The 56067-nt window shown below is 67.1% G+C and carries 53 protein-coding genes and 1 tRNA gene (2 of these 54 running past the window's edge); 28 read left to right on the top strand and 26 right to left on the bottom strand.

Annotated features, from left to right (window positions below; translation table 11 throughout):
• The 10 genes from ROA7023_RS03420 to ROA7023_RS03375 all read right to left on the bottom strand — a co-directional run.
• On the bottom strand, positions 1–73 hold the 5' portion of the coding sequence (locus ROA7023_RS03420; RefSeq protein ID WP_085877601.1) for a hypothetical protein. It extends 251 nt beyond the left edge of the window; 73 of the gene's 324 nt are visible here — the first part of the coding sequence; it begins with the start codon at positions 71–73; its stop codon lies beyond the left edge, outside the window.
• Complete coding sequence (locus ROA7023_RS03415; RefSeq protein ID WP_085877600.1) at positions 70–360, bottom strand: hypothetical protein; 291 nt, start codon at positions 358–360, stop codon at positions 70–72. The genes ROA7023_RS03420 and ROA7023_RS03415 overlap by 4 nt, the downstream gene beginning before the upstream one ends.
• Complete coding sequence (locus tag ROA7023_RS03410) at positions 357–1121, bottom strand: FkbM family methyltransferase (RefSeq protein WP_085877599.1); 765 nt, start codon at positions 1119–1121, stop codon at positions 357–359. Before ROA7023_RS03410 ends, ROA7023_RS03415 begins: the two co-directional genes overlap by 4 nt.
• A gap of 14 nt (positions 1122–1135) precedes the next feature.
• Entirely contained in the window at positions 1136–2941 is a 1806-nt protein-coding gene (gene sdhA / locus ROA7023_RS03405) for a succinate dehydrogenase flavoprotein subunit (RefSeq protein ID WP_085877598.1), read from the bottom strand.
• A 17-nt stretch (positions 2942–2958) separates the two neighbouring features.
• Positions 2959–3330, bottom strand: a complete 372-nt coding sequence (gene sdhD, locus ROA7023_RS03400) for a succinate dehydrogenase, hydrophobic membrane anchor protein (protein ID WP_085877597.1) — start codon at positions 3328–3330, stop codon at positions 2959–2961.
• 13 nt (positions 3331–3343) lie between these two features.
• Positions 3344–3727, bottom strand: a complete 384-nt coding sequence (sdhC, locus tag ROA7023_RS03395; protein ID WP_085877596.1) for a succinate dehydrogenase, cytochrome b556 subunit — start codon at positions 3725–3727, stop codon at positions 3344–3346.
• Between the two features lie 271 nt (positions 3728–3998).
• On the bottom strand, positions 3999–5039 hold the full coding sequence (locus ROA7023_RS03390; protein WP_085877595.1) for a MaoC family dehydratase: 1041 nt from the start codon (positions 5037–5039) through the stop codon (positions 3999–4001).
• On the bottom strand, positions 5036–5242 hold the full coding sequence (locus ROA7023_RS03385) for a DUF1737 domain-containing protein (RefSeq protein WP_085877594.1): 207 nt from the start codon (positions 5240–5242) through the stop codon (positions 5036–5038). Before ROA7023_RS03385 ends, ROA7023_RS03390 begins: the two co-directional genes overlap by 4 nt.
• 4 nt (positions 5243–5246) lie before the next feature.
• Positions 5247–5795, bottom strand: coding sequence for an NnrU family protein (locus ROA7023_RS03380; protein ID WP_085877593.1), 549 nt, complete (start codon positions 5793–5795; stop codon positions 5247–5249).
• 1 nt (position 5796) lies between these two features.
• Positions 5797–6669, bottom strand: coding sequence for an HpcH/HpaI aldolase/citrate lyase family protein (locus ROA7023_RS03375; RefSeq protein WP_085877592.1), 873 nt, complete (start codon positions 6667–6669; stop codon positions 5797–5799).
• A gap of 302 nt (positions 6670–6971) precedes the next feature.
• Here ROA7023_RS03375 and ROA7023_RS03370 point away from each other — a divergent pair, with 302 nt between their 5' ends.
• The 13 genes from ROA7023_RS03370 (at position 6972) to ROA7023_RS03315 (ending at position 21019) form a co-directional block, all read left to right on the top strand.
• The gene (locus ROA7023_RS03370) at positions 6972–7286 is read left to right on the top strand and encodes a hypothetical protein (protein ID WP_085877591.1); all 315 of its coding nucleotides are present in this window, start codon (positions 6972–6974) and stop codon (positions 7284–7286) included.
• A 429-nt stretch (positions 7287–7715) separates the two neighbouring features.
• Positions 7716–8678, top strand: coding sequence for a malate dehydrogenase (gene mdh / locus ROA7023_RS03365; protein WP_085877590.1), 963 nt, complete (start codon positions 7716–7718; stop codon positions 8676–8678).
• 151 nt (positions 8679–8829) lie between these two features.
• Positions 8830–10035 carry a hypothetical protein gene (locus ROA7023_RS03360; protein WP_143535430.1) on the top strand — a complete coding sequence of 402 codons (1206 nt, stop codon included), beginning with the start codon at positions 8830–8832 and terminating at the stop codon, positions 10033–10035.
• Between the two features lie 206 nt (positions 10036–10241).
• Positions 10242–11435 carry an ADP-forming succinate--CoA ligase subunit beta gene (gene sucC / locus ROA7023_RS03355; protein ID WP_085877588.1) on the top strand — a complete coding sequence of 398 codons (1194 nt, stop codon included), beginning with the start codon at positions 10242–10244 and terminating at the stop codon, positions 11433–11435.
• Between the two features lie 79 nt (positions 11436–11514).
• On the top strand, positions 11515–11916 hold the full coding sequence (locus ROA7023_RS23700; protein ID WP_143535429.1) for a hypothetical protein: 402 nt from the start codon (positions 11515–11517) through the stop codon (positions 11914–11916).
• Between the two features lie 9 nt (positions 11917–11925).
• Positions 11926–12810: a succinate--CoA ligase subunit alpha gene (sucD, locus tag ROA7023_RS03350; protein ID WP_085877587.1), complete on the top strand. Its 885-nt coding sequence runs from the start codon at positions 11926–11928 to the stop codon at positions 12808–12810.
• A 3-nt stretch (positions 12811–12813) separates the two neighbouring features.
• Entirely contained in the window at positions 12814–13230 is a 417-nt protein-coding gene (locus tag ROA7023_RS03345) for a hypothetical protein (RefSeq protein WP_085877586.1), read from the top strand.
• A gap of 42 nt (positions 13231–13272) precedes the next feature.
• Positions 13273–16242, top strand: a complete 2970-nt coding sequence (locus ROA7023_RS03340) for a 2-oxoglutarate dehydrogenase E1 component (protein ID WP_085877585.1) — start codon at positions 13273–13275, stop codon at positions 16240–16242.
• A 1-nt stretch (position 16243) separates the two neighbouring features.
• Positions 16244–17818 carry a 2-oxoglutarate dehydrogenase complex dihydrolipoyllysine-residue succinyltransferase gene (gene odhB, locus ROA7023_RS03335; RefSeq protein ID WP_085877584.1) on the top strand — a complete coding sequence of 525 codons (1575 nt, stop codon included), beginning with the start codon at positions 16244–16246 and terminating at the stop codon, positions 17816–17818.
• A gap of 103 nt (positions 17819–17921) precedes the next feature.
• Positions 17922–18827: a glycosyltransferase family 2 protein gene (locus tag ROA7023_RS03330; RefSeq protein ID WP_159458433.1), complete on the top strand. Its 906-nt coding sequence runs from the start codon at positions 17922–17924 to the stop codon at positions 18825–18827.
• Positions 18824–19246, top strand: coding sequence for an MAPEG family protein (locus ROA7023_RS03325; RefSeq protein WP_085877582.1), 423 nt, complete (start codon positions 18824–18826; stop codon positions 19244–19246). The genes ROA7023_RS03330 and ROA7023_RS03325 overlap by 4 nt, the downstream gene beginning before the upstream one ends.
• Before the next feature lie 74 nt (positions 19247–19320).
• The gene (gene lpdA / locus ROA7023_RS03320) at positions 19321–20709 is read left to right on the top strand and encodes a dihydrolipoyl dehydrogenase (protein ID WP_085877581.1); all 1389 of its coding nucleotides are present in this window, start codon (positions 19321–19323) and stop codon (positions 20707–20709) included.
• A gap of 25 nt (positions 20710–20734) precedes the next feature.
• Complete coding sequence (locus tag ROA7023_RS03315) at positions 20735–21019, top strand: putative quinol monooxygenase (protein ID WP_159458432.1); 285 nt, start codon at positions 20735–20737, stop codon at positions 21017–21019.
• Between the two features lie 40 nt (positions 21020–21059).
• Here ROA7023_RS03315 and ROA7023_RS03310 read toward each other — a convergent pair whose 3' ends face one another.
• The 3 genes from ROA7023_RS03310 to ROA7023_RS03300 form a co-directional block, all read right to left on the bottom strand.
• Positions 21060–22013, bottom strand: a complete 954-nt coding sequence (locus ROA7023_RS03310) for a hypothetical protein (RefSeq protein WP_085877579.1) — start codon at positions 22011–22013, stop codon at positions 21060–21062.
• Complete coding sequence (locus tag ROA7023_RS03305; RefSeq protein ID WP_159458431.1) at positions 22010–23335, bottom strand: ferritin-like domain-containing protein; 1326 nt, start codon at positions 23333–23335, stop codon at positions 22010–22012. The genes ROA7023_RS03310 and ROA7023_RS03305 overlap by 4 nt, the downstream gene beginning before the upstream one ends.
• A gap of 137 nt (positions 23336–23472) precedes the next feature.
• Positions 23473–26802: an adenylate/guanylate cyclase domain-containing protein gene (locus ROA7023_RS03300; RefSeq protein ID WP_159458430.1), complete on the bottom strand. Its 3330-nt coding sequence runs from the start codon at positions 26800–26802 to the stop codon at positions 23473–23475.
• 87 nt (positions 26803–26889) lie between these two features.
• Between ROA7023_RS03300 and ROA7023_RS24345 the strand changes: the two genes are divergently transcribed.
• The 8 genes from ROA7023_RS24345 (at position 26890) to ROA7023_RS03265 (ending at position 34310) form a co-directional block, all read left to right on the top strand.
• Entirely contained in the window at positions 26890–27540 is a 651-nt protein-coding gene (locus tag ROA7023_RS24345; RefSeq protein ID WP_159458429.1) for a TVP38/TMEM64 family protein, read from the top strand.
• Entirely contained in the window at positions 27537–28235 is a 699-nt protein-coding gene (locus ROA7023_RS03295; protein WP_085877576.1) for a cyclic nucleotide-binding domain-containing protein, read from the top strand. Before ROA7023_RS24345 ends, ROA7023_RS03295 begins: the two co-directional genes overlap by 4 nt.
• Positions 28236–28294: 59 nt before the next feature.
• Positions 28295–28978, top strand: coding sequence for a ribulose-phosphate 3-epimerase (gene rpe, locus ROA7023_RS03290; protein ID WP_085877575.1), 684 nt, complete (start codon positions 28295–28297; stop codon positions 28976–28978).
• A 49-nt stretch (positions 28979–29027) separates the two neighbouring features.
• Positions 29028–29489, top strand: a complete 462-nt coding sequence (locus tag ROA7023_RS03285; RefSeq protein ID WP_085877574.1) for an RrF2 family transcriptional regulator — start codon at positions 29028–29030, stop codon at positions 29487–29489.
• A gap of 96 nt (positions 29490–29585) precedes the next feature.
• Complete coding sequence (locus tag ROA7023_RS03280; protein WP_085877573.1) at positions 29586–30194, top strand: NAD(P)H-dependent oxidoreductase; 609 nt, start codon at positions 29586–29588, stop codon at positions 30192–30194.
• A complete protein-coding gene (locus ROA7023_RS03275) occupies positions 30191–32242 on the top strand; it encodes a cation:proton antiporter domain-containing protein (protein WP_085877572.1) in 2052 nt (683 codons plus the stop codon). The genes ROA7023_RS03280 and ROA7023_RS03275 overlap by 4 nt, the downstream gene beginning before the upstream one ends.
• On the top strand, positions 32242–33630 hold the full coding sequence (locus tag ROA7023_RS03270; protein WP_085877571.1) for an MATE family efflux transporter: 1389 nt from the start codon (positions 32242–32244) through the stop codon (positions 33628–33630). Before ROA7023_RS03275 ends, ROA7023_RS03270 begins: the two co-directional genes overlap by 1 nt.
• A gap of 125 nt (positions 33631–33755) precedes the next feature.
• Positions 33756–34310, top strand: coding sequence for an invasion associated locus B family protein (locus ROA7023_RS03265; protein WP_085877570.1), 555 nt, complete (start codon positions 33756–33758; stop codon positions 34308–34310).
• Positions 34311–34437: 127 nt separating this feature from the next.
• On the opposite strand, the gene ROA7023_RS03260 is transcribed toward ROA7023_RS03265, so the two are convergent.
• Positions 34438–34514, bottom strand: a tRNA-Met gene (locus tag ROA7023_RS03260).
• 104 nt (positions 34515–34618) lie between these two features.
• Here ROA7023_RS03260 and ROA7023_RS03255 point away from each other — a divergent pair.
• Both ROA7023_RS03255 and ROA7023_RS03250 read left to right on the top strand, forming a co-directional pair.
• The gene (locus ROA7023_RS03255) at positions 34619–36013 is read left to right on the top strand and encodes an FAD-binding oxidoreductase (protein ID WP_085877569.1); all 1395 of its coding nucleotides are present in this window, start codon (positions 34619–34621) and stop codon (positions 36011–36013) included.
• Positions 36014–36079: 66 nt separating this feature from the next.
• On the top strand, positions 36080–37303 hold the full coding sequence (locus tag ROA7023_RS03250) for an MFS transporter (protein ID WP_085877568.1): 1224 nt from the start codon (positions 36080–36082) through the stop codon (positions 37301–37303).
• A 21-nt stretch (positions 37304–37324) separates the two neighbouring features.
• Here the strand turns inward: ROA7023_RS03250 and hemC are convergent, their stop codons facing one another.
• Positions 37325–38266, bottom strand: a complete 942-nt coding sequence (gene hemC, locus ROA7023_RS03245) for a hydroxymethylbilane synthase (RefSeq protein ID WP_085877567.1) — start codon at positions 38264–38266, stop codon at positions 37325–37327.
• A gap of 93 nt (positions 38267–38359) precedes the next feature.
• Here hemC and hemE point away from each other — a divergent pair, with 93 nt between their 5' ends.
• Positions 38360–39397 carry a uroporphyrinogen decarboxylase gene (gene hemE / locus ROA7023_RS03240; protein ID WP_085877566.1) on the top strand — a complete coding sequence of 346 codons (1038 nt, stop codon included), beginning with the start codon at positions 38360–38362 and terminating at the stop codon, positions 39395–39397.
• Positions 39398–39462: 65 nt separating this feature from the next.
• Here the strand turns inward: hemE and hemF are convergent, their stop codons facing one another.
• The 4 genes from hemF to clpS all read right to left on the bottom strand — a co-directional run bounded on the left by hemF (position 39463) and on the right by clpS (position 42625).
• Positions 39463–40365 (bottom strand): oxygen-dependent coproporphyrinogen oxidase, encoded by a 903-nt coding sequence (gene hemF / locus ROA7023_RS03235; protein WP_200812450.1) that lies wholly within the window; start codon positions 40363–40365, stop codon positions 39463–39465.
• A 114-nt stretch (positions 40366–40479) separates the two neighbouring features.
• A complete protein-coding gene (locus ROA7023_RS03230; protein WP_085877565.1) occupies positions 40480–41283 on the bottom strand; it encodes an SDR family NAD(P)-dependent oxidoreductase in 804 nt (267 codons plus the stop codon).
• A gap of 15 nt (positions 41284–41298) precedes the next feature.
• Positions 41299–42273, bottom strand: coding sequence for a class I SAM-dependent methyltransferase (locus ROA7023_RS03225; RefSeq protein WP_085877564.1), 975 nt, complete (start codon positions 42271–42273; stop codon positions 41299–41301).
• A 10-nt stretch (positions 42274–42283) separates the two neighbouring features.
• Entirely contained in the window at positions 42284–42625 is a 342-nt protein-coding gene (gene clpS, locus ROA7023_RS03220) for an ATP-dependent Clp protease adapter ClpS (protein WP_085877563.1), read from the bottom strand.
• Between the two features lie 100 nt (positions 42626–42725).
• On the opposite strand from clpS, the gene ROA7023_RS03215 reads away from it, so the two are divergent.
• Together ROA7023_RS03215 and ROA7023_RS03210 are read left to right on the top strand one after the other, a co-directional pair.
• On the top strand, positions 42726–43418 hold the full coding sequence (locus ROA7023_RS03215) for an HAD family hydrolase (RefSeq protein WP_234991999.1): 693 nt from the start codon (positions 42726–42728) through the stop codon (positions 43416–43418).
• 308 nt (positions 43419–43726) lie between these two features.
• Positions 43727–45082 (top strand): D-alanyl-D-alanine carboxypeptidase family protein, encoded by a 1356-nt coding sequence (locus ROA7023_RS03210; protein WP_234991997.1) that lies wholly within the window; start codon positions 43727–43729, stop codon positions 45080–45082.
• A gap of 96 nt (positions 45083–45178) precedes the next feature.
• On the opposite strand, the gene ROA7023_RS03205 is transcribed toward ROA7023_RS03210, so the two are convergent.
• The 5 genes from ROA7023_RS03205 to ROA7023_RS03185 form a co-directional block, all read right to left on the bottom strand.
• Positions 45179–46780, bottom strand: a complete 1602-nt coding sequence (locus ROA7023_RS03205; RefSeq protein WP_085877560.1) for an ABC transporter ATP-binding protein — start codon at positions 46778–46780, stop codon at positions 45179–45181.
• Positions 46777–48021, bottom strand: a complete 1245-nt coding sequence (locus ROA7023_RS03200; protein ID WP_085877559.1) for an ABC transporter permease — start codon at positions 48019–48021, stop codon at positions 46777–46779. The genes ROA7023_RS03205 and ROA7023_RS03200 overlap by 4 nt, the downstream gene beginning before the upstream one ends.
• Entirely contained in the window at positions 48022–49095 is a 1074-nt protein-coding gene (locus ROA7023_RS03195) for a microcin C ABC transporter permease YejB (protein ID WP_085877558.1), read from the bottom strand.
• A gap of 27 nt (positions 49096–49122) precedes the next feature.
• Positions 49123–51048: an extracellular solute-binding protein gene (locus ROA7023_RS03190; protein ID WP_085877557.1), complete on the bottom strand. Its 1926-nt coding sequence runs from the start codon at positions 51046–51048 to the stop codon at positions 49123–49125.
• A 228-nt stretch (positions 51049–51276) separates the two neighbouring features.
• Complete coding sequence (locus tag ROA7023_RS03185) at positions 51277–51792, bottom strand: c-type cytochrome (protein WP_085877692.1); 516 nt, start codon at positions 51790–51792, stop codon at positions 51277–51279.
• Positions 51793–51907: 115 nt separating this feature from the next.
• On the opposite strand from ROA7023_RS03185, the gene ROA7023_RS03180 reads away from it, so the two are divergent.
• On the top strand, positions 51908–52768 hold the full coding sequence (locus tag ROA7023_RS03180) for a prephenate dehydratase (RefSeq protein ID WP_085877556.1): 861 nt from the start codon (positions 51908–51910) through the stop codon (positions 52766–52768).
• On the opposite strand, the gene ROA7023_RS03175 is transcribed toward ROA7023_RS03180, so the two are convergent.
• Positions 52759–53226 carry an SRPBCC family protein gene (locus ROA7023_RS03175; RefSeq protein ID WP_085877555.1) on the bottom strand — a complete coding sequence of 156 codons (468 nt, stop codon included), beginning with the start codon at positions 53224–53226 and terminating at the stop codon, positions 52759–52761. The two genes, ROA7023_RS03180 and ROA7023_RS03175, sit on opposite strands and share 10 nt — an antisense overlap.
• A 40-nt stretch (positions 53227–53266) precedes the next feature.
• A complete protein-coding gene (gene nudC, locus ROA7023_RS03170) occupies positions 53267–54232 on the bottom strand; it encodes an NAD(+) diphosphatase (RefSeq protein WP_085877554.1) in 966 nt (321 codons plus the stop codon).
• 121 nt (positions 54233–54353) lie between these two features.
• Here nudC and ROA7023_RS03165 point away from each other — a divergent pair, with 121 nt between their 5' ends.
• On the top strand, positions 54354–56067 hold the 5' portion of the coding sequence (locus ROA7023_RS03165) for a bifunctional 2',3'-cyclic-nucleotide 2'-phosphodiesterase/3'-nucleotidase (protein ID WP_085877553.1). Its footprint extends 140 nt past the window's final position; the window shows 1714 of its 1854 coding nt (coding positions 1–1714); it begins with the start codon at positions 54354–54356; the stop codon falls past the right edge of the window.

The raw sequence follows: 56067 nt of genomic DNA, 5'->3' as shown, positions 1-56067 counted from the left end.
TGTCGGTGACATTGCGTATCTGGGTGCAGCTGGCAGCGGCGACGAGCATAAGCAGGCAGGCAAGGCGGATCATCTGGGCCCTCTCAGGCGCGGGGGGCGGATCGGCGATCCGCCGGTGTAGTTGAAGACGCAGGACCGGTAGAGTTCCATCGGGTCCCGTCCCTGAAGGTAGTCCGAGGTCACGGAGATTTCGCCGTTGACGTAGGGGCCGTTGCGCGAATTTGTCCCGACGCGCAGGGCGCCGGAGGGGCCTTGGGCGTCCCGTGCGCGCTGTTCGCAAAGATCCGCCGCGCGGTCGGGCGACACCGGGCCGCATCCCACAAGCACCGCCAATGCGGGAATGAGAGCAAACCGGATCATGCGCCAGGGCCCTGTTGCGACGGGCTGCGATGAAACAGGGTGTTGCCTTCGCCCGAGTAGGTCTGGTCATAGCCAAGTTCGGACAACCGCGCGACGAGGTCGTGCGACCATTGCGCCGCATGCTGGGTTTCCAGCAGGAAGACCTCCGGCAGGTGCCGGGCGCCGGTCAGCAGCGGCCAGAGCGCGGTATCCTCATGTCCCTCGATGTCGATCTTGACGACCACCGGCAGGGCGCTGTCGGCGATCAGGCCGGCGAGCGTCGTCGCCGCCACGGTCAGGCTCTGGCCCGGGCGTTTCGGCGTGCCAAGCGAGGATTGGCCAAGGTTGCGGGCGTGCAGCGTCAGTGTCGCCGACCCGTCCTGGGCGTCCAGCGCACGCTGCACGATCTCTACCCTGTCGGCGAGGCCGTTGGCGTCGAGGTTCGCAGCCAGGCGGGCGACCATCGCGGGGTTCGGCTCCACCGCGATCACCCGCGATCCAGGCGCGGCTGCACGGGCCAGCGGCACGGTGAAGGCGCCGCAATTGGCGCCCACGTCGATCACCAGGCAGGGCCGGGCCGCGACGATGGCGCAGAGCTTCGCGATGGAGTCGGGCTCTGGCCAGACGTGATGCAGCCAGATGTGCCGTTCTGTCATGTTGTCGCGCGGATGCACATGCATGGTCAGGCCGTCGAGCGTGACGGCCTCGTCAGGCAGCATCCGCCAGACGACGGATTTCAGCAGCGGGGTGCGCCGGGTCGCCGTGTACAGCTGCCGCCACATCTCCGCGCCGCCGATCAGTAGACGCGCGCCTTGGGCGCGATCTTCTTCAGGTCGATCCCGCCCTTTTCCTCGGTCGTCAGCGGATCGAGATGCACGGGCCGATAGTCGAGCCTGGTCTTCGTGCCGTCGACCCAGGCCAGGCTGTGCTTGCGCCAGGTCTTGTCGTCGCGGTCGGGATAATCCTCATGGGCATGGGCGCCGCGGCTTTCCTTGCGGGCCTCGGCCCCGACGACGGTGGCGAGCGCGTTGGGCATCAGGTTCGTCAGCTCCAGCGTCTCCATCAGGTCGGAGTTCCAGATCAGCGTCCGGTCGGTGACCTTGATGTCGGCCATCTTGCCGGCGACGGCCTCCATCTTCTCGACACCCTCGGCCAGCGTCTTGTCGGTGCGGAAGACGGCGGCGTCCGATTGCATCGTCTTCTGCATCTCAAGCCGCAGTTCCGCCGTCGGGGTCTGACCGTCGGCATGGCGCAGCGTGTCGAACCGGCTCAGCGCCTTCTCGATCGACGCGGTGGAGGGGGTCGGCACGGCGGTCGCCAGGTCCACCACCGTCGCCGCGCGGATGGCGGCGGCGCGGCCGAAGACCACGAGGTCGATCAGCGAGTTGGACCCGAGGCGGTTCGCACCGTGGACCGAGGCGCAGCCCGCCTCGCCCACGGCCATCAGGCCGGGTGCCGTGGCGTCGGGGTTGTCCTTTGTCGGGTTCAGCACCTCGCCCCAGTAGTTCGTGGGGATGCCGCCCATGTTGTAATGCACCGTGGGCAGGACCGGGATCGGTTCCTTGGTCAGGTCCACCCCGGCAAAGATGCGCGCCGATTCAGAGATGCCGGGCAGCCGCAGCGCCAGCGTCTCGGGCGGCAGGTGATTGAGGTGCAGATGGATATGGTCCTTGTTCGGACCCACGCCGCGTCCTTCGCGGATCTCCATCGTCATGCAGCGGCTGACCACATCGCGCGAGGCGAGGTCCTTGTAGGTCGGCGCGTAGCGTTCCATGAACCGCTCGCCCTCGGAATTGGTCAGGTAGCCGCCCTCGCCCCGTGCCCCTTCGGTGATCAGGCAGCCGGCGCCGTAGATGCCGGTCGGGTGGAACTGCACGAACTCCATGTCCTGCAGAGGCAGGCCCGCGCGGGCGATCATGCCGCCGCCATCGCCGGTGCAGGTATGGGCGGAGGTCGCCGAGAAATAGGCGCGGCCATAGCCGCCCGTGGCCAGAACGACCATCTTGGCAGAGAAGACGTGCATCGTACCGTCGTCAAGCTTCCACGCCAGAACGCCTTGGCACTGGCCGTCCTCGGACATCAGCAGGTCGATGGCAAAATATTCGATGTAGAACTCGGCCTGCTGCTTGAGGCTTTGCCCATAGAGCGTGTGCAGGATCGCATGGCCGGTGCGGTCGGCGGCGGCGCAGGTGCGCTGCACCGGCGGGCCCTCGCCGAACTCGGTGGTGTGCCCGCCGAAGGGGCGCTGATAGATCTCGCCCTTCTCGGTGCGGCTGAAGGGCACGCCGTAATGCTCCAGCTCATAGACAGCCTTGGGCGCCTCGCGGGCGAGGTATTCCATGGCGTCGGTATCGCCGAGCCAGTCGGAGCCCTTGACGGTGTCGTACATGTGCCACTGCCAGTGGTCCGGCCCCATGTTGGACAGGCTGGCGGCGATGCCGCCCTGGGCGGCCACGGTGTGCGACCGGGTCGGAAAGACCTTGGTCACGCAGGCGGTGCGCAGCCCCTGCTCGGCCATGCCGAGCGTGGCGCGCAGACCGGCGCCGCCGGCCCCCACAACCACAACGTCGTATTCGTGCGTCTCGTATTCGTAAGCGGCCATATCGGGTGCGGCTCCTGTCAGAGTGCGATGCGGACGATGGCGAGCGCCGAGGCCGCGAGCGCGGCCCAGCTCAGGCAGATCGAGCCGATGATCAGCGCCTTGCGGGTGGTCCCGCCGGTGTAATCCTCGATCAGGGCCTGCACCCCGTCCTTGAAATGAAACCAGCCGACGGTCAGCGTCAGCAGGGCGATCAGCGCGGGCACGGGGCGCCCGTAATAGGCGGCGGCCTCCTCATAGGGCATGCCCAGCGCCACGCCGAAGGTGAAGATGAACAGCACCGTCAGCGGCAACAGCGCCACCGAGGTCACCATCATGCGCCAGTGATGCGCGGTCCCCGACTTGGCGGAGCCCATGCCCACGGCGCGTTTGCGATCGGTCAGATAAGCCATGTCGCCCCCCCCCTCAGACCACGATTGCGGTGAAGATTGCCAGCAGCACGGAGGCGACCATCATCGCCTGGCCGAAAATCTCGGAACGGTGCACGTCAAGCATGTGCCCGCTGTCCCAGATCAGGTGCCGCACCCCGCCCAGCAGGTGATACCACAGCGCCAGCACCGACAGGAACATCACCAGGTCGCCGAACCAGGAGGTGATGAACCCGTTCGCGGTGGCATAGGCCTCGGGGCCCGCGGCGAGGGCTGCGAACCACCAGACGATCAGCAGCCCGGCCACCACGAGCGCGTTGCCGGTGATGCGGACGAAGATCGAGGTGATCGAGGTCAATTGTGGACGATAGATCGTCAAATGAGGGCTGAGGGGCCGTTTTCCCCTGTTCACGTCGGCCATGAGCGCTGTCCTTCGCATGTCTGCCCGGCGGTCGATGCCGTGGCATTTCCATGCCTTCATAACGATTTCTGGTCCGTTGTCACGGACCGCGACCGCCTCTGGCTGCGTATTCTTGACGCAATGCAGCATAAAAATGGCGTTCGTGATCACAATTCGGAAACGTGTGATCACGAATTTCCGGCATCCCCGGGCCCGTGCGACTCGGCCGCCCGTTCCTGCAGCGACAGCCGTGATCCGGTCGCCGCGGCACGGCCCCGCAAGGGTGCGCGGATCAGAGCGGGACCAGCGCCCAATAGTCGAGATCGAGCAGGATTCCGGGCAGATACTTGCCGTTCTCCCCCCGCAATTGCCCCGACGGCGTCCCGGTGGTGGCCACCAGGCGCAAACGCAGGGCGCCGACACCCGGTGCGGCGGTCTCTGCCTTGTCCAGCACCTCGGACCAGGCCCGGACGGTGTCACCGGCGAAACACGGGTTGGCATGGCTGCCGGCGTTGATCGCCGCGATGATCTGCACGTTGGCCAGCCCGTTGAAGCTCAGCGCCCGGGCAAGCGAGATGACGTGGCCGCCATAGATCAGCCGCCTGCCGTCGGGCCGGGCGGTGGCGTCGAAATGGACCCGGGCGGTGTTTTGCCAAAGCCGGGTGGCCAGCATGTGCTCGGCCTCTTCGATGGTCACACCGTCCACGTGGTCGATCACCTCGCCCACGTCGTAGTCGCACCAGCGGTGCGGCTCTCCGGCGAGGGTCGTGTTGTAGGAGGTCATGTCGAGCCCGTCGGGCACGACAAGCCCTTCCGCAGCAACACTGCCCGCCAGGTCGGGGATCGTCGGCGCGGGCGCCGCCGCATCGGGGTCGCGCTTGCGGACCATGACCCAGCGCACGAAGCTGAGCACTTCCGCGCCGCGCTGGTCGACGCCGGAGGTGCGGACCCAGACCACCCCGCTCTGGCCGTTGGAATTCTGCTTGAGGCCGATGACCTCGGACCGGCTGACCAGCGTGTCGCCGGGATAGACCGGCCGCAGGAACCGCCCCTCGGCATAGCCGAGGTTGGCCACGGCGTTCAGCGAGATGTCCGGGACCGACTTGCCGAAGACCGTGTGAAACACCACCAGATCGTCGAACGGCGCCGCCGCCAACCCGCAGGAGCGGGCGAACTCGTCCGAGGCGTGCAGGGCGTGCCGCGCCGGATAAAGCGCGTGATAGAGCGCCCGCTCGCCGCCCGAGAGGGTGCGCGGCACCGCGTGCGTGATCACTTCACCCAGGCGATAATCCTCGAAGAACCGGCCCGCGCAGGTCTTGGCGGCGCCACTCATTGGGCGCCCAGCTTCATGTCAGGCGTATAGGGCGCGTCGATCTCCTTGGTGACGGCCTGGCCGCAGCGCATGACGCCGTTGGCCTCGTCATAGGCATAGCTGGGCGGGCCGTAGAGGGCCCAGCCCTTCGACAGCGCCTCGGTCACCGTGTGGCAGAAGGCCGAGGTGTCGTCCGCGGTCAGGAAACGGTAGAGCGTCGTCATCGCGTCACCCGAACGGATAGTGGCCGACCCATACGTGTATCAGCGCGACAACGCCCATGATCACGACACCGGCGACGATGGCGGTGATCTCCTTCACGGCGGGCACGTCGTGCGCGGGCGGCCGCCAGTCGGGAACGGCACGGTTGATCACGACGATCTCGGTCAGCGCCCAGAGCAGCAATCCGCCGAACAGAACGAAGGACGGCACGTCGCCGTTCACCAGCAGATGCGCGGCGCAGAACACGACGACGGACAGCAGCTGCGGATGGCGGATGACCTTGGTGATCCGGGTCTTCGACCCGCTGGCGGCAAACAGATAGAACGCCACAAGCATAAGCAGGTTGTTGATCCCCACTAGGGCCGGGCTGCGGCCCCAGTAGAATGCGCCATCGGCCATCTTGTAGCCGATGACCATCAGCACCACTCCGAGGCCGACGCCGGCCGCGACAAGGCCCCTGCCCTTGTCGCCGAGGGCGGCGCGGGCATCGGGGGCCACGCGCTTGAACAGATGGGCGGCCCACCAGAGGGCGACACCGAGGATAAGCAAGGCCATGTCAGTCTCCTGCCGAGGTGTTGGCGGCCGCATCCATCGCGCGGATGGCTTCGGCCCTGGTTAAAATCGCCCGCGCGGTGGCGACATGCAAGTTCTCGACGATCTTTCCGTCCACCACGGCGACCCCCTGACCCTCCGCCTCGGCCTCGGCGAAGGCCGCGATCTGGCGTTCGGCGAGCTCGATTTCTTCGGCGGAGGGGCCGAAGATGCCGTTGGCAATGGCGACCTGCGCGGGGTGGACAAGACTCTTGCCGTCAAAGCCCATGTCGCGGCCCTGTTGGCACTCGGCGGTCAGCCCGTCTTCGTCCTTGAAGGCGTTGAACACCCCGTCGATCGCGACGATGCCGGCGGCGCGGGCCGCCATCAGGCAGGTCTGCAACGCCATCTGCAACTCCGGCCGCCCGGGGCCCACGCGGGCGCCCAGGTCCTTGGCCAGGTCGTTGGTGCCCAGCACAAACCCCTCGAGCGCCGGATGCGCGGCGATGGCGGCGGCGTTGAAGATGCTGGCGGGGGTCTCCATCATCGCCCAGAGCGGTTTGCCCGGCGCCAGTGCGGCGAGCCGGTCGATATCAGCGGGCCCCTGCACCTTGGGCAGAAGCAGGGCATCGCAATCCGCCGCTGCCATGGCGGCGGCGTCGGCCTCGCCCCATTCGGTGTCGAGCGCATTGATCCGCACGATTCGCGCCCTTGCGCCGTAGCCGCCCTTGCCGAGCTCCTCGGCCAGGGTGGCGCGGGCGGCGGTTTTCTCGGGCGGGGTCACCGCGTCTTCGAGGTCGAAGAGAATCGCATCGACCGCAAGGCTGCGCGCCTTGTCGAGGGCGCGGGGACGCGAGCCGGGAATATAGAGGGCGGAGCGGTAGGGGCGGGTTTGCATGGGCGGCCTTTCGGTCTTGCTTGCGAGATAGAGGCCACAGGTGCGGCGATTGCGCAACCTCGGAGCGCCGCGGCGCTGCAATCTGGCGAGGCAACGGGCACCGCGCCGCACCGTTAACTGTATTTTCGACCTTCACCCGCAATCTGTCCGGCAAGACATCGCATGGACAGGCCACCCGGTGGGGTCACCAGGAAGGGTGGATAAGCGATGCCAGTCTGAGAAAACCTCACCCGGGACGGGACGCGCCAAATCGGCGGATGACCCCGCGACACCGCCCGGTCCAACGGAAAGGTGACTTTGAAATGAAGAAGAAGATGTTTGTCCTCTCCCTCGGTGCCGGCGCCCTCATGCTCGCGGCCCACGCGGCCTCGGCGCAGTCGCGCAACTGCGCGGAGCATTCCCAGGTGGTCGAACGGCTGGCCGACCGCTGGGGCGAAAGCCGCCAGTCCATGGGACTGGCCGCCAACAATTCGGTGATCGAGGTCTTCGCCTCGCTGGAGACCGGGACCTGGACGATCACCGTCACCGAACCGGGCGGGCCGACCTGCCTGGTGGCCTCGGGGCAAGCCTATCAGGTCCTGGCCGAGGCGCTGCCGAACACCGACGCGCCCGCCTGACCACGAGCGCACTTCGGACGCCCCTCGCCCGGGCGGCCCCGATGTCCGGGGGCCGGCCGGGCAGGCAGGTGTCCTGAAACAGGGCACGGTCGGCGGCCGGGGGCCCGGGGTGCGTGGCCCCTCACGGCATGCCGTGTTCGACCGCGCGGCCAGGCCCGGCGCCAGAATCGGGGCGGCCGCCGCCAGGCGCCGAAGTGATCCGCCGACGGCCCGAGCGCGACGGCAGGGGCGGCCGATGGTGCGGCTTCAAAAAGACGCCGGATCGCGTCGTCGGTTTACCTTTCAAGCACTTGGCCGCCCTGTTACCGCTCACGCCGGCCCGGTCGCGCGGCCCCGCGCGGCGTGCGGGCCTTCGGCGCCGCTTGCGCGATGCGCGGCGAGGGACTACGCCTCGGGCCGAAGAACAGGAACAATCGGGACAAAATCACCATGGCCAGACCCAAGATCGCCCTTATCGGTGCCGGACAGATCGGTGGCACGCTCGCACATCTCGCCGCCATCAAGGAGCTGGGGGACGTCGTCCTCTTCGACATCTCCGAGGGCATCCCCCAGGGCAAGGCGCTCGACATCGCAGAGAGCGGGCCCGCCGAGGGCTTCGACGCGACGCTCAAGGGCACCCAGGATTACGCCGACATCGCGGGCGCCGACGTCTGCATCGTCACCGCCGGTGTTCCACGCAAGCCGGGAATGAGCCGCGACGACCTGCTGGGCATCAACCTCAAGGTCATGAAGGCCGTGGGCGAAGGCATCAAGGCCAACGCGCCCGACGCTTTCGTCATCTGCATCACCAACCCGCTCGACGCGATGGTCTGGGCCCTGCGCGAATTCTCGGGCCTGCCGGCCGAGAAGGTCTGCGGCATGGCCGGTGTGCTCGATTCGGCGCGGTTCCGGCATTTCCTCGCCGAAGAGTTCAACGTCTCCATGCGCGACGTCACGGCCTTCGTGCTGGGCGGGCATGGCGACACGATGGTGCCGCTGACCCGCTACTCCACCGTGGCCGGCATCCCCCTGCCCGACCTGGTCGAGATGGGGTGGACGACGCAGGACAAGCTCGACGCCATCGTCCAGCGCACGCGCGACGGCGGCGCCGAGATCGTCGGCCTGCTCAAGACCGGGTCGGCCTTCTACGCCCCCGCGACCAGCGCGATCGAGATGGCCGAGGCCTACCTCAAGGACCAGAAGCGGATGCTGCCCTGTGCCGCGCACGTGACCGGCGCCTATGGCTTGAACGGGTTCTATGTCGGTGTGCCCACGATCATCGGCGCGGGCGGGATCGAGCGCGTGGTCGAGATCAAGATGACCAAGGACGAGCAGTCGATGTTCGACAAGTCCGTCGACGCCGTGAAGGGCCTGGTCAAGGCCTGCAAGGAGATCGACCCCGCGCTCGCCTGAGTCCGGCGCGACCCTCGATCGGTGCGGCGTGTCATGCCGCCGCACCGTCCAATCGGCGGGATTTCTGCGCGAAACGTCGGGATAACCCGACTGTTTCGGCGGACCCGGCCCGGCTATGATGCCGGTGCGCCCAGATCTGAAAGGTCCCGCCATGTTCCGCCCCCTCGCCATCGCCGCCGCGCTCGCCATCGCCGCCGCGCTTGCCCTTGCCGGACCCGCCGCCGCGCAGGATCTGACCGACCGTATCGGCGCAAACGGACTCTCGCGGACCGAAGCGGAGCTTGCCGCCCTGACCGACCCCACCCCGGACGAGCTTTTTGCGCTCGGCGGGGTCAGGTTCCTGCGGACGGTCGAACGGGCGCTGCAACTGCGATATCGCCACGGGATCGCGCCAGAGTTCCAGGTGTTGCCCGTCCTGCGCCTGCCGATCCCGCCCAATCCCCGGCCGAAGCCGTTCCGCCCCGAGCTGATCGCGGGGATGTTCGAGGACATCTCGACCGACCTGACCGGCGCGATCGACAGCCTCGACGCGATCGGCGACGAGGCCGACTTGGGCGTGGTGATCGACCTCAACGACATCTGGTTCGATATCGATTCCGACGGCGCCCGGTCCGATGGCGAAGGGCTGAAGGAGGTCGCCGGATGGGTGCTCGACCTGCCGATCGCCTCGGACGCCGTCCTGCCGTCGATCCGGTTCGACACCGCCGACGCGGCCTGGCTTTCGGCCTATGCGCATCTGCTCTCGGCCTTCTCGGAAACCGTCCTGGCCCTCTCGCCGACCGAGGCGATCGCCACGGTGATGGCGAGCGCAGAGGGCTTTGCCACCCTCAACGCAGAGATCGGCGGCTTTTCCCCCTGGGACGCGCAGTTCGGCAAATTCATCGACATGGCCGCAATCCTCATCATGTCCGTCGAGCAGGCGCCCGACCCGGCCCGAAGCCAGGCGGTGCTGGGCCATCTTCAGGCGATGATCGACGACAACCGGGTGTTCTGGACCCGCGTCGCCGCCGAGACCGACAACGACCGCGAGTGGATTCCGTCGGACCGCCAGACCTCGGCCATCGGCCTGCCCTTCCCCGAGGGCACCGGTGAGATGTGGCTGGGCGTGCTCGACGAGGCGGACAAACTTCTCGACGGCGAGCTGCTGCTGCCGTTCTGGCGCCTCGGCGACGGGGCCGGGCTGAACCTGAACCGGATCCTCACCGACCCGCCGGAAATTGACATCATCGCGTTGATCCAGGGGTCGGCGCTGTTGCCCTATGCGGAGACCGGAGAGGTCATCGGCCCGGACGCGCTCTGGCGGTTCGACAATCTGGTTCAGGGCCAATCCGTTCTGTTTGCGTTTGTTCTGAACTAGGGCGATCCGACGTCGGTCGGGATTCGCGCAAAGCGTTTCCCTGATTTCACAGGCAAAATACTCTTGTCCGGAATTTTGTGATCACACGTTTTCGACCTGTGATCACAAATGTCGGTTTTTCGGCGGTTTTGCCCGATTGGGCTTTGGATCCGGGAAAAGACTGTGGTTGAAGAAGTCAAATCGCAGCCATTCCGAGGAAACGGTCCATGAATATCCACGAATACCAGGCCAAGGCTCTGCTGCGCTCGTACGGTGCGCCGGTCAGCGACGGCCGCGCAGTGTTCCGCGCGGAAGAGGCCAAGACGGCCGCCGGAGAGTTGGACGGGCCGCTCTGGGTCGTCAAGGCGCAGATCCATGCGGGCGGGCGCGGCAAGGGCTCCTTCAAGGAGGGCGACGCCGGCGACAAGGGGGGCGTGCGCCTGGCCAAATCGGTGCAGGAAGCCGCCGACGAGGCCAAGAAGATGCTCGGCCGCACGCTGGTGACGCACCAGACCGGCCCGGCGGGCAAGCAGGTCAACCGGATCTACATCGAAGACGGCTCGGGCATCGAGACCGAGCTTTACCTGGCGCTGCTGGTCGACCGCGTGACGTCGCGGATTTCCTTCGTGGCCTCGACCGAGGGCGGCATGGACATCGAGGAGGTCGCCGCCTCCACGCCGGAAAAGATCCTGTCCTTCGCGGTCGACCCCGCCACCGGATACCAGCCGTTCCACGGGCGCCGCATCGCCTTTTCGCTCGGCCTTCAGGGCCCGGCGATCAAGCAATGCGTCAAGCTGATGGGTATCCTCTATAACATGTTCGTCGAGCGCGACATGGAGATGCTGGAGATCAACCCGCTGATCGTGACCGACAAGGGCGACCTCAAGTGCCTCGACGCCAAGATGGGGTTCGACAGCAACGCGCTCTATCGTCAGCCCGACATCTTTGCCCTGCGCGACGAATCCGAAGAGGATCCCAAGGAACTCGCCGCCTCCAAGTATGACCTGAACTACATTGCGCTCGACGGCGAGATCGGCTGCATGGTCAACGGCGCGGGCCTGGCGATGGCGACCATGGACATCATCAAGCTCTACGGTGCCGAGCCCGCCAACTTCCTCGACGTGGGCGGCGGCGCGACCAAAGAGAAGGTGACCGAAGCGTTCAAGATCATCACCTCCGATCACAACGTGAAGGGCATCCTCGTCAACATCTTCGGCGGGATCATGCGCTGCGACGTGATCGCCGAGGGGGTCATCGCCGCCGTCAAGGAAGTCGGGCTGACGGTGCCGCTGGTTGTGCGGCTCGAGGGGACCAATGTCGAGAAGGGCAAGGAGATCATCCGGAATTCCGGCCTCGACGTGATCGCGGCCGACGACCTCAAGGACGGGGCCAAAAAGATCGTCAAGGCGGTCAAGGGGTGAGCGCCGATCCGGGGCGGTTGCCCCGGCAAACGCTCCGGGGGAGCGTTTGAGGCGCGAACGGGCGGAGCCAAGGTAAGAAATGCAGTATGTCGAAGCCTTCAACTCACTTGGATATGACGTTCCAAGTCCGCGTCAGGACTGGAGCGCCGAAAAAGGGGATGGAGTCTGCATCACGCTCTGGAAGGCGGAGGTAGACTGGACACCACCGCCTCCACGTTTTGACTGCTGGAAAACCCAAAAACCCGGTGAAAACGACTGGGACATGTTACCCGGCAACAGCAGACGCGCGCGTCACATTGCCCGAGCACTCGAAGAGTTCGGCGGCTGGGTGGACGTCATCATCGTTAACGGAAAACCCGGCGAAGGATACAAGAGCGCGGACGTCTGGAAAACCGAACAACGCATGAATCACCGCTGGCGCATCCAGAAATTTGATCAGGCAACCGGCTTTTTCTCGGCCACCGCAGAAAAGCAAGAATAGGAGCCAAAAATGGCAGTCCTCGTGGACAAGAATACCAAAGTGATCTGTCAGGGCCTCACCGGCTCGCAGGGCACGTTCCACACCGAACAGGCGATCGCCTACGGCACGAAGATGGTCGGCGGCGTCACCCCCGGCAAGGGCGGCAGCACGCATCTCGACCTGCCGGTGTTCAACTCGGTGCACGAGGCGATGCACGAGACCGCCGCGAACGCCTCCGTCATCTACGTGCCGCCGCCCTTTGCCGCCGACTCGATCCTCGAGGCGATCGATGCCGGGATGGAGCTTATCGTCTGCATCACCGAGGGCATCCCGGTGCTGGACATGATGAAGGTCAAGCGGGCGCTGATGGACAGCAAGTCGGTTCTGATCGGCCCGAACTGCCCCGGCGTCATCACGCCCGACGCCTGCAAGATCGGCATCATGCCCGGCCACATCCACCGGCGCGGGTCGGTCGGGGTGGTCAGCCGCTCGGGCACGCTGACCTACGAGGCGGTGAAACAGACGACCGACGTCGGGCTCGGACAGTCGACCTGCGTGGGCATCGGCGGCGACCCGATCAAGGGCACCGAGCATCTCGACGTGCTGGAATGGTTCCTGGCCGACGACGAGACCCAGTCGATCATCATGATCGGCGAGATCGGCGGCTCGGCCGAGGAAGAGGCCGCGCAATTCCTCAAGGACGAGGCCAAGAAGGGCCGCAAGAAGCCGGTCGCGGGCTTCATCGCCGGCCGCACGGCGCCTCCGGGCCGCCGCATGGGCCACGCGGGCGCCATCGTCGCCGGCGGCAAGGGCGGTGCCGAGGACAAGATCGAAGCGATGAAATCGGCCGGAATCGTGGTGGCGGACAGCCCCGCGACACTCGGCGAGGCCGTGCTGGAAGCAATCAAGGGCTGACGCATGAGCGTTTCAAGGCGAGACCGGCGGATCGGGTTTTCCATCATCGGCTTTCTGGTAGCCGTGATGGCACTCGCCGCCGTCTGGCCAAAACCGGCCTACAGCGAACGGGTGCTTGAGAAGATCGGTTGCGTCGCCGCCGCCGTGGCGCTGCACCAGCATCTCTTTGACCGGTTCGAGGCCGGGCTTCCCGCACCGGACTTTCTGCGCGAGTTCGAAGGCCGGCACAGCCGCCTGCTGGCCTACACCCGCTCGCTGAATCGAAGCGGTGATCGCCATGCCCACGCGATCCGCCCGGTCATGATCGAAGCCGAAACAGCCCGCGACGCTGCTGTAGACATCGATTCCGATGCATATGTCTTCGAGGCATGGACCAATCTCCAAGCCTGCCAAGACCGTCTGTTTGCAGCCCCCGCCTGATACGTCCAACCGCCCACGCCCTTCGCTGAAAGGCACATTGCAATGACCGAACAGAGCCCCAACGACATCTACCATGCGTCCAGCTTCCTGCAGGGACACAACGCCGATTACATCGAGCATCTCTATGCTCGATACGCCGAGAACCCCGGCGCGGTGGACGAAAGCTGGCGGTCGTTCTTCCAGTCGTTGGGCGATGCGCCCGGCACCCCGCAGGCCGAGGCCGCGGGCCCGTCGTGGCAGCGCGCCGACTGGCCGCCGCAACCCTCCGACGATCTGACCGCGGCCCTCGACGGCCAGTGGCCCGCCGACCCCAAGGACGCCAAGGCCGCCGGTGACAAGATCAAGGCGAAGGCCAAAGAACAGGGCATCGAGATCACCGAGCAGCAGGTGCGCGCCGCGGTACTTGATTCGATCCGGGCGCTGATGATCATCCGCGCCTACCGCATCCGGGGGCATCTGGTGGCCGATCTCGACCCGCTGGGCATGCGCTCGCAAACGCCGCACCCCGAACTGGATCCGACCTCTTACGGCTTTACCAAGGCCGACATGGACCGTCCGATCTTCATCGACAACGTGCTGGGCCTCGAAGTCGCCACGATGGCCGAGATCATCGCCATCGTGCAGCGGACCTATTGCGGCACCTTCGCGCTGCAATACATGCACATCTCGGATCCTGAACAGGCCGCCTGGTTGAAGGAGCGTATCGAAGGGTTCGGCAAGGAAATCCGGTTCACCCAGAACGGCCGCCGCGCGATCCTGAACAAGCTGGTCGAGGCCGAGGGCTTCGAGAAGTTCCTCCATGTCAAGTACATGGGCACCAAGCGGTTCGGCCTCGACGGCGGCGAAAGCCTGATCCCCGCGATGGAGCAGATCGTCAAGCGCGGGGGCGCCCTGGGGGTCAAGGACGTGGTCATCGGCATGCCCCACAGGGGCCGCCTGTCGGTGCTGGCCAACGTGATGAACAAGCCCTACCGCGCGATCTTCAACGAATTCCAGGGCGGCAGCTTCAAGCCCGAGGACGTCGACGGGTCGGGGGACGTGAAATACCACCTCGGCGCCTCGTCGGATCGGGAGTTCGACGGCAATTCCGTTCACCTGTCTCTGACCGCCAACCCTTCGCACCTTGAGGCCGTGAACCCGGTCGTGCTGGGCAAGGTCCGGGCCAAGCAGGACCAGTTGACGGATTCCGAGCGCAAGTCGGTCCTGCCGATCCTGCTGCACGGCGACGCGGCCTTTGCCGGCCAGGGCGTGGTGGCCGAATGCTTCGGCCTGTCGGGCCTGCGCGGGCACAGGACCGGCGGCACCATGCATATCGTCGTCAACAACCAGATCGGCTTTACCACCGCGCCGCATTTCTCGCGCTCGTCGCCTTACCCGACGGATATCGCGCTGATGGTCGAGGCGCCGATCTTCCACGTCAACGGCGACGACCCCGAGGCCTGCGTCCACGCCGCCAAGGTCGCCACCGAGTTCCGCCAGAAGTTCGGCAAGGACGTGGTCATCGACATGATCTGCTATCGCCGCTTCGGTCACAACGAGGGCGACGAGCCCATGTTCACCAACCCGGTCATGTACAAGCGGATCAAGGGCCACAAGACAACCCTCACGCTTTATACCGAGCGGCTGGTGAAGGACGGCCTGATCCCCGAGGGCGAAATCGAGGACATGAAGGCCAGCTTCCAGGCCAAGCTCAACGAAGAGTTCGAGGCCGGGCGCACCTACAAGCCCAACAAGGCCGACTGGCTGGACGGGCGCTGGTCGCACATGGACAAGATGAAGGAGGGCCGCTACCAGCGCGGCCGCACCTGGATCAGGCCGCAGACCATGGCCGACCTGTCGAAGGCGCTGACCACGGTGCCCGAAGGCTTCGCCGCCCATCGCACGGTCGAACGCCTGCTGGAGTCCAAGAAACAGATGTTCGAGACGGGCAAGGGCTTCGACTGGGCCACAGCCGAGGCCATGGCCTTCGGGTCGCTGATGACCGAAGGATACCCGGTGCGGCTGTCGGGCCAGGATTCCGCCCGCGGCACCTTTTCCCAGCGCCATTCCGCGCTGATCGACCAGGACACCGAGAAACGCTACTATCCGCTCAACCACGTCCGCGAGGGCCAGGCGCACTACGAGGTCATCGACTCGATGCTGTCGGAATACGCGGTGCTCGGGTTCGAATACGGCTACTCGCTGGCAGAGCCCAACGCCCTGACCCTGTGGGAGGCGCAGTTCGGCGATTTCGCCAACGGTGCGCAGATCATGTTCGATCAGTTCATCTCGTCCGGCGAGGCCAAGTGGCTGCGGATGTCGGGCCTGGTCATGCTGCTGCCGCACGGTTTCGAAGGCCAGGGGCCCGAGCATTCCTCGGCCCGGCTTGAGCGCTTCCTGCAGATGTGCGGTGGCGACAACTGGATCGTGGCCAATGTCTCCACCCCGGCCAATTACTTCCACATCCTGCGCCGCCAGCTGCACCGGTCGTTCCGTAAGCCGCTGGTGCTGATGACGCCCAAATCGCTGCTGCGGCACAAGCTCGCGGTGTCGAACATCGAGGCATTCCAGGAGGGCTCGTCCTTCCACCGGGTGCTGTGGGACGACGCGCAGCAGGGCAATTCGGAAACCGAGCTGAAGCCCGACGACCAGATCAAGCGGGTCGTGATGTGCGCCGGCAAGGTCTATTACGACCTGCTGGAAGAGCGTGACGCCCGCGGGATCGACGACATCTACATCATGCGGTTCGAACAGTTCTATCCCTTCCCGGCGCAATCCGCGGTCAAGGAGCTGGAGCGGTTCAAATCGGCGCAGATGATCTGGTGCCAGGAAGAGCCCAAGAACCAGGGCGCCTGGTCGTTCATCGAACCGAACCTCGAATGGGTCCTGTCGCGGATCGGCTCCACGTCGGTGCGTCCGACCTATGTCGGCCGGCCTGCCTCCGCCTCTCCGGCGACCGGCCTTGCCTCACAACACAAAGCCCAGCAGGCAAACCTCGTGAACGAGGCCCTGACGATTGAAGGGAAATCTTAAGATGTCCGTAGAAGTCCGCGTCCCCACACTCGGCGAAAGCGTCTCAGAGGCAACCGTCGCCACCTGGTTCAAGAAACCGGGCGATACCGTCTCCGTCGACGAGATGCTGTGCGAGCTTGAAACCGACAAGGTGACGGTCGAGGTCCCCTCGCCCGCCGCCGGCAAGCTGGCCGAGATCGTCGCGGCAGAGGGCGATACCGTCGGCGTCGATGCCCTGCTCGCCTCGATCGCGGAAAGCGGTGAAGCGGGCTCCTCGACCGATGTCCGCGAGCGCGATGGGACAGCCCCCACCTATGACGCGCCCTCGGGCGACGACGAGGTGCGGAAAGCCGCGCCCGCCGGCGGCAGCGACGGCGGCGAGACCGTCGATATCATGGTGCCAACCCTGGGCGAAAGCGTGACCGAGGCGACCGTGTCCACCTGGTTCAAGAAACCGGGGGACAGTTTTGCCGCCGACGAGATGCTGTGCGAGCTCGAGACCGACAAGGTCTCGGTCGAGGTGCCCGCCCCCGCCGCCGGCACCCTTGGCGAGATCCTCGCCGAGGAGGGCACGACCGTCGAGGCCGGCGGCAAGCTGGCCGTGATGACCACCGGCGAAGGGTCCGGCTCCGGAGGCGCCGCCGCGGAGCCTGCCGCGACGCCGGCCTCGGACGCGGGCGACGCGCCGCAGGACGGCGCGAGGTCCGACACCGAAGACGCGCCGTCGGCCAAGAAGCTGATGGCGGAAAAGGGCCTGTCCGACGATCAGGTCACCGGCTCGGGCCGGGATGGCCGGATCATGAAGGAGGATGTCCTGAACGCCCTCAACCAGCCGAAAGCCTCCGAAGCCCCCGCCGCCAAGGCGCCGCCACGGGCGCCCTCGGCCGCGGCCGATGCCGACCGCGAGGAACGGGTCAAGATGACCCGCCTGCGCCAGACCATCGCCCGCCGCCTGAAGGAGGCGCAGAACAACGCCGCGATGCTGACCACCTACAACGAGGTGGACATGTCCGGCGTCATGGACATCCGCAACGAATACAAGGACCTGTTCTTCAAGAAGCACGGGGTGAAGCTGGGCTTCATGTCGTTCTTCGTGAAGGCCTGTTGCCACGCCCTGCAGGAGGTGCCCGACGTCAACGCCGAGATCGACGGCACCGACGTGGTCTACAAGAACTACGTCCACATGGGCGTCGCAGTGGGCACGCCCTCGGGCCTCGTGGTGCCGGTGGTGCGCGACGCCGACCAGAAGGGCTTCGCCGCGATCGAGAAGGAGATTTCCGACCTGGGCGTCCGCGCCCGCGACGGCAAGCTGTCGATGGCCGACATGCAGGGCGGCTCTTTCACGATCTCGAACGGCGGGGTCTACGGCTCGCTGATGTCCTCGCCGATCCTGAACCCGCCGCAGTCGGGCATCCTCGGCATGCACAAGATCCAGGACCGTCCGATGGCCGAAAAGGGCCAGGTCGTCATCAAGCCGATGATGTATCTCGCGCTCAGCTACGATCACCGGATCGTCGACGGCAAGGGCGCGGTCACCTTCCTCGTCCGCGTCAAGGAGGCGCTGGAGGACCCCCGCCGCCTGCTGATGGACCTCTGAACGGGACAGGCGGGGCCCGGCCGTCCGGGCTCCGCACCGTCGCGGCCATGATACGATGACAATTTGTGCAATCGATTTCCAAGCTCCCGCGCTCATGTCCTGCATGCGCAATGAAGGGGCCCACCTGATCGAGTGGCTCGGCTATCACCGCGCCATCGGCTTCGGCGCGGCAGTGCTGTGCAGCAACGATTGCGACGATGGCTCCGATCTGCTGCTCGACCGCCTGCACGCGGCCGGCGCCGTCATACATATCCGCAACGCCGTCCCGCCGGGCACCCCGCCCCAGCACAACGGCACCCGGCTGGCGCTGGCGCATCTGGCCACGACGCCGGTGCCCTGGGTGCTGCACATCGACGCGGACGAATTCCTCAACGTCCACATCGGCGCGGGCCATGTCGCCGACCTGATCGCCATGGCCCCCGAGGCGCATTGCATCGCCATCGGCTGGCGCAACTTCGGCGACGGCGGCCACGCCACCTGGCCCGGCGCGACCCTGCCCCATTTCACCACGCGCGAGGCGCATCCAGAGGCGGATGACACCTATTTCAAATGCCTGTTCCGCCCCGAGGCCTTCGGCCACGCCTGGGCGCACATGCCCAACAGCCCCCGCGTCGCGGCCCCCCGGCTTACCAATGCCGCGGGCGAGCCGCTGAAGACCGACAACCTCTTTTCCGACGTGCCGCGGGTGCGGTTCTTTCCGGTGGCGCGGGCGTACCGGCCCGATCATGCCTGCATCAACCACTACGGCGTCAAATCGCCCGACGTCTTCACCATGAAGCGCGGCCGGGGGCGGGGCGAGAACACGAAGGGCGCGGGGAAATACCGCCTCGGCTCCGAGTGGCACCGCCGCGCCAACCGCAACGAGGTCGAGGACCGCAGCATCCTGCGCCACCTGTCGGCCACAGAGACGGAAATGAACCGCCTGCGCGCCCTGCCCGGCGTGGCCGAGGCCGAGGCGATGTGTCAGACATGGTTCGATGCAGCCCGCAGGGGAGAGCCCGCCGAATGACACCTGAACTGACCGTCCTGACCCTCGCGGGCCTCTTGCAGGTCGTCCAATTCCTGCTGATGTCGATCCCGGCGAACAGGGAACTCGGGCCGGCCAAGACCGCCTCTCCCCGTGATCCGCAACGCCTCGGCACCCCGCTGACCGAGCAGATGAGCGTCGGGACAGGCCGCCTCTACCGGGCGCTGAACAACCATTTCGAGGGGTTGATCCTGTTCACCCTCGCCGTCGTGGTCGTGACCCTGGGCGAGACGGGCAACACGCTGACCGCGATCTGCGCCTGGGCCTACCTGGCCGCCCGTGTGGCCTATGTCCCGGCCTATTACTTCGGACTTTCACCGTGGCGCTCTGCCATCTGGATGGTGGGATTCCTTGCAACCACCCTCATGCTTCTGTCATCCCTCTTGCAATCTCTGTTCTGAAAACCTGCCGGAGAGACCGCACCCCGCGATTGCGGGCGCAGCGCCCCACCGACACCAGACGAAAGGAAGACCCAATGGCCCAATACGACGTCATCGTGATCGGCTCCGGCCCCGGCGGATATGTCAGCGCGATCCGCTGCGCCCAGCTCGGATTGAAGACCGCCTGTGTCGAGGGCCGCGCCACGCTGGGCGGCACCTGCCTCAACATCGGCTGCATCCCCTCCAAGGCGCTGCTGCACGCCACCGAGATGCTGCACGAGGCCGAGGCGAACTTTGCCGAGATGGGTCTGAAGGGCAAAAGCCCCTCCGTCGACTGGAAGCAGATGCTGGCCTACAAGGACAAGACCATCAGCCAGAACACCGGCGGTATCGAATTCCTGTTCAAGAAGAACAAGATCGACTGGCTCAAGGGCTGGGGCAAGATCCCCGAGGCCGGAAAGGTCACCGTCGGGGACGAGACCCACACCGCCAAGCACATCATCGTCGCCACCGGCTCCGAGCCGTCCTCGCTGCCCGGGGTGGAGATCGACGAAAAGGTCGTCGTCAGCTCGACCGGGGCGCTGGAGCTTGGCAAGATCCCCAAGAAGATGGTGGTGATCGGCGGCGGCGTCATCGGGCTGGAGCTCGGCTCTGTCTACAAGCGTCTGGGCTCCGAGGTGACGGTGATCGAGTTCCTCGACACGATCACGCCGACCATGGATGCCGAGGTCTCGCGCCAGTTCCAGAAGCTGCTGGCCAAGCAGGGGCTGGAGTTCATCCTCGGCGCCGCCGTGCAGTCGGTCGATGCGACCAAGACCAAGGCCAAGGTGACCTACAAGCTGCGCAAGGACGACAGCGAGCATACGCTCGATGCCGACACCGTGCTCGTGTCCACCGGCCGCAGGCCATACACCGACGGGCTGGGCCTGGCCGATCTGGGCGTCGAGATCAGCGAGCGCGGGCAGATCAAGACCGACGATCATTACCGCACCAACGTGGCCGGCATCTATGCGATCGGCGACGCCATCGCCGGCCCGATGCTGGCGCACAAGGCCGAGGACGAGGGCATGGCCTGCGCCGAGGGCATCGCCGGCCAGCACCCCCATGTGAATTACGGCGTGATCCCCAGCGTGGTCTACACCCACCCCGAGGTCTCCTCTGTCGGCCAGACCGAGGAAGAGCTGAAGAAGGCCGGCCGCAAGTACAAGACCGGCAAATTTTCCTTCATGGGCAACGCGCGGGCCAAGGCGAATTTCTCGGGCGACGGCTTCGTCAAGCTGCTCGCCGATGCCGAGACCGACCGGATTCTGGGGGCGCATATCATCGGCCCCATGGCGGGCGACCTGATCCACGAGATCTGCGTCGCGATGGAATTCGGCGCCGCGGCCGAGGACATCGCGCGCACCTGCCACGCCCACCCGACCTATTCCGAAGCCGTGCGCGAGGCAGCCCTCGCCTGCGGTGACGGGCCGATCCACTCGTGACGGGGGCGACGTGATGGAGCAGCCGGTGGAGCAACGCCTTGTCGCCAAGATCACGGCGGTTCCGGGCAAGGAGGCAGAGCTGGGTCAGATGCTGACCCGGCTCGTCACCGACACGCGGAGCGAAGAGGGGTGCCTGCGCTACGATCTCTACCAGGACCCCGACGATGCGGGCACCTGGATCTTCGTCGAGAACTGGGCCAGCTACGAGATCTGGCAAAAGCACGTGAACGGCCCGGGCTTTCAGGCCTTCAAGAAGGCCATCGTCGGCATCGCCGCGACCGGCCCCTACAAGTTCGACGATTTCGCCTGAAGAGGGCCCGGGGGCGGCGGGGCGCCCCGCCGCCGGCCAATCAGGATGACGTCAGCGGGATCCGCACCGAGCCCTCGACATGGGCCGCCAGCAGGTCGGGATCCCAGCCGCCGATCCAGAAACCAATCGGCCAGCCGGTCTTGGCATCGCATTCCACCGGCATGCCGATGAACTTTTCAGTCTTGGCGCTGACCTTGGCATCGAAGCCGAGGATGTCGAACGAGAACCGCTCGACCATCTGCGTCATGAAGATCCGGCGGTCGCTGGTGGGGTTCTCCAGCCCGGTCTCGATGCTCTTGATCCGCGCGTCGAGGATGGCCAGCTCGTTTTCCTGGTCGGGATAGGGCGGCTTGGCGGCAATCTCGGCCCGGTGGGACACCAGCGCATCGCGGCGGTCCTTGTTCTTCTGGACGTAGTCCCAGATCCCGGTCGAGCGCCCGACCATGTCGGGCTCGGGGTTCATGCCGGCTGCGGCACAGCGCGCCAGTGCGGCGGCCGAGGCTTTCCAGACCGGCTGATCCGGCTTGTCGGGGTCCAGCGCGTTCTTGCGCAGGATGTCCACGCCGCGGTCATTGCTGATGTGCAGGATGAAGGGCACGATCGGCTCCTGTCCCGGCAGGGTCAGCAGCCAGTTGCGGTTTTCCAGCTTCGGCCCCTCCAGCAGATCGACCTTCGCGCCGACCAGGCCTGGCAGGGTGTGATCCACGTTGTCGCCATGCAGCACCCGCGCCGCGCGGACATAGACGCCAAGGCCCGGGGCAGCCCCCGGCGCGCCCTTGTTCTCGGGGTCGTCCGGGCCGGCCTGCCACGCGGGCCAGCGGACGAACTTTTCCTCGGGGTGGAACAGGATGATCCGGTCGAGGTCGGGCTCGTTGGCATAGGCGAAGGTGTAGCCCGAGACGCCGCGCGGTTCGTCGGTGGGGTCGGGATCGGTCGGGATTCGCATCAGGCACCAGCCCGAGAAGGTCAGCAACAGGGTGGGCGTGTCGGTCATTGGGCCTCTCCTCCGATCCCAGTGGCGTTGGCAAAGTTCTGGGCGATCCGCCAGACGTTCTGGGTGACGAAGTCGATCCGGTCGTTGAGCTGCTGGTTGGGCATCTGGCCCGCCACCTCGGTCAGCGCGGCGTTCAGGGCCATCAGGTTGGCGTAGATGATCTTGAACGCGGCCGTCCGGTGCGGCAGCAACGCGATCCGCCGGTCGAACCGGAACCCGGGGCCGGCCATCCCGTCGCCCCCCGGCTTGGCGGGAAGCTCTGTCAGCAATTCGCCCAGGGGCCGGATCACCACCGTCATGACCGGGAAGAACACCGAATCCTCGATCGCCTTCGCGTCGGCCTCGTCCTCGTCCGTGGCCATGAAGAAGCGGAACAGCATCAGCATCATCGAGTTGTAGGCCAGGTCGAAGGCGAGGCTGACCTTGTTGGTCAACGGATCCTCGATCACGGTGCCATGCTTCTGCTGCACCCCCCGGTATCCGACCTTGGACACGGGCGTGTCGACCACCTTGCGCGACGGGTCGAAGCCGGGATTGTCCTGCAGCAGCCGGTCATATTCCGCCGCGATCTCGAGGAAGCGGCCGAAGTGGCTGCCCTCGATATGTTCGGGCGCCCCCTCGCCCTCTTCAAGGACCTGCTTGATGGCGTGGATCGCATCCTCGAGGTTCAGCACCGGCTTGAGGTTCATGCCGTAGATCGACATCTGGCCATCGACGCCGGGGCGCAGGTTCTCGATATTGCTGCCGCCGGTCATCGCCTCGGCCCATTTCGGCCCGATGAAGATGGTCTCGCCCTTTTCCTTGGCCTCCGCCTCGCACAGCTGCAGAAGCTTCGCGATCGAGGTATAGAGCCCGCCCAGCGTCTTGATCGTCGCGAAATCGAGCCCGGGAAAATAGCCGGTCATGGTCTTGAGCGTCTCGTGATCCATCCGCTCGGGCAGCTCGAACAGCAGGAACCGCTTGAGCGTCTCGAAATCGAACCGGGCGAGTTTCGAGTCGATGTCGGTCTCGTAGAAAGCAGGGTCCAGCGGGAAATCGGGCCGTACGAGGTGCGGCGCCTCGCCCAGCGCGGTCAGGACGTTGTTGACGTAGCCCAGATGCTCCATCTCCTGCCGGGCGATCAGCATGATGGTGCTGCGCCAGCCGCGCACCTTGTCCAGCTCGGCGGCGGTCAGACCCTCGGTCATCTCGCGCTTCAAGGCAAAGCCCGCGAACAGGTACTGGCAGGTCAGCGAATGCTCCAGCTCCGCGGCCTCGCACAGCATCGCGGCCAGCCGCATCCGGCGGTAATGAGGATCGTTGACGTCAATTTCGGCGGTCATGGAGGGCTCCGTTTCTGACGGGTCAGGGGCGTGAATGGGGGTCGTGGGGCCGGTTTCCAGCGGGTGGCCGCGGGCCGGTGCGCCGGCCAGAAGCTGCACCAGGCGCCTGCCCAGACCAAAGGCGTATCGGCCCACCGTCATGACCGCGCCGGTGCCATGGTGGCGCCGGTGGCGTCCAGCAAGGCGCGGGCGGCCTGCTGGTCGGGGTCATCGAACCCTTCGGTCAGCGCGGAATAGGCCCGGGCCAGCATGTCGCGCGCCTCGACGAAGGCAGGGCCTCCGGCGGCGCGGCGCCCCTGGGCCAGCTTCAGCGCGGCGCGAAGTTCATAGGTCAATGTGCCGTCGCCCCGGGCGACCTCTATGGCCCGAAGATAGGCCGCATCGGCCTCGCCCGCGGGGGCGCCGGTCAGACGCAGGACATCGCCGTGGATCGAGTGGATCTCGGCCGCGCCCAGCAGTTCGGCGTTGCGCTCCTGTTCCTCGAAAGCCCGGGCGATCTCGGCCCGGGCCGCGTTGGCCCGTCCGGCGTTGGCGAGCGCCTCGGCGTAATAGGCGGTATAGACCGGCCGGGTCGCCCCCATGGTGCGCCAGCCCTCCATCCCTTCGGAGGCGATGGCGATGCCATCGTCATGCCGGCCCGACATCGCCAGCGCCCAGCCCTTGTAGAGCTTCGATTGCACCACGACGTGGGGAAACTGCTGTTGCTCGGCCCGCATGATGATGCCGTCGACGGCCTCCAGAAGCTGGTCGTAATTGCGCCGCGACAGCTGCAGCGACAGAAAGCCCAGCTGGGACCAGACCTCGGTGAAGGGGTGGGGATTGCGCTCCATCGCCTCGAAGGCGGCGCGGAACCGGCCGGACGCCGATTCCGGCAGGCCCATCATCGATTCCGCGAAGCCCATCTGCAAAAGGGCGGCGACGCCCTGGTTCTTGCCGCATTGGGCCACATGGGCGGTGTGCGCGTCGGCGTCGAACAGCCTGACCGCGCGGAGCAGGTGCGGCAGGCCGCCCTCCATGTCGCCGCTGTAGAGCTTCGCCGCGCCCAGCTCGAACTCGGCGGCCATGATGATCTCGTCCTCGCCGGTCTGCTCGGCGAGCGCCACGAGTTCGCAAGCCAGCGGGATCGCCTCGTCGAAATTGCCGGTCATGATGTAGTAGCCGACCAACCCCACGGCGATCGGATACATCTCGCCCTCGGCCCCGACCTCGGTCCAGAGCTCGCGGGCGCGGCTGTAGTTCTCGACAACCTCCGGCGCGGTCCAGCCGCCGGTCATGGTATGGGCCATGCCGCTGAGCGTGGACAGCCGCAGGTCGGCCCGCAGCCTGTCCGACCCCTCCGGCGCACGCTCCAGCGCGGCACGGGCCCGCGCCAGGTGCTCGGTCGCCTCGAGGTTCGCGAAACGCTCCATCGCCTTCTCCGCGGCGGTCACGAAGGCGCCGACAGCCTCCAGGTGCCGCTCGGCCTGCGCCAGGTGCTCGGCGACCCGCTCGGGGACGGCGGCCTCTCCGGTGCTGCCCTGCTGAAGGGCCTCCGCGATGCGCCCGTGAAACAGGCGGCGGCGGCTGTTGAGCATGGTCTCGGCAAGCGCGTCCGAGATCAGCGCGTGTTCGAACATGTAGATCGGGCCGGCCGCGGTCTCGCGCCGGGCGACGAGGTTGTTCGACAGCAATTGCCGCAGACCACCGTAGACCGCGTCCGCGGGCTGCCCCAGGGCAGAGATCAGCAGATCGGGCCGGAACTCGCGCCCGATCAGGGCGGCGACCTGCACCAGCTCGCGCTCAGACCCGGCCCGGTCGAGCCGCACCATGACATGGTCGCGAATCGTGTCCGGCAGGCCCACGACCTCGCCCGAGCCGAGCCGTTCGAACCCCATTTCCAGCGCGGTGCGGGCCAGCTCTTCGAGAAACAGCGGGATGCCCGCGCCGCGCTCGACGATCTGGTCGACGACGTCCTCGGGCAGGGCGGCGGCGCCCACCGCGACCTTGGCAAAGGCGCGGGCCTCGGCGTCGTCCAGGCGCCCGACCTCGATATGTTCGGCCCCGGGCCAGTCCGGCACGCCCTCGGGCCGGGTCGAGAGCACCACCAGCAGCCGCGCAGTCGCCACCCGCGCCACGAGGCTTTCGACCAGCTCGCGGGTGGACGGGTCGACCCAGTGATAATCCTCGATTACGATCATCAGCGAACGGATTTCCAGCTCGGCGTCGATCAGCGCGCTGAGCAGCTCGAAGGTCATCGCCCGCAGGCGCTGCGGCGAAAAGCCCTTGAGCCGGTCGTCCAGCACCGGCACGTCGAGCAACTGCGCCACGAGCGCGGCCTGCTCGTCCGAGACCGGGTGCACGAGGTCCCGCCTTATGTTGGCATCCCAGGCCTCTGGCGTGGCCGGGGCCGGGGTCTCGATCCGGCTGCGAAGCCATTCAGTGACCGGATAGAAGGCGGTCGCGGCACCGTCGGGGGCACAGAACAGCGGCACGACCCGCGCCGTCTCGTCCAGCGACCGCACGGTGAGTTCGTGCAACAGGCGCGACTTGCCGATCCCGGGCTCGCCCGACAGGATCAGCGCCCGCCCGGTGCCCCGCTGTGTCGCGGCCACGGCGGCATCGATCCGGGCGACGGCATCGGCCCGGCCGACCAGGGCACTCATGCGGTCGGCGCGCAGGACCTCGAACCGGGAGCGCGGCCGCGCGACCCCCGTCAGCCGCCAGAGCGTCACCGAATCGCCCAGCCCCTTGAGCGGGCGGGGCGGCATCGCCTCGGTATCGAGCATGCCACCGATCTGGCGCCGGGTGCGCTCGTCGATGCAGGTCTCGCCCGGGGCCGCCTCTGCCTGCAGCCGGGCGGCGAGGTTGGGTGCCTCGCCGACGACGCTCATCTCCAGCGCCGTGCCGCGGCCCATCATCTGGCCGATCACCACGTTGCCGGTGGCGATGCCGATTCGCACGCCCAGCGGGCTGCCGTCGGGCCAGCGCAGGGCGCGGGCGGCGTCCTGGATCGCGAGCGCGGCGCGGGCCGCGGCCTCGGCCTTGGCCTCCAGCGCACGGGGAAAGCCGAAATAGGCCAGCGCGCCGTCGCCCATGTACTTGGCCACCAGCCCGCGTTTGCGGGCGGTCTGGTCCGAAACCATGTTGAGGAAGGCCGACAGCGTGTCGCGCATCTCTTCGGGGTCCGTCCGAGAGGCCATCTCGGTAGAGCCGACGACGTCGCAGAACAGCACCGTGACCTGCCGGCGTTCGCCGACGGGGGGCGAATCGGGGGCGGCCGCGCCCAGCCGGGCGATCGCGTCCAGCATCCGGCGGCGGTGCCCGACCTTGGTCACGCCGATGTCGCGCAGGTCTTCGGAGGTCAGGGACTTCAGCACATCGACGGTCACGCCTTCGTCCTCGAAAGCGCGTGCATACTCGGCCAGGCCGATCTCGCTAAGCCAGTCGATGACGCTAATTTTCGTTGCCCCCGGAAGACTTGACGCCAAAACAGGTGAATTATTTCCCCTAGGGAATGTTGCACCGCCCGACTGCGCGGCGCAAGCTTTGCACCGAAGGCAGGGACGGGAGACGGCATGTCGGCTGGCGATCGGTGGAAATTTGTGGCGCTGGTCACGGCGATGCTCGCGGCGATCCTGGTGCCATTCGCGCTCTGGGGCGATCAGCTCGAGTCGTTCGCCTTGCGGCTGATCGACGGGGCGGACCCGGCGGCCATGGCGGGGGTCGTTGTCGGCGCACTTGCGCTGGACGTGGTGCTGCCGCTGCCCTCCAGCGTGATCGCCACCGCCAGCGGCGCGGTGCTGGGCCTCTGGCCCGGGGCGTTGGCGGGCTGGGCAGGGCTGACGCTGGGCTGCGTCGGCGGCTACCTTCTGGGCCGGCTGGGGAACGCCGCGCTGGTGGCCCGAATCGTCAAGCCCGCCGCCCAGGCCCGGGCCGAGGAAGCCTTCGCCCGCAGCGGGCCGGGCCTTTTGTTGCTGGCACGGGCGGTTCCGGTCCTCGCCGAAGCCTCGGTGGTGACAGCCGGCGCGCTGCGGATGCCGTTCGGCCCGTTCCTGGCCACGACGACCCTGGCCAACCTGGTGATCGCGCTGGCCTACGCGGCGATCGGGGCGCTGGCGGCCTCGGCGCAGATGGGGTGGATCGTGCTCGCGACCCTGGGCCTGCCCGGTGTCGCCTGGCTGCTGATGCGCCGCAACGACACGGAGCGAACTGCAGGGCTGCAATGACGATCGACGCCGCTTTGCTGTTCAATGCGATCGGTCTGACGGGGACCGTGCTCTATATCGGGTCCTACGCGCTTTTGCAGTTCGGGCTGATCCGGGGCAGCAGCCTGACCTACACGCTGATGAACCTCGCGGCCGCCTGCTGCGTGCTGATCTCGCTGAGCGCGACGTTCAACCTGTCCTCCGCCCTGATCCAGTCGAGCTGGATCGTGATCAGCGTCGTCGGTCTGCTGCGCCTGTGGCTGCTGAGCCACCGCGCCCGCTTTACCGAGGAGGAGGCCGAGCTGATCTCGGGTGCGCTGCCGTTTCTGTCGAAGCCCGCCGCGCGCAAGTTCCTCGACGCGGGCCGCTGGCAGGAGGTCCCCGCCGGCACAGTTCTGGCCCGGATCGGAGAGCCCGTGCCCGGGTTGCACTACATCAGCCGAGGCACGGCCCAGGTGCGGCTGGGCGGAGAGATCATCGCCAATGTCGGCAAGGGCAGCTTCATCGGAGAGATGACCGTCCTGTCGGCGGACCCGGCCAGCGCCGACGTGGTCGCCGCGTCCGACCTGCGGCACTTCATTATCGTGCGCGAGACGCTCGTGCGGATGTGCGACCGCGACGAGAACCTGCGCCAGAACATCGAGTTCGCCCTGGGGCGCGACACCCGCGCCAAGTTGATCGCCACCAATTCCGCGCTGCGGGCCCGGCTGGGCTAGGCCTTGATCGGCGCGGGGCTTGGTGCTTGAAGGGCCGAAGACCACGAGAGGACCGCCCGATGACTTTCGACCGTTCGCTGAAGATCGCGCCGTCGATCCTCGCCGCCGACTTCGCCGATTTCGGCCGCGAGGTGCAGGCGGTCGAGGCGCAGGGCGCCGACTGGATCCACGTAGACGTGATGGACGGGCATTTCGTGCCCAACCTCACCTTCGGCCCGCCAATGGTGAAGGCGCTGCGGCGCCACGTGACGACGGTGATGGACGTTCACCTGATGATCGCGCCGGTCGACCCCTTTATCGAGGCCTTCGCCGAGGCAGGCGCCGACATCCTGACGGCCCATATCGAGGCCGGGCCGCACATTCACCGCACGCTCCAGGCGATCCGGGCGGCGGGCTGCCGGGCCGGGCTGGCGCTGAACCCGGGCACCAGCGTCCAGCTTGCCGCGCCGCTTCTGGACATGTGCGACCTGGTCTGCGTCATGACCGTCAACCCCGGCTTCGGCGGGCAGTCCTTCATCGAAAGCCAGCTCGACCAGATCCGCACCCTGCGCGAGATGATCGGCGATCGCCCGATCCATATCGAGATCGACGGCGGCGTCGATCCCGGCACCGCCCCGCGGGTCGTGGCGGCCGGCGCCGATGTGCTGGTGGCGGGCTCGGCGGTCTTCAAGGGCGGTTCCGTCGCGGACCCCGCGCCCTACGGCGCCAATATCGCCAGGATCCGGGCCGCGAACAAAGCTTAACATGACATGGATCAAAGCGGATTGAGGACGGCCGCGCTAACCGTGATGGATGAGATTGACCGTCCGCACAAACTTGGCGATGCGCGCCCTTATGACCTGCGCCGTTCACGCCCCCGACCTCGTTCGCAAGAGCGACATCGCGAGGGTCTGCAACGGGTCCGAGGCGCATTTCGGCCTGATCGTGAACCAGTTGGCCCAGACCGGGCTGATCTGCACGGTGCGCGGTCGCCGGGGCGGCCTGAAACTGGCGCTGCCGGCGGACGAGATCGTCGTCGGGCACGTGTTCCGGCTGTTCGAATCTTCGGTGCCCTTCACCGAATGCTTCGCCGGCGGCGAGGATGACTGCCCGATCAAGTCCGCGTGCCGCCTGCGCGGTGCGCTGGAGCGGGCGCTCGAGGCCTTCTACGCAGAGCTGGACAAGGTGACGCTGGCCGACCTCGTCCATGGGAACAGCGGCCTCGGCTCCCTTCTCGCCTTCCCGGTGGCGGAGGCCCGCTCGGGCCCGCACTAGGCCGGTTGCGGCGACCCCGAGGTAAACTCGCGCCTTGACTACGGGACAAAGTCCACCTTTCCTGCGCCCTGACCGCTCGGCGGCAAGGGGAAAAAGATGGCGCGCGTCCTGCTTTATTATGCTCATCCCGGCAACCGCTTCAGCAAGGCGAACACCGCGCTTCTGACCGCGGCCCGCAGCGTGGACGACATCGACATCGTCGACCTCTATGCCGAGTACCCGAGGTTCGACATCAACGTGGACCGCGAGCAGGAGCGCCTGCTCGCGCACGATGTGATCGTGCTGCAGTTTCCGCTGTTCTGGTATTCCGCGCCTGCGCTGGTCAAGGAATGGATCGACCTCGTGCTGGAGCACGGATTTGCCTATGGCGAGGGCGGCGAGGCACTGTCAGGCAAGACCATGATGCTCGCCCTGACGGCGGCCGGACCGGAGGACGCCTACGCGCCCGACGGCTATCAGCGCCACGAGCTGCGCACCTTCCTGACCCCGTTCGAACGGACGGCGGGCCTTTGCTCGATGACCTTCCCGGCGCCCTACGTGCTTTACGGCTCTCTAAAGGCGGCCGAGGCGGGTGCGCTCGGACCTCATGTCGACGGCTACGTGCGGCTGCTGTCGGCGCTGCGGGACGACCGCTATGACCTCGGCAAGACGGAAGGCGTGGCAGTGCACGACCGCCTGCCCATCCGCGAGGGAGCCCCCACATGACCGATTTCCTGCTGTTGGCCTTCATCTTCCTGATCGCCGGGGTCGTGGCCGTGCCGATCGCCTCGCGCCTCGGGCTGGGCTCGGTCCTGGGGTATCTGATCGCGGGGATCGTGATCTCGCCGCTGCTGGCGCTGTTGTCGGTGGACGTGGTGAAGATCCAGCATTTCGCCGAATTCGGCGTGGTGATGATGCTGTTCCTCGTGGGGCTGGAGCTGGAGCCGAAGCTGTTGTGGGAGATGCGGGCCAAGCTGCTGGGCCTGGGCGGGATGCAGGTTGTCGGGACCGCGGCCGCCGTGATGGGCGTGGCGATGCTTCTGGGCCAGCCCTGGACCATCGCGCTGGCCATCGGCCTGGTGCTGGCCCTGTCCTCCACCGCCATCGTGTTGCAGACGCTGAACGAAAAGGGCCTGATGAAAAGCGACGGCGGGCAGTCGAGCTTTTCGGTGCTCCTGTTCCAGGACATCGCCGTGATCCCGATGCTGGCGCTGATCCCGCTGCTGGCAATGCCGGGCCTGATGGATATCGCGCCGGACACCGCCTCGGCGACCGGGATCGCGGCCCCCGCCGATCCCGGCGTCGATCAAGGTGCCGACCACGGTTCCGACCACGGAGCCGAGCCCGCCCACGCGACGGCCGACGGCCACGCGGCCGAGGAGGACCATTCCGGCGAGGGCGGCCACGGCAGCGGGCTGAGCCTGGTAGACGGCCTGCCGGGCTGGGCCGCGACGCTGGTGACCCTCGCCGCCATCGGGGTGGTGATCCTCGGCGGGGTGTTCCTGACCCGGCCGACGTTCCGCTTCATCGCGAGCGCGGGCCTGCGGGAGCTTTTTACAGCGACCGCGCTGATGTTCGTGATCGGCATCGCGCTTCTGATGTCGCTGGTCGGGCTTTCGCCGGCGCTCGGCACCTTCCTCGCCGGTGTCGTGCTGGCCAACAGCGAATACCGCCATGAGCTGGAGAGCGACATCGATCCGTTCCGGGGGCTGCTGCTGGGCCTTTTCTTCATGACCGTCGGGGCCGGGATCGACTTCAGCCTGCTGGGCGCGAACCTGCTGCCGATCCTGGGCATGACGCTGGGCCTGATCGCGCTGAAGGCCGCCGTGCTGCTGGTGCTGGCGCTGGTGTTCCGGATCCAGGGCGCCGACCGCTGGCTCTTTGCGCTCGGCCTGGCCCAGGCGGGGGAGTTCGGCTTTGTCCTTCTGTCGTTCACCGTGGCGAACGACGTGATCCCGGTCTCGGTCTCCAGCCAGCTGTTGCTGGTGGTCGCCCTGTCGATGCTGCTGACGCCCGCGCTCTTCATTCTGCACGAGCGGGTCATCGTGCCCCGCTTCGCCCGCACCGAGGAACGCGAGGCGGACGATATCGAGGAACCCGGCGGCGTCATCATCGCCGGCCACGGCCGCTGGGGCGGGATCGTCAACCGGATGCTGCGCGAGGCGGGCTTTTCCACCACCGTGTTGGACTACAATTCCAGCCAGCTGGAGGCCATGCGCACCTTCGGCTTCCGCGTCTTCTACGGCGACGCCACCCGGCCCGACCTGCTCGAGGCCGCGGGACTGGCCGAGGCCCGGATGATCGTCGTGGCCATCGACGACCGCGACAAATGCACCGAGATCGTCCGCTACGTCCTGGCCACCCACCCGAAGGTCCACGTCATCGCACGGGCCCGCGACCGGCACCACGTCTACGAGCTTTACGCTGCCGGTTGCCGCGACATCATCCGCGAGACCTTCGACAGCGGCGTCCGCGCCGGCCGCTCGGCCTTCGAGGCGCTCGGCGTCCACCCGTTCGATGCCGAGCGCATGTCGCGCCAGTTCGTCACCAACGACCGCGACGCGATGCGGGCGCTGGCCGAGGTCTATGACCCCGACATCCCGGCGGCCGAGAACCCGGCCTATGTCGCCAAGGTCAAGGAGATGATGACCGAACGCGAGGCCAAGCTCAAAGGCGAGGAGCGCAGTTTCAACACCCGCATCGACCGCGCCTGGTCGCCGCCAACCCCCAAGGACGTAGAGGCCGAACGCCGCGCCGCGGACGGCACCGCCTGATGTCGGAGGGCAAGTTCCGCACAGGCAGCCTCTGGCGCCATGTCACTGTAATGTCGCTGACCTCAAGCATCGGGTTGATGGCCATGTTCGCGGTTGATTTCGTCGACATGATCTTCATCGCGATGCTGGGCAACGCGGCGCTCGCGGCAGCGGTGGGCTATGCCGGGACGCTGCTGTTCTTCACCAATTCGATCAACATCGGCCTGTCCATCGCCGCGGGCACGCTGGTCGCCCGCGCGATCGGCGCGGACCGCGACCGCGATGCCGCCGAATACGCCACCAGCGTGGCGATGTTCGGCCTGCTGACGGGGCTTGCGCTGCCGGTCATTGTGCTTTGGTGGCTGCCCGAACTGCTGGGCCTTCTGGGGGCTGAGGGCGAGGCGCTGCGGCTGGCGACCCGCTATGTCACGATCATCGTGCCGACGATGTCGGTGCTCTCCGTGGCGATGGTCGGCATGGCCGTCCTGCGGGCCAACGGCGATGCGCGCCGGTCGATGATGGCGACGCTGGTCGGCGGAGCCGTCAACGCCGTGCTCGACCCGCTGTTCATCTTCGGCTTCGGCCTGGGGCTCGACGGCGCGGCGATCGCCTCGGTCATCGCCCGCTGCGTCATCGCGTTCATGGCGCTCTACCCGGCGATCAAGGTCTACAAGGGCTTCGCCCGCCCCCGCGCCGAAATGCTGGTGCGCGACGCCCGCGCTGTCTCGGCCGTCGCGGTGCCTGCAGTGCTGACCAGCATCGCGACTCCGGTGGGCAGCGCCCTGGTGACCCGCGAGATGGCGCGATTCGGCACCGATGCGGTCGCCGGCATGGCGATCATCGGCCGACTGACGCCCGTGGCCTTCTCGGTCGTGCTCGCGCTTTCCGGCGCCATCGGTCCGATCGTGGGCCAGAACTTCGGCGCGGGGCAATTCGCCCGGGTCCGCGCGGCCTTCACCGTGGCCGTGCAATTCACCGCCGTCTATGTGGTTGGCGTCACCCTTATCCTCTTCGCCGTCCGTCAGCCCCTTGCCGGCCTGTTCGAGGCCGAGGGGCTGACGCTCTCGCTCCTCTACCTGTTCTGCGGCCCGCTCGCGCTGGCCTCCTTTTTCAACGGCGTGATCTTCGTGGCGAACGCCTCGTTCAACAACCTGGGCCACCCGATCTACTCCACCTGGGTGAACTGGGGTCGGCACACGCTGGGCACCTGGCCCCTTGCCGTGGCCGGCGCGGCGCTGGCCGGGGCGCCGGGGGTGCTCATCGGCCAGGCGCTCGGCGGGCTGATCTTCGCCGCCATCGCCGCGGGCCTCGCGCTGCGGGTGATGAACGGCCTCGAGACACCGAAGAGCCCCGACGCCTTCACCGAGCACCGCCGGTTTCATCTGCTGTTCGGCCGGGGTCAGCCCTAGGCCCGCGGGGGCTGACACGATCGGTGGCCCGGGCCGTGTTCGGACCGGTGGCCTGAACGGCCCGATCCGTGCAATGCTGGGTGGCCCGCCGACGCGGCCCCAAGACGTTCAACAAGGAGCATATCATGACAAGACACGCCCCTCTGGCAGCCACACTCGCGCTCTGCGCCGCCCTCACCCCCGCTGTCGCCGCGCAAGAGACCGAGGCCGCGGCCCAGCCGGAGCCCCCCCGGGAGCGCGTGACCAACGGGCAGAGGTTCGGCGCCTGGGCCGTTACCTGCGAGGCGATCGCGGTCGGCGAGACGGCCTGCGTGCTCAGCCAGCGCCTTGTCCAGTCGGGCGGCGATGCTTTCCTGGCCGAGATGCTGGCCTTCTGGTCCGCCGACGGCACAGAGAGCTATGTCGCCGTGCGGGTCCCGAATGGTGTCTTCTTTCCCTCGGGCTTCGCGATCCGCGCGGCGGACGCGCCGGAGGATGCCGAGCAGACCATGTTCGAATGGCAAAGCTGTTCGCCCGACCTTTGCGAGGGCCTGCTGCGGCTTGACCCCGAGGCGCTGGAGGAGTTCGAGGGCGCGGGCGAGGTGCTCGCCGGCTACCGCCCCGGGCTGCGGGCCGAACCGCTGGTGTTCCGGATGAGCGTGTCGGGCCTTGCAGAAGGCCTTGCCGCCCTGCGCCGCTGACCTGCGAGAGATCCTTGGAGCACCCCGGGTCGAATGACCCGGGCTACGGGCCGCTACAACCGGGCGCAAAGGGCCGAAAGACAGCCCCGCGTTCGGGAAACGACGAGATGGGGAAGCTGAAAGAATTTGGTAGCGTGGGGCGGACTTGAACCGCCGACCCCAGCATTATGAGTGCTGTGCTCTAACCAGCTGAGCTACCACGCCACGCGAGGCCGACCTAGACAAGCCCCCGCCCCCTGTCAACGGCAAAAGCGCAGTGCTTTTCTTCGCCGGCGGACTGGGGCAAGAGAGTGGCGGAGGTATCGGCCATGATCGAGCAATTGCAAGCCATTCTGGGCACACCGAATGTCCTGACCGGGACCGACACCGCGCCCTGGGCCAGGGATTGGACCGGCAAGTATCTCGGCGCCCCGGCCGCCGTCGCGCGGCCCGGCAGCACCGAAGATGTCTCGGCGGTGATGGCGGCGGCTCATGCCAACGGCTGGCGGGTCACCCCTGTATCCGGCAACACCGGGCTGAACGGCGGGGCGATCGCGCCCGGGGAGCTGATCCTCTCGCTCGACCGGATGCGGACCGTCCGCGACATTCGCCCCGCCGCCCGTGTTGCCGAGGTCGAGGCAGGCGTCGTTCTGGCCGATTTGCACGGCGCGGTCGCGCCGCACGGGCTGATCTTCCCGATGACATTCGGGGCGCAGGGCTCTGCCCGGATCGGCGGCATGATCGCGACCAACGCGGGCGGGTCCAACGTTCTGCGCTACGGAAGCACCCGGGCGCTCGTGCTGGGGATCGAGGCGGTGATGGCCGACGGCCGGGTCATGTCGCTGATGAGTGCGCTGCACAAGGACAACACCGGGCTGGACCTCAAGAACCTGATGATCGGCTCGGAGGGGGCGCTGGGGATCGTCACCGCCGCGACCCTGAAGCTCTTTCCGAAACCGCAGGCCTATGCGACGGCGACCGTGGCGGCCGCCTCGCTTGAGGCGGCGCTCGCCCTGCTGACCCGCCTGCAGGACGCCAGCGACGGTGCCGTCGAAGCCTTCGAATACATGCCCGGCCGCTATATCGAGCGCCACGTCGCCCGCGTGGCCGGCGCCCGAGAGCCGTTCGACACCCGTCACGAGGTCAACCTGCTGGTAGAGCTCGGCGCCGTCGCCCCCCGCGACACCGCCGCGGGCCCGGACGGGCGCGTGCCGCTCTCGGCGCTGCTGGAGGAACAGCTGGGCGCGGCGCTGGAGGATGGCCTTGTGCAGGATGCCGTCGTCGCCAGCTCCGAAGCGCAGCGCCGCCAGATGTGGGAGCGCCGCGAAGCCTCCGCCGAGATCACGTTCGGGCCCGAGCCCATCGTCGACACCGACATCTCGGTCCCGCTGGATCGGGTTCCGGATTTCATGGGCCTGGTGCAGACCCGGGTGCTGGCCTTCGATCCCGGTGCGCGGGACCTCGTGGTGGGGCATCTCGGCGACGGCAACCTGCACTACACGGTCTATCCCAGCGACGAGAGCCTCGGCCCCAGGATCCGCGAGATCGTCGACGACACGGCGGTGGAGTTCGGCGGGTCCTTCTCGGCAGAGCACGGCATCGGCCTGTCGAAGCTGGGCGCCCTGCGGCGGCTGAAGGATCCCGTCGCCCAGGATGCGATGCGGGCGATCAAGGCCGCGCTCGACCCGAAGGGCATCCTGAACCCCGGCAAGACCATCCCCTGAACCTATGCGAGCGCCCGCGCGAGGACCCTCTTGCGACGCGGCGCGGAAAGGCGCAGAGGGCGGGCGATGTTGCGCCCCCTGAAGCTCTTGTGGACCGATCCCACCCTGCGCATGGCCGCGGGGGCCCTGGCCCTGTTCGGCTGTCTGGCCGCCTCCATCGCCCCCTACCAGAGCCTGCTGGCGATCCGGATCTTCGGCCTGTCCGACGGCGCCTATGCGATCGTGCTGATCGTGGCGGCCGTGGTATCGGTCCTGGGCGCGGTCGGCGCGGGCATCCTGGCGGATCAGACCGCGACGCGAAAGCGCGTGGCGCTGATCTCGGCCCTGCTGATCGTGCTGGGCAACGGGCTGGTGATGGCGCTGCCCGACAAGCTGACCTTCGTGCTGGTCCATTCGGTCGTGCTGCCGCTTTCGGGCGCGATCATGGGGCAGATCTTCGCGCTGGCGCGGCTGGCCTGCTCGCGCTACCCCGTGGGCGACCGGGACGCGACACTGGCCGCACTTCGGGCGCTGTTCGCGGTGCCGTTCGTGGTGGTCCTGCCGCTCTGGTCGCTGGCCTTCGGCGCGGGCGCGAGCCTGCTGGCGATCTACGCCGTGCTGGTGGTCGTGGGCGGCGCGCTGGTGCTGCTGATCGCGCTGGCCTGGCCTGCCGACGGCCGGACCGCGTGGGAGGACGTGCCCTCCGGCCTGTCGCTCGCGGCCTCCTTGCGCGAAATGGGCTCCGGCGCGGTGATGCTGCGGGTGCTGCTGTCGGGCGGGCTGAAGTCCGGCGTCTTCGTCTACATGGTGGTGCTCGGCCTGGTCTTCGACGAGAGCACCGGGCGGGACATCGGGGATGTCGCGCTCTTTGCCGGGCTGGTCGCGGGGCTCGAGGTTCCGGTTATGCTGTCCATGGGGGCGCTGCTGCAGCGGGTCAGCCGGCTGCAGGCGATCCTGCTCGGCACGGTGCTCTACGCGGGATTCCTCTGCGCGTTTCCGTTGTTGCTGGCGACGCCCTGGGTCTGGGCGCTGGTGCTGCCGGCGGCGTTCGGCGGCGCCATCGTGCTGTCGCTGCCGTTGGCCTATGTTCAGGACCTGATGGGCGCCCGGGCCGGGGCGGGGGGCGCCCTGCTGGCGGTGCAGCAGGTGGCCGGAGACGGGCTGGGCGCCGGGGTCTTCGCGATCGCCGCGCTGCTCTCCGGCTATGGCCTCGCCGCCGTTCTGGGCGGCGTGACCATGCTGGCATCTGCCTTCGCCCTGTTGTGGCTGGACGGACGCCCGCAGGCGCGCCTCGGTCTTGGCGAGCCCTGAGCGGCGGCGGGGGATCGGACCTCAGGCGGCGAAAAAATTCGCGCCTGCGCGGGCCAGCAGACCCGCCGCGAGGCTGCGGCCAAGCTCTGCGCCGTCTTCCACTGGCGCCTCGCCCTTGTCGGCCAGGCATTCGGAGCCATCGGTGCGCAGGATCTCGCCCCGCAGGCGCAGGGTGCCGCCGTCCAGTTCGGCCAGACCGCCGATCGGCGTCTCGCAGGATCCGTCGAGCGCCGCCAGAAACGCGCGTTCTGCCGCAAGACGATCCCCGGTCGGGCCGTGATGGATCGCGGCCAGCATGTCGGCGGTGCGGCTGTCGTCCTGCCGCCGTTCGATCCCGATGCAGCCCTGGGCCACGGCGGGCAGCATATCGTCCGTGGGCACGGGGCTGCGGGCGACCTCGGCCATGCCGAGACGGTTGAGCCCGGCCATGGCGAGGAAGGTCGCCGCCGCCACGCCGTCCTCCAGCTTGCGCATCCGGGTCTGGACGTTGCCGCGGAACTCCACGACCTGAAGATCGGGCCGCCGGTGCAACAGCTGCGATCTGCGCCGCAACGACGAGGTGCCGACCACGGTCCCGTTGGGCAGCCCCGCGAGGCTGTCATGGGCCAGCGAGACGAAGGCGTCGCGCACGTCCTCGCGCGGCAGGTAGCAATCGAGCGTCAGCCCCGGGGGCTGATCGACCGGCATGTCCTTCATCGAGTGTACGGCGATGTCGATCTCGCCCGAGAGCATCGCCTCCTCGATCTCGCGGGTGAACAGGCCCTTGCCGCCGATCTCCTTGAGCGGGCGGTCCAGGACACGGTCGCCGGTCGTCTTGATGACGATGATGCTGAAGGCCTCGTGCGGCAGGTCGAAGGCCCGGGCCAGCCTGTCGCGGGTCTCGTTCGCCTGGGCAAGCGCCAGCGGAGACCCGCGCGTTCCGATCTTGAGGGGTTGGGCGGGGGAGGGCATATCGTGCGTCATGTGCAAGCTCTAGCCGTGTCAACCCAGCCTGACAATGGGTTGACAGTTCCCTGGTCCGATGGGACCACATTCCAACCCCTCGAAGGAGCCCCGATGACCAAGACCCTGCTGCGCGCCCTTGCGGGTGAAACCCTGCCCACCCCGCCGATCTGGATGATGCGCCAGGCCGGACGCTATCTGCCCGAATACCGCGCCACCCGCGCCGAGGCGGGCGATTTCCTCAAGCTGTGCTACAACCCGGACCTGGCCGCCGAAGTGACCCTGCAGCCGATCCGGCGCTATGGCTTCGACGCGGCGATCCTGTTCGCCGACATCCTGCTGCTGCCCCAGGCGATGGGGGCCGACCTGTGGTTCGTCACCGGAGAGGGCCCGCGCCTGTCAACGGTCACCACCGACGCCGAGGTGGCCGCGCTGAAAGGGCCCGACGACATTCACGACGTTCTGGGGCCGATCTACGAGACGGTGCGGATTCTCGCCCGGGAATTGCCGCCCGAGACGACCCTGATCGGCTTCGCGGGGGCGCCCTGGACGGTGGCGACCTACATGATCGGGGGCCAGGGCACGCCGGACCAGGGGCCGGCCCATGCGTTGAAGGCCGAGAATCGCGCGGCCTTCGAGGCGCTGCTCGACCGGATCACGGAGGGGACGATCGCCTACCTGTCGCGTCAGATCGAGGCCGGGGCCGAATGCGTGAAACTGTTCGACAGCTGGGCGGGGTCGCTCAAGGGCGAGGATTTCCAGCGCTACGCCGTGGCGCCCGCCGCCCGGATCACAGCCGCGCTGAAGGCAGCGCACCCCGGCATCCCGGTCATCGCCTTTCCGCGGGGGGCGGGCGAGAAATACGAGGGGCTGCATGCCGAGATCGGCGCGGAATGCATCGCGCTCGACGATGGCGTGTCGGCGGATTGGGCCGCGGCGCATGTGCAGACCGGGGGCTGCGTGCAAGGGAACCTCGCGTCCTCGCACATGGTCACGGGAGGAGAGGCGCTGGTGACCGAGACGCGCAAGATCGTCAAGGCGCTCGCCGGCGGGCCCCACATCTTCAATCTCGGCCACGGCATCACGCCGGACGCCGACCCAGAGAATGTGCACCTGATGATCGATACGGTGAGGGCGACGGTCGCAGCCTGACACGGCTGGACGATGCACGACGCTCGCCGTCAGGTAAACCTGACGGCGAGCGTCGTCCTCCGTCATCAGATCCATTTCGCCATGGGTGGCAGGCTCATCAGGACCGCATTCGCATCGTGGCCGGTCGTCAGACCAAATTTCGTTCCCCGATCATAGACCAAGTTGTATTCCGCGTAGAGCCCGCGGTGCACAAGCTGGATCTCCTTGTCGCCCTCTGTCCATGGCGTCTCGCGCCGCTTCTCTACCAGTGGCAGATAGGCCGGCAGAAAGGCCCGGCCGATATCGCGGGTCAGGGCGAAATCGGCCTCCCAGTCCCCCGAGTGATGATCGTCCATGAAGATGCCGCCGACGCCCCGCGCCCGGCCCCGGTGAGGAATGAAGAAATACTCGTCCGCCCAGGCTTTCAGCTTCGGATAGAACGCTGCGCCATGCGGATCCAGATGCGCCTTCTGGGTGGCATGGAAATGCGCGGTGTCATCGGGATATTCGATGCAGGGGTTCAGGTCGGACCCGCCTCCGAACCACCAGGCATGGGGCGTCCAGAACATCCGGGTGTTCATATGCACCGCCGGCGCATGGGGGTTCTGCATATGCGCGACAAGGCTGATGCCGGAGGCCCAGAACCGCGGGTCGCTTTCCATTCCGGGCACGCCCCGCGCAGCCATGGCCTTTTGCGCCGCCGGCCCAAGATGACCGAACACCGTCGAGACGTTGACGCCCACCTTCTCGAACACGCGGCCGCCGCGCATCACGCTCATCAGCCCGCCACCGGCGTCCGAGCCGTCGTCGCTCTGCCGAGTCGTCTCGGTCACCTCGAACCGTCCCGGAGGCAGATCGGCGACCGGCCCGGTGCCGGGGGCCTCCTCCAGCCGTTCGAAGGCCGCGACGATCTCGTCGCGCAGCTCCCGGAACCAGCCCGCCGCCCTGCTCTTTTCGGTGTCCATCGGCTCCGCCACGTCGGTCGTCATTCCTGCCTGCCTTTCGCTTGTCGAGTGTCGCGCAAGGCTAGCACCGCCCGCCTGCCGGGTGAAAGAGCACAACGCCCCGCCTCCTGGCGCGAGGGCCCAGGCCGGGCGGAGAGGTCAGTGCGCCGGCGCCGTGACCGGGTCGATCAGCGTCCGGCCGCCGTCCACCGTGATGATCTGCCCGGTTACGAAGGACGACGCGTCCGAGGCCAGGTATTGCACCGCATCCGAGACTTCGGACGGGCCCGCGATCCGGTTCAGCGGCGTATGGTCGACGATCTCTTCGCGGAATTCCTCGTTGTCCTTCAGCGCCCCCTTGAGGCTGGCCGACATGACAGAGCCGAAGGCCACCGCATTGACCCTGATCCGCTTGGGCGCCAGGGCGACCGCCAGGCTGCGGGTCATCTGGTCCAGCGCCGCCGAGGAAACCGAATAGGCCAGAAGTTCGGGATGGGTCCGCCGCGCCGCGATCGACGACAGGTTGATGATCGCCCCGATCGGGCCGTCGCCCTCGGGGTCGGCCTGCTTGATCATCCGTTTCGCGGTGGCCTGGCTCAGCCGCAGGGCGGTCATCAGGTTCTGCTGCAGCAGCGTCTCCATCGCGTCGTTCTCGGAATCGAGCGGGTCGGCCGCGATCATCTGGCGCGAGGCGTTCACCAGGATGTCGATCCGCTCGAATGCATCGACCGTGAGGGACAGCAGGTTCTTTATCGTCAGCCGTTCGCGCAGATCCCCGGCAAAGATCCTGAAGGTAGCATCTTCGTCGGCCTGCTCGCCGACCTGGCGCTCGAGGCTCGCCTCGTCCATGTCGGCGAAGACGACATTTGCCCCCTCGCGCAGGAAGTGGCGCCCGATGGCCAGCCCGACGCCGTTGGCTGCCCCGGTGACGATGGCGGTCTTTCCGGCGATGGAAAAGGTCATTGCAGGGCTCTCCTGTCAGGACACGGGCTTGCGGCGCGGACGGTTGGCCTGGAACAGCTTGTAGCGCCCGTCGCCGCCAATCTCCGAGACCTGGACAAAGCGATCACGGAGCGCGGCCTCATAGGGCAGATGCCGGTTCGCCACAAGCCAGAGCTGGCCGGAGGGCAGCAGCATCGCGGCCGCCGCGGCGATGAACGCCTGCCCCAGTGCCGGGTCCGCCTTGCGGGTGGTGTGGAACGGCGGGTTGCAGATCACCGCGCCAACCGGCGCCTCGGGGCGCCAGCGTGTCGCGTCCGCCCAGTGGAACACCGCGCGGGCGTCGGTCACGTTCTGCCGGGCACAATCCAGCGCCGCGGCCTCGGCCTCGACGAGGTCCAGCCGCTCGACGCCGTCGCGGGTCAGTGCCGCCGCCGCCAGATAGCCCCAGCCCGCCCCGAGATCGACCACATGCGCCGGAAGCTTGGCCGGCAGCGCCTCGGCCAGCAAGGCCGAGCCCGGGTCCACCCCGTCCTCGGAAAAGACGCCGGCGCCCGTGACATAGCCATGGTCGCCACGCGCGGGCACGGGGGCCAGCCAATCGGTCAGGGCATCGGTTTGCGGCAGAAGGAAGGCCCGGCCGTGGGCCTTGGCCAGGCTCGGCACATCGCCGAAACGCTTGCGCACGGCCTTCCACAGGGCATCGGCGCCATCGGTCCGCTGCCCGTCCACCAGCACCGGGCCCCGCGCCGCCGCCCGCGCGATCATGTCCCGCGCCAGGACCTTGGACCGCGGCACCACGACGATGGAGGACGCGACATCGGGAATCTCCCGCGTCACCTCGTAGCCGCGGCCGGCCCAGACCTCGGCATCCGGACAATACCCCGTCACCACCCGGGCGCGGTCCGCGCCGAGCGGCAGGTCATAGGCCGCAGGGGGCCGCAGGACCGCCACGGGCCCGTCAGGCAGGCTCAGAGGGCCCGCGAGGGCCATGGCAAGACGCGATTCGGCCATGGCCGGGCGCTTATTCCTTTTCCATCGTGCATTGCAGCGGATGCTGGTGCCGCTGGGCGAAATCCATCACCTGCGCCACTTTCGTCTCGGCAATCTCGAACGAGAACACGCCGACCACCGCAAGGCCTTTCTTGTGGACCGTCAGCATAAGCTCGAACGCCTGCGCATGGGACAAGCCGAAAAACCGCTCGAGCACATGCACGACAAATTCCATCGGCGTGTAGTCGTCATTTAGAATAAGCACCTTGTAGAGAGGCGGGCGCTTTGTTTTCGGGCGCGTCTCAAGTTTCAGGCCGACGTCGTCATCGTCGTCACCCTTCTTGTCCGCCATCATGTAGAAATCCGCCAGCATGACCTGTCAGGGCCCCTTCCGGTCTCGCGTTGCGCTGCTTCGGCCCTGTAATATATGCGTTCGGAGCCATATGAAAAGCCCAACACCGAACGGAATTGCTGTGACACATGCCCGCGACTGGATCATCGGCTTCGACGCGGACGATACGCTTTGGCACAACGAGCGATTCTTTCGCATCACACAGGACAGATTCGCGGCCCTTCTGGCCGATCATTGCGCCCCAGATCACCTGGCCGAGCGCCTTCTTGCGGCGGAGCGGCGCAACCTCGGCCACTACGGCTACGGCATAAAGGGCTTCATGCTGTCGATGATCGAGACCGCGCTGGAGGTCACGGGCGGCGACCTGCCGGGACATGTGGTGGCCGAGATCCTCGCCGCCGGGCAGGAGATGCTGGCCCACCCGATCGACCTCTTGCCCCATGCCCGCGAGGCGGTCGAAGCGATGGCGGCCCAAGCGCATATCGTCCTGATCACCAAGGGCGACCTGCTCGACCAGGAACGCAAGCTGGCGCAATCGGGGATCGGCGACCTTTTCGACGGGGTCGAGATCGTCTCGGAAAAGACCGCCCCCGTCTATGCCCGGATCTTCGCCGGCCACGCCCAGGCAATGATGATCGGCAATTCGCTGAAGTCCGACGTCCTGCCCGCGCTCGAGGCCGGCGCCTGGGGTGTCCACGTCCCCCACGAGATGACCTGGGACCTGGAGCATGCCCTCGCGCCGAAGGATCACCCCCGCTTTCGCGAGATCGCCGACCTCGGCTCCCTGCCCGCCCTTCTTGCGAGCCTGCCCTGACCGGTCCCCGGGCCCGCCTCATTTTCGCCACAATTGCCCCGGTTTCGCCACATTGGCCGATCTAGCGCCGTGACCGGCCGGCAGCCCAACATGTTCGCCGCCGCACGTCAAAAGTTAACGCAAGACCCTTGATTTTAAGGGTTTCTGGAATTCGAAGCCCGTGCTACGATTTTCCCAATAAGAAGGCGCACCCGGCGACAGATCGGGGCGCACGAGGCAAAAACGAGGCAGGCATCGTGACTCTAAGATTGGGGCATCCCGCCCGTACGGGACTGATACTCTCTGTCGTGCTCATGCTTGCGGCGCTGATGCCACTCGCATCCCGCGCCGCACCCTACGCCTACATGGTGATGGACGCGCGATCGGGCGAAATCTACGACAGCAGCAATGCGGAAACCTCGCTCCACCCGGCGTCGCTGACCAAGATGATGACGCTCTACATCGCGTTCGAAGCGGTGGAGCGCGGCGAGATCAGCCTCGACACAGTGGTGACGATCACCCGCGAGGCGGCGGCGGAACCTCCCTCGAAACTCGGCCTACAAGCGGGGCAACAGATCCGGTTCCGCTACCTGATCCGGGCGGCCGCGGTGAAATCGGCCAACGATGCCGCGACCGCCATCGGCATCGCGATCTCCGGCTCCGAAGCGGCCTTTGCCCGGCGGATGACCCGCACCGCCCAGGCGATGGGCATGAACAGCACCCACTTTCGCAATGCCCACGGCCTGACCGAAACGGGCCACATGTCCAGCGCCCGCGACATGACGATCCTCGGACGACACATGATCTACGACTGGCCGCAATACTACAATCTGTTCTCGCGAATCACCACGGACGCGGGGATGCGGACCGTCTCCAACACCAACCGCCGGTTCCTCCAGGGCTATGTCGGCGCCGACGGGATCAAGACCGGCTACACCTCCGCGGCGGGCTCCAACCTCGTCGCGTCGGCCCAGCGCGGCTCCGAGCGGATCATCGTCACCGTGTTCGGCGCCCCCGGCTCCGCGGCCCGCACCGAGCGGGTCTCGCGGCTGATGGATGCGGGCTTCGCCCGGGCCCCGACCCGCGTTGCCCTGCGCCGTCCAGAACGCCCCCCCTACATGGGCAACGACAGCGGCCCGGGGGCCCGCACGATCCGCGTCAGCGGCGCCGTGAGCCGCAGCCTGCATCCCCAGGTCCGGCCCGTGCGCGCCCTGCCACCGGCGGTCGATGCCGACATGATCGCGACGGTCGTCGCCGCTGCGATGGAGCCTGATCCGTCAGAGGTCGCCCTGGGCGAGGCCGTCGCCGACGCCGTCGTTGCCGCAACGGCGAGTGCGCCGGAAGTTCTCGAGGTTTCGCCCCGCGCGAGGCCCGGCGACCTGGTCGTCGAGGTCTCGGCCCCCAGCCCCGAACAGGAGGTGGTCGAGCGCCTGTCCACGAGCTCCGGCCGCCATTGGGGCATCAACGTCGGCCGCTACGACAGCGAGGGGCAAGCGGAAAGGGTCCTGCTGCGCGTGGCGCTGAACGAGATGTCGACGCTCGACGGCACCCTGCGGCGGGTGGTGCGCAACTCGCGCGGCTTCGACGCCAATTTCATGGGCATGACCCGCGAGACGGCGGAGCTTTCCTGCCGGCGACTTCAGGCCCGAGGCACCACCTGCTTCATGATCCAGCCGCCAAGCTGAGCACCAGGACCGGGCGAGGCGGCAGCCCTCCGGTCGCGACAGCCAAGGGACGGTGGGCGGGGCGATGCGCGGCACGCGCGAGCGTCGTCCGCCGTCTCAGGCGTCCTCGTCCATCTCGATGAAGGCCGCGGCCATCAGGGCGCGGGTGTACTCCGTCTGCGGCCGCCGGAAGATCTCCTCGGCCAACCCTGCCTCGACCACGTCGCCTTCCTTCATCACCATGACCCGGTGCGACAGCGCCCGCACCACCTTGAGGTCATGGGAAATGAAGATGTAGGCCAGCCGGTGCTTGCGCTGCAATTCGCGCAGCAGATCGACGATCTGAACCTGCACCGTCATGTCGAGCGCCGAGGTCGGCTCGTCCAGCACCAGCAGCTTGGGCCGCAGGATCATTGCGCGGGCGATGGCGACCCTCTGGCGCTGGCCGCCGGAAAACTCGTGCGGGTAGCGGTCCATCAACGCGGGGTCGAGCCCGACCTCCTCCATGATCTCGGCCACCAGGATCCGCTTGTCCTCGTTCTTCTCGATGCCGTGAACGTCCAGCCCCTCCGAGATGATCTCGGCCACCGTCATGCGCGGCGAGAGCGAGCCGTAGGGGTCCTGGAACACCATCTGCATGTCCCCGCGCAGCGGTCGCACCTGGGATTGCGAGAAGCGCTCGATGTCGCGGCCCATGAAGCCGATACGCCCCTCGGACCGGATCAGCTTCATCACCGCGAGCGCCAGGGTGGTCTTGCCGGAGCCGCTTTCGCCCACGATTCCCACCGTCTCGCCCGCGCGGACCGACAGCGTCGCGTTGTTCACGGCCTTGATATGGCCCACCGTGCGCCGCAAGAGGCCGCGCTGGACCGGGAACCAGATCTTCAGATGCTCGGTCTCGGCGATCACCTCGGCCCCTGCCGGCACCGGCGTGGGGGCGCCTGTGCTTTCGGCCGTCAACAGGCTGACCGTGTAGGGGTGCTGCGGCCTGTCGAAAATATCGTCCACCGGTCCTTGCTCGACGATCTCGCCGTCTTTCATCACGCAGACCCGGTCGGCGATCTGCCGCACGATCGTCAGGTCATGGGTGATGAACAGCAGCGACAGGCCACTGTCGCGCTTCAGATCCGCCAGCAGATCGAGGATTTGCGCCTGGATCGTCACGTCCAGCGCCGTCGTCGGCTCGTCCGCGATCAGAAGCTGCGGATTGTTGGCCAGGGCCATCGCGATCATCACGCGCTGCCGCTGCCCCCCCGACAGCTGGTGCGGATACGCGCCCAGCCGTTCCTCGGGGTCGCGGATGCCGACCTTGTTCATCAGCTCGACGATGTGCTCGCGCACCTTTGCGCCGCGCAGCCCCTGGTGAAGCTCGATCGATTCGGCGAGCTGCTTTTCCAGCGTATGAAGCGGATTGAGCGATGTCATCGGCTCCTGGAAGATGAAGCTGATGTCGTTGCCCCGCACCCGGCGCAGCTCGGCCTCGGGGGCGCCGATCATCTCGGCCCCGTCATAGGTGATGGAGCCCGACATCTGCGCCGAATCGCCCAGCAATTGCACCGTCGACAGCGCCGTGACCGACTTGCCAGAGCCGCTTTCCCCTACAAGCGCGACGGTCTCGCCCCGGCCGACCTCGAAGCTGACGCCCCTGACGGCATCGGTGACCGACCCGTCCTGGGCAAACCGCACGTTCAGGCCGCGGACCTGCAGGATCGCGCTCATGGGCCGCCCCGCTTCTCGTCCTGGCCGACGTCCACGAACCCCTTGATCTCGTGATAGCGCTTCTTGGCGGCCCCGTTCCGCTGGCTGCTCGACTGCGCGAAGGTCTTGCGCGGATCAAAGGCGTCGCGCACCCCCTCGAAGACGAAGACCAGCAGCGACAGCATGATCGCGAAGGTGAAGAACGCGGTGAAGCCAAGCCACGGCGCCTGCAGGTTCTGCTTGGCCTGCAAGGTGAGCTCGCCAAGCGAAGGTGCCGACGACGGCAGGCCGAAGCCGAGGAAATCGAGGCTCGCCAGCGTCGCGATGCCGCCGGTGATCAGGAAGGGCAGCATCGTCACCGTCGCGACCATCGCGTTGGGCAGCATGTGGCGGAACATGATCTTGGTGTTGGACACGCCCAGGGCCCGGGCGGCGCGGACATATTCGAAATTCCGCGCCCGCAGGAATTCGGCCCGCACCACGCCCACCAGCGCCGGCCATCCGAAGAGGACGGTCAGGAACACCAGCAGCCAGAAACTTCGCCCCAGAATGGCGAAGACGATGATGATGACGTAAAGTGACGGAATCCCGGTCCAGATCTCGATGAAACGCTGAAAGATCAGGTCGGTCCAGCCGCCGAAAAAGCCCTGGACCGCGCCGGCTACGATGCCGATCAGGGAGGCCGCGACCGTCACGATCAGCGCGAACAGCACCGACAGGCGGAAGCCGTAGATCACCCGCGCCACGACGTCGCGCTTGGTGTCATCGGTCCCCAGCCAGTTTTCGGACGACGGCGGCGAGGGCGCCACCCCGGGGACGTCGACGATCGTGTCATAGCTGTAGGGGATCAGCGGCCAGAGCATCCAGCCCTGCTCGAACCCGGAATCGGTGATCGTGCCGGCCTCGACCGCGGCGAGCGTCTCTTCCGGCGCGTCGAAACAGGAATCCGCCAGCCCGCCGGTCGCGACGAGGCACTGAACCTCGATGTCCTTGTAGGCGGCCTCGGTGCGGAAATCGCCGCCGTAATCCTGCTCGGAATAGAAGGCGAACACCGGCATCCGGATATCGCCGCGGTAATTCACCAGGATCGGCTTGTCGTTGGCGATGAACTCGGCACAAAGGCTGAGGCCGAAGAGGATCGCGAAGATCCAAAGCGACCAATACGCCCGGCGATTGCGGCAGAAATTGCGCCAGCGGCGCTGGTTGAGCGGCGACAGGAACGGCCGCTTGGGGGGGGTGGCATGGGCGGAATGGTCGGTCATCTAGCCTCGCGCCTCGAAATCGATGCGGGGATCAATCAGCACATAGGTCAGGTCGGTGAGGATGCCGACCACCAGGCCGATCAAGGAGAAGGCGAAAAGCGTGCCGAAGACCACCGGGTAATCCCGCGCCACGGCCGCCTCGAACCCCAGCCGGCCCAGCCCGTCGAGCGAGAACAGCGTCTCGATGATCAGCGAGCCGCCGAAGAAAACCCCGATGAACAGCGCCGGAAAGCCCGAGATCACGATCAGCATGGCGTTGCGGAAGACATGGCCGTAGAGGATCCGCCGCTCGCCCAGCCCCTTGGCCTTGGCGGTCATCACGTATTGCTTCTTGATCTCGTCGAGGAAGGAATTCTTGGTCAGCAGGGTCAGGGTCGCGAAGGCCGCGATGGTCGAGGCGAACACGGGCAGCGCGATGTGCCAGAAATAGTCCAGAATCTTGTGGATCAGGCCGAAATCCTCCCAGCCGTCGGACACGAGGCCGCGCAGCGGGAAGATCCGCCAATAGCTGCCGCCGGCAAAGAGCACGATCAGCAGGATCGCGAACAGGAACCCCGGGATCGCGTAGCCGACGATGATCGCCCCCGAAGTCCAGGTATCGAAGGAGGACCCGTCGCGCACCGCCTTGCGAATGCCCAGCGGGATCGAGATCATGTAGGCGATCAGCGTCGACCACAGCCCCAGCGTGATCGACACCGGCATCTTCTCCAGCACCAGATCCAGCACGGAAATGTTGCGGAAGTAGCTCTCGCCGAAGTCGAACCGCATGTAGTTCCACATCATGTTCAGGAACCGCTCCAGCGGGGGCTTGTCGAAGCCGAATTCCCGCTCCAGCTCGGCGATGAACTCCGGGGGCAGGCCCTGGGCGCCGATGTAGTCGCTCTCGCCCGACTGCAGGACCTCGCTGCTGCCGCCCGAAATCCCCTCGAACACGTCGCCGCCCCCCTCCATCCGGGCGAGGATCTGCTCGATCGGGCCGCCCGGCACGAATTGGGTGAGGGTGAAGTTGATGATCATGATCCCGAGCAACGTCGGAATCACGAGCAGCAATCGTCTGAGGATGTAGGCGCCCAAAGCGCGGTTCCCTTCCTGGCCTGCCGGTTACTGGAACGCGCCCGCGGCGCGCAGCTCGGCGGCGCGGTCCGCGTCGTACCACCAGAAATCGAGATGCCCCAGCGTCAGCGGCGGCATGTTCTCGGGGTGACGATACATGTCGTAATACGCCACCCAGTGCTGGTCGTTGAACCATTGCGGCACGTCGAAGCCGATCGACCGCAGCACCCGGTCCAGAGCCTGAGTGGAGGTGTTGAGCTCTTCCAGCGTTTCGGCCTGCACGATCAGCGGCAGGATCCGGTCGACCGCCTCGTTGCGCAGGCGCATCACGTTGCGAGAGCTGTCGTCGGCCGTCTTCGACGCATACCATTGCTCGAGCCCCGTCCCCGGCTCGAAGCCCATGTCGAAGCCGTGGTTGGTCAGGTCGAAATCGCCGGAGCGCCGCCGTTCGACATATTGGGCGAAGTCCACCCGCTCCAGAACACCCTTGATGCCAAGACGCTCCAGGTTCTCGATATAGGGGTTCACGATCCGGTCGAACTGCGGCGAGACCTGCAGGAACACGACCTCGAGCGTCTGCCCGTCCTTGGCGTAATACCCGTCGTCGCCGATCGCATAGCCCGCGTCCTCGAGCAGGGCGGCCGCCGCGCGGAAGACACCGCGCGAGGGCGCGTTCTCCTCGGGGTCGTTGACCGGCGGCATGACCGCCTCGGCGGTCAGAATTTCAGCGTCGAGCAGGCCTTCGTCGACCAGCGGTTGCAGGATGGCGAGCTCTGCCTCGGACGGGGTGCCCGACGCGGCCAGATCGGTGTTCGACCAGTAGCTCTCGGGCCGCGCATAGAGGTCGTAGAACAGGGTCCGGTTCGACCATTCGAAGTTGAACATCAGCTCCACCGCGCGGCGCACGCTTTCGTCCTGCCACTGCTCGCGGTCGAGGTTGAACACGAAGGCCTGCCGGGTGCCGACGGTCCCGTCGAACAGCTCTTCGGTCACGGCCCAGCCGTTGTCGAGCGCCGGGAAATCGTAGCCGGTCGCCCACTGGCGTGACGAATTCTCGATCCGGAAGGTGTATTCGCCCGCCTTGAACGCCTCGAACGCGGCGGAACTGTCGGCAAAGTATTCCACGCGGATCGACTCGAAATTGCCGCGCCCGACGTTGAACGGAACGTCAGCCCCCCAGTAGTCGGGGTTGCTGCGATAGATGATCTGGCGGTTGTAGTCGAAGCTGTCGAGCACGTATTGCCCGGTCGCCATGAACGGCTCTTCGGTGCTTTCGTCCAGCCGGATGCCGCCCTCTTCGAACCAGGTCTTGGAAAAGACCGGCGTGCCGCCCGCGAAGGACACCCGGTCGCGCCGGGGGGCGTCGTCCTGAAAGATGAATTTGATCCGGTGGGGGCCCTCGACCTCGACCGATTCCACAAAGCCCTCGGCGACGTTGCGATATTCCGCGATGCCCTGCTCGATGAAGATGTTGTAGGAGAACGCCACATCCTCGGCGGTCATCGGCGTGCCGTTCGCGAAGGTCACGTCGTCACGAAGGTTGAAGACGATCCACGACAGGTCGTCGGGGTATTCCAGCGTGGTGCAGAGATAGCAGTAGAGGCCGTAGGGATCGTCGGCCGTGCTGGTCAGGATCGCTTCCGATCCGATCGTGGACAGCGATGCCGCGACCCCCTGGCGGGCGTAGTTGTTGAAGCTGTCGAAGGTGCCCTGGGTCCAGACGGCGATCTCCCCGCCCTTGGGCGCATCGGGGTTCACGTAGTCCAGATGCTCGAAATCGGCCGGATACTTGAGCTCGCCGAAGTTGGTGTAGCCGTAGGAGGTCGTGACCTCCTCATGCGCCTCGCCGAAGGCCACCGTGCCCCAGAGCGTGCCCACGACGAGCAGGCTGCCGCCGAGGAGGGCCAGGCGCCGGGCATCCGCGTCGCGGGCCGCTGCCAGCGCTGCGACTTGGGGGGGGTGGCTCGGTCTCATGGCGATCTCCTGTGCTTGACAGCCTGCGAAACGGGTCGGTGCCGCGGGCCGCGTCGGGCCCTGACTAGGATTTGTAGCTAAATGGCCACTTGTCGAACAATCAAGGCGCGAATTCGTCAGCAATGCGTGAACGGATCATGCGTGGACCCGAACGCCCTCCGGAACGGCATAACACGAAAGGCCGCCCTGCGCGGGCGGCCTTCGGCATTTCCGGAGCTCGGGCCGGGGTCAGTCGTCGATGCTGTCGAGATAGGCGATCAGGTCCGCCCGATCCTCGACCTTGCGCATCCCGTTGTAGCCCATGGCCGTGCCGGGGGCATAACCCTTGGGGTCCTCGAGAAAGCCGTTCAGGTGTTCGGGGGTCCAGACGTCCGCCGCTTCCACCAATGCGCCAGAGTAGCTGAAGTCGGAAATCGACGCCACGTCGCGTCCGACGACGCCGTAAAGCGTCGGGCCGGTGCCGTTCACGCCGGGCTCCAGCGCATGACAGGACCGGCAGTTGCGCCACAGGGTCTCGCCCGCGGCGACATCTGCCTGGGCGAACACTTCCTCGAACGCGGGCCCCTCTTCGACGGGCTCGCCACCGGTGTCCTCGCCCTCGACCTCGATGACGTAGGCTTGTTCACCCTCGCCGTGGCCGCCGCTGTGATAGATCGTCTCGGCGGTCCAGCCGCCCAGCAGAAAGACAAGCAGAGTCCCGCAGAGGCCGCCCAGGACCTTGGTAAGGGTCATTGTGTCGAACATGTCGCGTTCCGTCCCCATCTCGATTTCGAGGTCATGTATCCGCTTCAAGCCCCGTCTTGCAAGATGTAGCACCGCGACGAAATGCCCATTTCCGACACTCTGGGGGGTTCGTGGAATGACCGGGAAAATTGCGTTCCAAGGAGAATTGGGCGCCTACGGCCACCAGGCCTGCGTCGAGGCGCGGCCGGATCTGGAGCCGTTGCCCTGTCCGACATTCGAGCATGCGATCGAGGCGGTGCGAAAAGGCGATGCCGAATTCGGCATGATCGCGGTCGAGAATTCGACCTACGGCCGGGTCGCCGACGTCCATCACCTGCTGCCCGAAAGCGGGTTGCACATCATCGCCGAAGCCTTCGTGCGCGTGCATATCAACCTGCTGGGCGTGCGCGGGGCGCGCCTTCCGGACGTCAGATCGGCGATGAGCCATACCGTCCTGCTAGGACAATGCCGGGGGTTCCTGCGAGAGCATGACATCACCCCGCTGACCGGCGCGGACACCGCCGGATCGGCGGCCCGGGTGGCCGAGATCGGCGATTACTCCATGGGGGCCCTTGCCTCGGAACTGGCGGCGCAGATCTACGATCTGTCGGTGCTGGCCCGCAACATCGAGGATCACGACCGCAACACCACCCGCTTCGTCATCATGGCGCGCGAGCCCGATTTTTCACGCCGCGGCCCCACCGGCATGATCACCAGCTTCATTTTCCGGGTCCGCAACATTCCCGCCGCGCTCTACAAGGCGATGGGGGGATTCACGACCAACGGGGTCAACATGACCAAGCTCGAAAGCTACATGGTCGACGGCAATTTCTCGGCGACGCAATTCTATGCCGAGATCGAAGGCCACCCCGACGACCGCTCTGTGCAGCTCGCGCTCGAAGAGCTGGACTACTTCACCGATCGCGTTCGCCTGATGGGTGTCTTTCCCGCCGACCGGCGCCGCTACGAGACGCGGCGCAACAGCTCTCAGGACTGACTGCGCCAGCGCCTTTCGACATCCTTGGCAAACTCGGTCGTGCGCAGGCGCAGGCGGCTTTCCAGCGACGACTTGGCCAGCTTCAGCGACTGGATCATCAGCCAGGCCGCCAAGGTGTTGGGCTTGAGCTCCTGTGCGAAGGACAGGCGCGTGCGCGACTTCGACAACGCCAGAAGCTCGACCGTGGTCAGCCCGTCGATCCCGCTGGAGGCGCTGCTGATCGCCAGATTGCCGGGCGGATCGAAGGCGGTGACCGTCGCGAGCACCTCCCGCGGTTTGCCACGAAACACGAAGTCGACTTTCCAACGCGCCCCCAGCCCGTCATTGCCGTCGACGCCCTGACGCTCGACCGTGGCGCCGCGGCGCAGGATCAGCCGTTCGAAGGCGGCGAAATCGCTAACCTGGGCAAAGACGAAGTCGATGGGCGCCTCGATGTCGTCCCGAACCGAAAATTTCATGCCGAACCAACCCTTGTGACTTTCGGCGCGGAGCCTCGCGTCATTCCAGCCGGTCCGCAAGCCAGTTGCGCAGAAGAAAATGCGCGATCGCGCCGGGGCGGGCCGGTTTGATCGCGGGATCGCGGCCCGCGAACACCTCCATCAGACGTTCTCGCGAGACCCACAGCGCGTGTTCGATCTCGACCGGGTCGATCACGATGTCGGTGGTGGTCGCCTCTCCGCGGCACCCGAGCATGAGAGAGGCCGGAAACGGCCAGGGCTGGCTGGCGAGATACGTCACCCGGCCGACCCGCACCGCAGTCTCCTCGAAAACCTCGCGGCGGACAGCGGCCTCGACGGTCTCGCCCGGTTCCATGAAGCCGGCCAGAAGCGAATACATCCCGTCCGGCCAATGGGGAGAGCGGCCGAGCAACACCGAATTGCCATGGGTCACCAGCATGATGACAACGGGGTCGGTGCGCGGAAAGTGCCGGGCGCCGCAGGTCGGGCAATCGCGCTGCCAGCCGGCCTGGGCCATGACGGATCGCGCACCGCAACAGGCGCAGAACCCGTGGCTCGCGTGCCAGCCGAAGATCGCCTTGGCGGTGGCGGCCAGTTCGGCATCCGCGGCGGTCAGGCGGGTCATGACGGCCCGCACCTCGACGAATCGCAGCCCCTCCTCCAGCAGCGGGTGGCGCTGTTCGGTGGGGTCGAGAAAGCTGCCGAGGGCAGCCTCGTCGACCTCCTCGGGCGCCCACTGGCTGATGTCGCTGGCAAAGACCGGCCCGGCCTCGGTCCGGCCGAGATAGATCGGGGGCCCGTCCTGCACGCCCATCACCGCGTGGGTCAGCGGCAGCTGCGCCACGGTCAGAGGCGCCTCGCCCTGCACCAGAACTTTGCCCCGCCACAGCAGCAGCGCCCGGGCGGACGGGTCCGCCCGCAGGCTTTCCTGCGCCGCGTCCCCGCGATCCTGCGCCGCACGGTCCAGCCCGGCGCCGCCGAAAGTCACTTCTTCAGAGATTTGCATGGACATTCCGTTGCATGTGCGGGACCCGGACGCAACGGGATGTGACTCCCGGCTTGCCAAGCAGGCTGCTAAACTTAAGGTTGAGTAGTATTAGAGGACAGGACCAACGTGAAAGTCTCAGATGCCGTCCCGCAGTGACGTGGTCAATGGCCTTGCACGGTTGCGAATTCTCGCGACGACGGATCTGCACGTCCACCTGACCGCCTACGATTACTACGCCGACCGCCCGGCGCCGGGGACCGGATTCGCCCACGCCGCGAGCCTGATTCGTCAGGAACGGAGCGATGCGGACAACACCCTGCTGTTCGACAATGGCGATTTCCTGCAAGGCACGCCGTTGTCCGACGTGATCGCCACCGAAGGGGTCGGGGGCGATCTGGGCACCCACCCGTCGGTCCACGCGATGAACACCCTCGGCTACGATGGCGGGACCCTGGGCAACCACGAGTTCAACTACGGGCTCGACTTTCTCGAAAGCGCCCTTGACGCGGCGCAATTTCCCATGGTGTCGGCCAATGTCCGCCGCAGCGGCGGCGGCACGCTGTTGACGCCCTGGGCGATTCTCGACCGCAGCATGCAGATGCTGGACGGCAGCGTGGAGACGCTGCGGATCGGCATCATCGGCTTCGCACCGCCGCAGATCGTGGATTGGGACAGCAGCCATCTGAGCGGCCGCGTCGAGACCGACGACATCGTCAGCAGCGCCCTCGCCGAGGTGCCGCGGATGCGCCTTGCGGGGGCCGACCTGGTGGTCGCGCTCTGCCATTCGGGGATCGGCGCCGAGACCTACAAGCCGCGGATGGAGAACGCCGCCGTCCCGCTTGCCGGCGTGCCCGGGATCGACGTGATCGTGGCAGGCCACACCCATATGGTCTTTCCGGGCGAGCAATTCTCGGCCACCGAGGTGATCGACCCCGAGGCGGGGACGCTGCATGGCAAACCCGCGGTGATGGCGGGCTTTCACGCCAGCCACGTGGGCCGGGTCGACCTGCTCATGGAACATGACGCCCGCAGCGGCCGCTGGCATGTGGCCGGCCAGACCTGCGCCGTCCTGCCGGTGATCGACACCGGCGAGGACCCGGGCATCGTCGCGGCCGCGGCGCCCGCGCACCGGACCACCCTGAACCACATCCGCCAGCCGATCGGAAAGACGGCCGGGCCGATTGACAGCTATTTCGCCCTGACGGCCCCCAGCGCCTCGATCCAGATCGTCGCCGATGCCCAGCGCCGGCATGTGGCCGAGGCAGCGGCCGATCTGCCGGACCTGCCGATGCTCTCTGTCGCCGCCCCGTTTCGGGCCGGGGGCTGGGGCGGCCCCGAGAACTACGTGGACATCCCCGCCGGACCGCTGGCCTACCGCCACGCGGCCGATCTCTACCTTTATCCCAACACGATCTGCGTGATGGAGATGATCGGCGTCGACATCCGGGACTGGCTGGAGCGGTCCGCGAGCCTGTTCAACACGGTGACACCCGGATCCGAGGGTCAGCGACTGATCGACAGCGGCGTTCCCAGCTACAATTTCGACGTGTTCGAGGGCCTGACCTACCAGATCGACGTCGGACGTCCCGCCCGGTTCGATCCCGCCGGGCAGCTGCTGGACGACCGCGCGGCGCGGGTCACCGACATCACCCGCGATGGCCGCCCGGTCGAGGACAACGACCGTTTTCTGGTGATCTCGAATTCCTACCGGATGGGCGGCGGGGGCACGTTCCGCGCGGCGCGACGGGGCACCGTGCTCTACCTCGCCAAGACCTCCACCCGCGACGTGGTGGCCCATCACCTCAAGTCGGAACGGCCCGTCCGCCCGACCGCGCCGCGGATCTGGAGCTTCG

This window comes from Roseisalinus antarcticus, assembly GCF_900172355.1.
In the GTDB taxonomy this organism is placed as follows: Bacteria; Pseudomonadota; Alphaproteobacteria; order Rhodobacterales; family Rhodobacteraceae; genus Oceanicola; species Oceanicola antarcticus_A.
Note: the sequence above shows the minus strand (reverse complement) of the source record. Positions and strands in the feature narration are given on the sequence as shown.

Bases quoted from the DNA above. Each gene is read 5' to 3' on its own strand.
- ROA7023_RS03415 (WP_085877600.1), bottom strand. From the start codon at position 360: ATGATCCGGTTTGCTCTCATTCCCGCATTGGCGGTGCTTGTGGGATGC.
- ROA7023_RS03410 (WP_085877599.1), bottom strand. From the start codon at position 1,121: ATGTGGCGGCAGCTGTACACGGCGACCCGGCGCACCCCGCTGCTGAAA.
- sdhA (WP_085877598.1), bottom strand. From the start codon at position 2,941: ATGGCCGCTTACGAATACGAGACGCACGAATACGACGTTGTGGTTGTG.
- sdhD (WP_085877597.1), bottom strand. From the start codon at position 3,330: ATGGCTTATCTGACCGATCGCAAACGCGCCGTGGGCATGGGCTCCGCC.
- sdhC (WP_085877596.1), bottom strand. From the start codon at position 3,727: ATGGCCGACGTGAACAGGGGAAAACGGCCCCTCAGCCCTCATTTGACG.
- ROA7023_RS03390 (WP_085877595.1), bottom strand. From the start codon at position 5,039: ATGAGTGGCGCCGCCAAGACCTGCGCGGGCCGGTTCTTCGAGGATTAT.
- ROA7023_RS03385 (WP_085877594.1), bottom strand. From the start codon at position 5,242: ATGACGACGCTCTACCGTTTCCTGACCGCGGACGACACCTCGGCCTTC.
- ROA7023_RS03380 (WP_085877593.1), bottom strand. From the start codon at position 5,795: ATGGCCTTGCTTATCCTCGGTGTCGCCCTCTGGTGGGCCGCCCATCTG.
- ROA7023_RS03375 (WP_085877592.1), bottom strand. From the start codon at position 6,669: ATGCAAACCCGCCCCTACCGCTCCGCCCTCTATATTCCCGGCTCGCGT.
- ROA7023_RS03370 (WP_085877591.1), top strand. From the start codon at position 6,972: ATGAAGAAGAAGATGTTTGTCCTCTCCCTCGGTGCCGGCGCCCTCATG.
- mdh (WP_085877590.1), top strand. From the start codon at position 7,716: ATGGCCAGACCCAAGATCGCCCTTATCGGTGCCGGACAGATCGGTGGC.
- ROA7023_RS03360 (WP_143535430.1), top strand. From the start codon at position 8,830: ATGTTCCGCCCCCTCGCCATCGCCGCCGCGCTCGCCATCGCCGCCGCG.
- sucC (WP_085877588.1), top strand. From the start codon at position 10,242: ATGAATATCCACGAATACCAGGCCAAGGCTCTGCTGCGCTCGTACGGT.
- ROA7023_RS23700 (WP_143535429.1), top strand. From the start codon at position 11,515: ATGCAGTATGTCGAAGCCTTCAACTCACTTGGATATGACGTTCCAAGT.
- sucD (WP_085877587.1), top strand. From the start codon at position 11,926: ATGGCAGTCCTCGTGGACAAGAATACCAAAGTGATCTGTCAGGGCCTC.
- ROA7023_RS03345 (WP_085877586.1), top strand. From the start codon at position 12,814: ATGAGCGTTTCAAGGCGAGACCGGCGGATCGGGTTTTCCATCATCGGC.
- ROA7023_RS03340 (WP_085877585.1), top strand. From the start codon at position 13,273: ATGACCGAACAGAGCCCCAACGACATCTACCATGCGTCCAGCTTCCTG.
- odhB (WP_085877584.1), top strand. From the start codon at position 16,244: ATGTCCGTAGAAGTCCGCGTCCCCACACTCGGCGAAAGCGTCTCAGAG.
- ROA7023_RS03330 (WP_159458433.1), top strand. From the start codon at position 17,922: ATGCGCAATGAAGGGGCCCACCTGATCGAGTGGCTCGGCTATCACCGC.
- ROA7023_RS03325 (WP_085877582.1), top strand. From the start codon at position 18,824: ATGACACCTGAACTGACCGTCCTGACCCTCGCGGGCCTCTTGCAGGTC.
- lpdA (WP_085877581.1), top strand. From the start codon at position 19,321: ATGGCCCAATACGACGTCATCGTGATCGGCTCCGGCCCCGGCGGATAT.
- ROA7023_RS03310 (WP_085877579.1), bottom strand. From the start codon at position 22,013: ATGACCGACACGCCCACCCTGTTGCTGACCTTCTCGGGCTGGTGCCTG.
- ROA7023_RS03305 (WP_159458431.1), bottom strand. From the start codon at position 23,335: ATGACCGCCGAAATTGACGTCAACGATCCTCATTACCGCCGGATGCGG.
- ROA7023_RS24345 (WP_159458429.1), top strand. From the start codon at position 26,890: ATGTCGGCTGGCGATCGGTGGAAATTTGTGGCGCTGGTCACGGCGATG.
- ROA7023_RS03295 (WP_085877576.1), top strand. From the start codon at position 27,537: ATGACGATCGACGCCGCTTTGCTGTTCAATGCGATCGGTCTGACGGGG.
- rpe (WP_085877575.1), top strand. From the start codon at position 28,295: ATGACTTTCGACCGTTCGCTGAAGATCGCGCCGTCGATCCTCGCCGCC.
- ROA7023_RS03285 (WP_085877574.1), top strand. From the start codon at position 29,028: ATGAGATTGACCGTCCGCACAAACTTGGCGATGCGCGCCCTTATGACC.
- ROA7023_RS03280 (WP_085877573.1), top strand. From the start codon at position 29,586: ATGGCGCGCGTCCTGCTTTATTATGCTCATCCCGGCAACCGCTTCAGC.
- ROA7023_RS03275 (WP_085877572.1), top strand. From the start codon at position 30,191: ATGACCGATTTCCTGCTGTTGGCCTTCATCTTCCTGATCGCCGGGGTC.
- ROA7023_RS03270 (WP_085877571.1), top strand. From the start codon at position 32,242: ATGTCGGAGGGCAAGTTCCGCACAGGCAGCCTCTGGCGCCATGTCACT.
- ROA7023_RS03265 (WP_085877570.1), top strand. From the start codon at position 33,756: ATGACAAGACACGCCCCTCTGGCAGCCACACTCGCGCTCTGCGCCGCC.
- ROA7023_RS03255 (WP_085877569.1), top strand. From the start codon at position 34,619: ATGATCGAGCAATTGCAAGCCATTCTGGGCACACCGAATGTCCTGACC.
- ROA7023_RS03250 (WP_085877568.1), top strand. From the start codon at position 36,080: ATGTTGCGCCCCCTGAAGCTCTTGTGGACCGATCCCACCCTGCGCATG.
- hemC (WP_085877567.1), bottom strand. From the start codon at position 38,266: ATGACGCACGATATGCCCTCCCCCGCCCAACCCCTCAAGATCGGAACG.
- hemE (WP_085877566.1), top strand. From the start codon at position 38,360: ATGACCAAGACCCTGCTGCGCGCCCTTGCGGGTGAAACCCTGCCCACC.
- hemF (WP_200812450.1), bottom strand. From the start codon at position 40,365: ATGACGACCGACGTGGCGGAGCCGATGGACACCGAAAAGAGCAGGGCG.
- ROA7023_RS03230 (WP_085877565.1), bottom strand. From the start codon at position 41,283: ATGACCTTTTCCATCGCCGGAAAGACCGCCATCGTCACCGGGGCAGCC.
- ROA7023_RS03225 (WP_085877564.1), bottom strand. From the start codon at position 42,273: ATGGCCGAATCGCGTCTTGCCATGGCCCTCGCGGGCCCTCTGAGCCTG.
- clpS (WP_085877563.1), bottom strand. From the start codon at position 42,625: ATGCTGGCGGATTTCTACATGATGGCGGACAAGAAGGGTGACGACGAT.
- ROA7023_RS03210 (WP_234991997.1), top strand. From the start codon at position 43,727: ATGCCACTCGCATCCCGCGCCGCACCCTACGCCTACATGGTGATGGAC.
- ROA7023_RS03205 (WP_085877560.1), bottom strand. From the start codon at position 46,780: ATGAGCGCGATCCTGCAGGTCCGCGGCCTGAACGTGCGGTTTGCCCAG.
- ROA7023_RS03200 (WP_085877559.1), bottom strand. From the start codon at position 48,021: ATGACCGACCATTCCGCCCATGCCACCCCCCCCAAGCGGCCGTTCCTG.
- ROA7023_RS03190 (WP_085877557.1), bottom strand. From the start codon at position 51,048: ATGAGACCGAGCCACCCCCCCCAAGTCGCAGCGCTGGCAGCGGCCCGC.
- ROA7023_RS03185 (WP_085877692.1), bottom strand. From the start codon at position 51,792: ATGTTCGACACAATGACCCTTACCAAGGTCCTGGGCGGCCTCTGCGGG.
- ROA7023_RS03180 (WP_085877556.1), top strand. From the start codon at position 51,908: ATGACCGGGAAAATTGCGTTCCAAGGAGAATTGGGCGCCTACGGCCAC.
- ROA7023_RS03175 (WP_085877555.1), bottom strand. From the start codon at position 53,226: ATGAAATTTTCGGTTCGGGACGACATCGAGGCGCCCATCGACTTCGTC.
- nudC (WP_085877554.1), bottom strand. From the start codon at position 54,232: ATGCAAATCTCTGAAGAAGTGACTTTCGGCGGCGCCGGGCTGGACCGT.